We start from the raw sequence: 55957 nt of genomic DNA on the forward strand, positions 1-55957 counted from the left end.
CAGTGAAACGATGCATCGCCGATGGTAGTGTGGGGTTTCCCCATGTGAGAGTAGGTCATCGTCAAGATTAAATTCCGAAACCCCTATCTGCGTATGCAGGTAGGGGTTTTGTTTTGTCCGCAGGAAAACTGACCTGTAGGGTTTCTATGCAATGGCGCGGGGCATGGCTATCATGCGGGCCTCATTGTGAGGCGAGACTTGCATGCTGACATTGTTAAAGCTTCTTAAAGATGGCCGATTCCATTCGGGTCAGGCCTTGGGCGTCGCCTTGGGTGTCAGTCGTAGTGCCGTTTGGAAGCAGCTTCAGCATTTAGAAGCTGAGCTGGGATTATCCATTCATAAGGTGCGGGGGCGCGGCTATCAACTGGCTGCGCCATTGACGCTGCTTGATCCTGTCGAGATAAGAGAGCAGGCGCCTTCTTGTGATTGGCCCATCCTGGTCTTCGATTCAATTGACTCCACTAATGCCGAGGCTTTGCGCGCCATAGAGCGGGGTCAAGCGGCGCCCTTTCTGGTGCTCGCGGAACGGCAAACCGCAGGTCGCGGGCGGCGTGGACGAAAGTGGGCGAGCCCATTCGCGGAAAACATCTATTACAGTCTCGTGCTGCGTATTGACGGTGGAATGCGTCAGCTGGAAGGCTTGAGTCTGGTTGTTGGGCTCGCCGTCATGCAGGCCTTGCGAGAGCTTGGTATTTCGGGGGTTGGATTGAAGTGGCCCAACGATGTTCTGGTGGGTCAGAAGAAGATTGCCGGGATATTGCTCGAGTTGGTGGGGGATCCTGCCGATGTGTGTCACGTTGTGCTGGGTGTGGGAATTAATGTGAACATGCAGATTACCGATGAGGTTGATCAGCAATGGACGTCCATGCGGCTAGAGTCGGGCAAGGTGTTTGATCGGAGTCACTTGGTCGGGGAGTTGGGTGCGATGCTCCAGGCATATCTGTGTCGTCATCAAGTCGACGGATTTTCAGCTATCCAGGCAGAGTGGGAGCAAAATCATCTCTGGCGGGGGCGAGCCGTGTCGTTGATCGCAGGCGTTAACCACATAGAAGGCGAAGTGCTGGGTATTGATAGTCAAGGTGCTCTACGCTTGAAGGTGGGTGGTGTGGAAAAAGTCTTTAGTGGTGGTGAGCTCAGTCTGAGGTTGCGTGATGATTCTTGAGCTCGACTGCGGAAACAGTTTTATCAAGTGGCGTGTGCTTGGCGCGGATGTTCGGCGGGTGGTCGGCGAGGGGGTCGTTGATTCGGACCTCGCGTTGTTGGAGAGTTTGAAAGCGCTCAAGGGGCTCGCTCTCAAGTTTTGTCGGTTGGTCAGTGTCAGGACTGCCGAAGAAACCAGTGCCCTGATTTCTCTGCTGACAGAAGCTTTTGGTGTGTCGGTGGTATGCGCGGCGCCGTCCCGGGAAATGTCCGGAGTTCGTAATGGCTATGAGGAGTTCGAGCGGTTAGGGCTCGACCGTTGGCTGGCGATGCTCGGGGGATTCCATCTGGCCTCAGGTGCTTGTCTTGTGCTTGATTTTGGTACGGCGGTTACTGCGGACTTCATCTCCAGGAATGGAGAGCATCTCGGAGGGTTTATATGTCCGGGTATGCCGCTGATGCGAAACCAATTGCGTACCCATACTCGTAGAATTCGTTATGGTGATCTAGCCGCCGAGCGCGCTCTGGAAAGTCTCGTTCCTGGTCGGACAACTGTCGAAGCGGTCGAGCGGGGGTGCTCGTTGATGCTGAGAGGCTTTGTCCTGACGCAGCTAGAGTTGGCGCGTAGCTATTGGGGGGATGATTTTGTTGTATTTCTCACTGGAGGAGATGCAGACCTGGTTTCCGGGATCGTGCCTGAGGCCAGGGTAGTTCCTGATCTGGTGTTTGTAGGTTTGGCGATGGCGTGCCCCTTGTCCTGAGGTTTTTATGCGTTGGTTGTTTCTGCTGCTGCTTGTTCTCAATGTGTTCTATTACATCTGGCACCAACAAGAGGCTCCTCTGCGTGCGAAGGATGTAACCCCTTTGAATTTGTATCGGGGGGCGCAGCAGGATATTCGCTTGTTGAGTGAGACGACTGACGCGGCTCGTGATAAAGGAAAGCCTGTCCAGGCAGACGATGGATGCCTCTATCTTGGCGGCTTTACTCGTCAGGAGGCAGCTCAGGCGGTTGAGCGGCGATTGAGTGGCATGGAAATCAAGTTCGAGTCCTTGCTGAGGGCTCCTCCAGGGTCTGATGGTTACTGGGTGCGTGTGGCACCAGAAAGCCGGCGTTGGCTAGATGACTCGCAGCTGAAAAACCTTTCTAGAGAATTCAATGAGTTAAAACATAAAATAATGCCGTGCGGAGGGGTTGCACCCGCCGATTAGTTTGCATAGAATGGCGCCCGCTTCGCAGTGAAGACCTTTAATGGTTAACGCCGTAAAGTGACGTCAACGCAGCTAACCTCAGGTTTTTAATGAGAAAATGCTTGACAGAAGGCTGGCATGATATAGAATGCCGGCTCGCTTAGGAGGGGTTCCCGAGCGGCCAAAGGGATCAGACTGTAAATCTGACGTCTACGACTTCGAAGGTTCGAATCCTTCCCCCTCCACCATTTTTAGCGAGAGCTGCAAGCTCCGCGGGTATAGTTTAGTGGTAGAACCTCAGCCTTCCAAGCTGATGATGCGGGTTCGATTCCCGCTACCCGCTCCAAGTTTGCAGATCCTGCATAGCGTTACGCTCTTGTAGCTCAGTTGGTAGAGCACACCCTTGGTAAGGGTGAGGTCAGCGGTTCAAATCCGCTCAAGAGCTCCATATAACAAGGCAGATATGAAAATATCTGCCTTTGTTTTAATGGCTTGTTTGACCTGCTCAATTCTTCTCCTAGGGGTGATTTTGATGGCTAAGGAAAAGTTCGAACGTAATAAGCCGCACGTCAACGTTGGTACCATTGGTCACGTCGATCACGGTAAAACTACTCTGACTGCTGCTTTGACCCGCGTCTGCTCCGAAGTTTTCGGTTCGGCAAAGGTTGACTTCGACAAGATCGATAGCGCCCCTGAAGAAAAAGCTCGTGGTATCACCATCAACACCGCTCACGTTGAGTACGATTCGGCCGTGCGTCACTACGCACACGTTGACTGTCCAGGTCACGCTGATTACGTAAAAAACATGATTACCGGTGCTGCTCAGATGGATGGCGCGATTCTGGTTTGCTCGGCCGCTGATGGTCCGATGCCGCAAACTCGTGAGCACATCCTTCTGTCCCGCCAGGTTGGCGTTCCGTACATTGTTGTCTTCCTGAACAAGGCTGACATGGTTGATGACGCGGAGTTGCTTGAGCTGGTTGAGATGGAGGTACGCGACCTGCTGAGTACTTACGATTTCCCGGGTGATGACACTCCAATCATCATTGGTTCGGCGCTGATGGCGCTGAATGGTCAAGACGACAACGAGATGGGTACTACTGCCGTCAAGAAGTTGGTCGAGACTCTGGATAGCTACATTCCGCAGCCTGAGCGAGCTATTGATAAGCCGTTCCTGATGCCGATCGAGGATGTTTTCTCGATCTCCGGTCGCGGTACTGTTGTGACTGGTCGTGTTGAGCGTGGCATTGTCCGCATTCAGGAAGAAGTTGAGATTGTTGGTCTTCGTGACACTGTCAAAACTACTTGCACTGGTGTTGAGATGTTTCGCAAGCTGCTCGACGAAGGTCGTGCTGGCGAGAACTGCGGCGTATTGCTGCGTGGTACTAAGCGTGATGATGTTGAGCGTGGCCAGGTTCTGGTCAAGCCGGGCACTGTCAAGCCTCATACCAAGTTCACTGCAGAGGTTTACGTTCTGAGCAAGGAAGAAGGCGGTCGTCATACTCCGTTCTTCAAGGGTTACCGTCCACAGTTCTACTTCCGTACCACGGACGTGACCGGTAACTGCGAATTGCCAGAAGGCGTTGAAATGGTGATGCCGGGTGACAACGTTCAGATGACTGTCACTCTGATCAAAACCATCGCAATGGAAGATGGTCTGCGTTTCGCCATTCGTGAGGGCGGTCGTACCGTCGGCGCTGGTGTCGTTGCTAAGGTTATCGAGTAAATTGTTGTAATGTCTTTTTCGGGCCGGCATAATGGTCGGCCTGATTTTGTTTTAGGTCAGTAGCTCAATTGGCAGAGCGACGGTCTCCAAAACCGTAGGTTGGGGGTTCGATTCCCTCCTGACCTGCCAGATTCACTTGGTGTATCTGGCTTTCTTTTCACAGGATCTTCATAGATGACTCCTAAAGCTGAAGCTCAAGGCTCTCGCTTCGATCTGCTCAAGTGGCTAGTAGTAGTTGCTTTGGTGGTTGTTGGCGTTGTTGGCAATCAGTATTACTCTGCTTCGCCGATCCTGTACCGCGTACTTGCTTTGCTCGCCATTGCTGCTGTAGCTGCCTTTGTAGGCCTGCAGACAGTCAAGGGCAAGTCTTTCTTTGTACTGGTTAAGGAAGCTCGCACCGAGATTCGTAAAGTCGTATGGCCAACTCGCCAAGAAACCACGCAGACCACGTTGATCGTTGTGGCTGTTGTTCTGGTTATGGCGTTGCTGTTGTGGGGGCTTGATTCCCTGCTCGGCTGGCTTGTTTCCTTGATTGTCGGCTAAGGGTGTCCCGTGGCTAAGCGTTGGTACGTTGTGCATGCTTACTCCGGTTACGAGAAGCATGTCATGCGCTCGTTGGTAGAGCGCGTAAAGCTGGCTGGCATGGAAGATGGCTTTGGCGAAATTCTGGTTCCCACTGAAGAAGTGGTTGAAATGCGTAATGGCCAGAAACGCAAAAGCGAGCGCAAGTTCTTCCCAGGTTATGTGCTGGTTCAGATGGACATGAATGAGGGTACTTGGCACTTGGTCAAGGATACTCCTCGGGTGATGGGTTTTATTGGCGGTACTGCTGATAAGCCTGCACCTATCACAGATAAAGAGGCGGAAGCGATTCTGCGTCGTGTTGCTGATGGTAGCGACAAGCCGAAGCCGAAGACGTTGTTCGAGCCAGGTGAATCGGTACGTGTCAATGACGGTCCGTTTGCCGACTTTACTGGCACGGTCGAAGAAGTTAACTACGAGAAGAGCCGGATCCAAGTGGCAGTGCTCATTTTCGGTCGCTCTACTCCGGTAGAGCTAGAGTTCAGCCAGGTCGAAAAAGTCTAGCTGAGCAAGCATCCCAACCCCGCAGCCCTAGGCTGTGGGGTTTTGTCGTCACTGGGATAAACGCGCAAGTAACCGGGGAGCCTTTCGAGGCGTTCGAACCCGTAATTGGAGTGCCTCATGGCCAAGAAGATTACCGCTTACATCAAGCTGCAAGTGAAGGCCGCTCAGGCTAACCCAAGCCCACCTGTTGGTCCTGCTCTGGGTCAGCACGGCGTGAACATCATGGAATTCTGCAAGGCTTTCAACGCCCGTACTCAGGGTATTGAACCAGGTCTGCCGACTCCAGTGATCATCACTGTCTACAGCGACCGTAGCTTCACTTTCGAAACCAAATCCACACCTGCTTCGGTTCTGCTGAAGAAAGCTGCTGGTCTGACTAGCGGTTCCGCTCGTCCGAACACCGTTAAGGTTGGCACCGTTACCCGTGCTCAGCTGGAAGAAATCGCGAAAACCAAAAACGCGGATCTGACTGCAGCTGATATGGACGCGGCCGTGCGTACTATCGCCGGTTCTGCTCGTAGCATGGGCCTTAACGTGGAGGGTGTGTAATGGCTAAGTTGACCAAGCGTCAAAAGGCTATCGCCGGCAAAATCGAAGCAGGCAAGTCCTACAACTTTGTAGACGCTGCTGCTCTGCTGGCTGAGCTGTCGACTGTCAAGTTCAGCGAGTCGTTTGACGTTGCTGTAAACTTGGGTGTTGATCCGCGTAAATCCGACCAGGTCGTTCGTAGCGCTACTGTGCTGCCACACGGCACTGGCAAGACCGTTCGCGTTGCAGTGTTCACCCAGGGTCCAGCTGCTGAGGCCGCTTTGGCTGCCGGCGCTGACCGTGTAGGTATGGACGATCTGGCTGCCGAAATGAAAGGCGGCGACCTGAACTATGACGTAGTTATCGCATCCCCGGATGCAATGCGCGTTGTTGGTCAGTTGGGTCAGATCCTGGGCCCGCGCGGCCTGATGCCTAACCCTAAAGTCGGCACTGTAACGCCAGACGTAGCTACCGCGGTTAAAAACGCCAAGGCTGGTCAGGTTCGTTATCGCACCGACAAAAACGGCATCATCCACACCTCCGTTGGCAAAGTCGGCTTCGATGCCGTCAAGCTGAAGGAAAACGTTGAAGCCCTGATCGCTGATCTGAAGCGTATCAAGCCAGCTTCCTCGAAAGGTATTTACGTCAAGCGCGTTACCCTGAGCACCACCATGGGTCCAGGCCTGGTCATCGACCAAGGTTCGCTCGACGCGTAAGACACAGGTTGGCGCAAGCGATTGCGCCAATTGAAAGATTGGGGTCCCTGCCTGGCGGGGGCTATCCAAGACCGTAGGCGACGCAAGTCTTAAACCTCAAGCCTACGCAGATGGTGCTCCCGGTTCCTTACCGAATCAGACACCAAAACGACATCTGGCCTCGGTTGGATGAAACGGTAACAAGCAGGAGTTTTTCCCGTGGCAATTAAACTTGAAGACAAGAAGGCCATCGTCGCTGAAGTCAACAAGGCTGCCCAAGTTGCTCTGTCCGCTGTCGTGGCTGATGCCCGTGGCGTAACAGTAGGCGCTATGACCGGACTCCGTAAAGAGGCTCGTGAAGCTGGCGTTTACGTACGTGTTGTACGTAACACTCTGCTCAAGCGCGCCGTTGCTGGCACTCAATATGACGTGCTCAACGACGTGTTCACTGGCCCGACCTTGATTGCATTCTCCAAAGATCATCCGGGCGCTGCTGCTCGTATCTTCAAAGAGTTCGCAAAAGGTCAGGATAAGTTCGAGATCAAGGCAGCTGCGTTCGAGGGCAAGTTCCTCGCAGCTAATCAGATCGACGTACTGGCAAGCCTGCCGACCCGTGACGAAGCAATTTCTCAGCTGATGAGCGTGATTCAAGGCGCAACCAGCAAATTGGCTCGTACTCTGGCGGCTCTTCGCGACCAGAAAGAAGCTGCCGCAGCCTAAGGCTGAGCGACTCCTTTCAGCGTTTATTGTTTATTTCGATGGCCGCGTAGGCTGTCACCCCAATACAGGAATTTATAGTCATGTCTCTGACTAACGACCAAATCATCGAAGCAATCGGCGAAAAATCCGTTCTGGAAATCGTTGAGCTGATCAAGGCCATGGAAGAGAAGTTCGGCGTTTCCGCTGCCGCTGCTTCCGCTGGTCCAGCTGCTGTCGCTGCCGTTGTTGAAGAACAAACTGAATTCAACGTCATGCTGCTGGAAGCTGGCGAGAAGAAAGTTAACGTGATCAAGGCAGTACGTGAACTGACCGGTCTGGGCCTGAAAGAAGCCAAGGCTGTAGTTGACGGCGCTCCTGGCGTTGTTCTGGAAGCTGTTTCGAAAGACGCAGCTGACAAAGCAAAAGCCACTCTGGAAGAAGCAGGCGCTAAAGTCGAGCTGAAGTAAGCATCGACTTTGCGTCTCCAGCCCGAGCGTTAAGCGAAAGGCTGATGGCTGGTGGCTCTTGCCACCGGCCTTTTTCCGTTATTGGCAGCCGACTGGGTCGGTGCTGATAACGAGCTGTAACCACCCGATGCGGTGGCGCAAACCATGGGGTTTGCACGATTTTCTGGCTGCTCCCGTCGGGAGGGGCCAAACAAGCAGGTGACCAAGCTGGGGAACGCTGATGGCTTACTCATATACTGAGAAAAAACGTATCCGCAAGGACTTTAGCAAGTTGCCGGACGTCATGGATGTGCCGTACCTCCTGGCCATCCAGCTGGATTCGTATCGTGAATTCTTGCAAGCGGGAGCGACTAAAGATCAGTTCCGCGACGTGGGCCTGCATGCGGCCTTCAAATCCGTTTTCCCGATCATCAGCTACTCCGGCAATGCTGCGCTGGAGTACGTCGGTTATCGCCTGGGCGAACCGGCATTTGATGTCAAAGAATGCGTATTGCGCGGTGTAACTTACGCCGTACCTTTGCGGGTAAAAGTGCGCCTGATCATTTTCGACAAAGAATCGTCGAACAAAGCGATCAAGGACATCAAAGAGCAAGAAGTCTACATGGGTGAAATCCCCCTGATGACTGAGAACGGTACCTTTGTAATCAACGGTACCGAGCGTGTAATCGTTTCCCAGCTGCACCGTTCCCCGGGCGTGTTCTTCGACCACGACCGTGGCAAGACGCACAGCTCCGGCAAACTGTTGTACTCGGCGCGTATCATTCCTTACCGCGGTTCGTGGTTGGACTTCGAGTTCGACCCGAAAGACTGCGTATTCGTGCGTATCGACCGTCGTCGCAAGCTGCCTGCATCGGTACTGCTGCGCGCGCTCGGCTATACCACTGAAGAAGTGCTCGACGCGTTCTACACCACCAACGTCTTCCACGTGCAAGGTGAAAACCTCAGCCTGGAACTGGTGCCGCACCGCCTGCGTGGTGAAATTGCTGTCCTGGATATCCTGGATGACAAAGGCAAGGTTATTGTCGAGCAAGGTCGTCGTATCACTGCTCGCCACATCAACCAGCTGGAAAAAGCCGGGATCAAAGAGCTGCAAGTGCCTCTGGACTACGTCCTGGGTCGCACTACCGCCAAGGTCATCGTGCATCCGGCAACCGGCGAAATCCTGGCAGAGTGCAACACTGAGCTGAACACCGAGATCCTGGCAAAAATCGCCAAGTCCCAGGTTGTTCGCATCGAAACTCTGTACACCAACGATATCGACTGCGGTCCGTTCGTTTCCGACACGCTGAAGATCGACTCCACCAGCAACCAATTGGAAGCGCTGGTCGAGATCTATCGCATGATGCGTCCAGGCGAGCCGCCAACCAAAGACGCTGCCGAAACTCTGTTCAACAACCTGTTCTTCAGTCCTGAGCGCTATGACCTGTCTGCGGTCGGCCGGATGAAGTTCAACCGTCGTATCGGTCGTACCGAGATCGAAGGTTCGGGCGTGTTGTGCAAAGAAGACATCGTTGCTGTGCTGAAGACTCTGGTCGACATCCGTAACGGTAAAGGCATCGTCGATGACATCGACCACCTGGGTAACCGTCGTGTTCGCTGCGTAGGCGAAATGGCCGAGAACCAGTTCCGCGTTGGCCTGGTACGTGTTGAGCGTGCGGTCAAAGAGCGTCTGTCGATGGCTGAAAGCGAAGGCCTGATGCCGCAAGACCTGATCAACGCCAAGCCAGTGGCTGCGGCGGTGAAAGAGTTCTTCGGTTCCAGCCAGCTTTCCCAGTTCATGGACCAGAACAACCCGCTGTCCGAGATCACCCACAAGCGTCGTGTTTCTGCACTCGGCCCTGGCGGTTTGACTCGTGAACGTGCTGGCTTTGAAGTTCGTGACGTACACCCGACTCACTACGGTCGTGTATGCCCGATTGAAACGCCGGAAGGTCCGAACATCGGTCTGATCAACTCCCTGGCCGCTTATGCGCGCACCAACCAGTACGGCTTCCTCGAAAGCCCATACCGTGTGGTGAAAGACGCTCTGGTCACCGACGAGATCGTGTTCCTGTCCGCCATCGAAGAAGCTGATCACGTGATCGCTCAGGCTTCGGCCACGATGAACGACAAGAAGATGCTGATCGACGAGCTGGTAGCTGTTCGTCACTTGAACGAGTTCACCGTCAAGGCGCCGGAAGACGTCACCTTGATGGACGTTTCTCCGAAGCAGGTAGTTTCGGTTGCAGCGTCGCTGATCCCGTTCCTCGAGCACGATGACGCCAACCGTGCGTTGATGGGTTCGAACATGCAGCGTCAAGCTGTACCAACTCTGCGCGCTGACAAGCCGCTGGTCGGTACTGGCATGGAGCGTAACGTAGCTCGTGACTCCGGCGTTTGCGTCGTGGCTCGTCGTGGTGGCGTTATCGATTCCGTCGACGCCAGCCGTATCGTGGTTCGTGTTGCTGATGATGAAGTTGAAACCGGTGAAGCTGGTGTCGACATCTACAACCTGACCAAATACACCCGCTCCAACCAGAACACCTGCATCAACCAGCGTCCGCTGGTGCGTAAAGGTGATCGGGTTCAGCGTAGCGACATCATGGCTGACGGCCCGTCCACCGACATGGGTGAACTGGCGCTGGGTCAGAACATGCGCATCGCGTTCATGGCCTGGAACGGTTACAACTTCGAAGACTCCATCTGCCTGTCGGAACGAGTTGTTCAAGAAGACCGCTTTACCACGATCCACATTCAGGAACTGACCTGTGTGGCACGTGACACCAAGCTTGGGCCAGAGGAAATCACTGCAGACATCCCGAACGTGGGTGAAGCTGCACTGAACAAGCTGGACGAAGCCGGTATCGTTTACGTAGGTGCTGAAGTTGGCGCAGGCGACATCCTGGTTGGTAAGGTCACTCCGAAAGGCGAGACCCAACTGACTCCGGAAGAAAAACTGCTGCGTGCCATCTTCGGTGAAAAAGCCAGCGACGTTAAAGACACCTCCCTGCGTGTGCCTACCGGCACCAAGGGTACCGTCATCGACGTACAGGTCTTCACCCGCGACGGCGTTGAGCGTGATGCTCGCGCACTGTCGATCGAGAAGACTCAGCTCGACGAGATCCGCAAGGACCTGAACGAAGAGTTCCGTATCGTCGAAGGCGCAACTTTCGAACGTCTGCGTTCCGCTCTGGTCGGCCACAAAGCCGAAGGCGGCGCCGGTCTGAAGAAAGGTCAGGAAATCACCGACGAAGTTCTCGACGGTCTTGAGCATGGTCAGTGGTTCAAACTGCGCATGGCTGAAGATGCTCTGAACGAGCAGCTCGAGAAGGCTCAGGCCTACATCGTTGATCGCCGCCGTCTGCTGGACGACAAGTTCGAAGACAAGAAGCGCAAACTGCAGCAGGGCGATGACCTGGCTCCAGGCGTGCTGAAAATCGTCAAGGTTTACCTGGCAATCCGTCGCCGCATCCAACCGGGCGACAAGATGGCCGGTCGTCACGGTAACAAAGGTGTGGTCTCCGTGATCATGCCGGTTGAAGATATGCCGCACGATGCCAATGGCACCCCGGTCGACGTCGTCCTCAACCCGTTGGGCGTACCTTCGCGTATGAACGTTGGTCAGATCCTTGAAACCCACCTGGGCCTCGCGGCCAAAGGTCTGGGCGAGAAGATCAACCGGATGATCGAAGAACAGCGCAAAGTCGCTGAGCTTCGTAAATTCCTCGACGAGATCTACAACCAGATCGGCGGTCGTAACGAAGATCTGGATAGCTTCTCCGACCAGGAAATCCTGGATCTGGCGAAGAACCTGCGTGGCGGCGTTCCAATGGCCACTCCAGTGTTCGACGGCGCCAAGGAAAGCGAAATCAAGGCCATGCTGAAACTGGCAGACCTGCCAGAAAGCGGCCAGATGCAGCTGACCGACGGCCGTACCGGCAACAAGTTCGAGCGCCCGGTTACTGTTGGCTACATGTACATGCTGAAGCTGAACCACTTGGTAGACGACAAGATGCACGCTCGTTCTACCGGTTCGTACAGCCTGGTTACCCAGCAGCCGCTGGGTGGTAAGGCGCAGTTCGGTGGTCAGCGTTTCGGGGAGATGGAGGTCTGGGCACTGGAAGCATACGGTGCTGCTTACACTCTGCAAGAAATGCTCACAGTGAAGTCGGACGATGTGAACGGCCGTACCAAGATGTACAAAAACATCGTGGATGGCGATCACCGTATGGAGCCGGGCATGCCCGAGTCCTTCAACGTGTTGATCAAGGAAATTCGTTCCCTCGGCATCGATATCGATCTGGAAACCGAATAACACGTGACGCGAATCGAGAGCGGGGCAGGATTGCCCGCTCTCTGCTCCGCCAGGAGGAAAGGCCTTGAAAGACCTACTGAATTTGCTGAAAAACCAGGGTCAAGTCGAAGAGTTCGACGCCATCCGTATTGGATTGGCATCGCCTGAGATGATCCGTTCGTGGTCGTTCGGTGAAGTTAAAAAGCCGGAAACCATCAACTACCGTACGTTCAAACCTGAGCGTGACGGCCTGTTCTGCGCCAAGATCTTTGGCCCGGTAAAGGATTACGAGTGCCTGTGCGGTAAGTACAAGCGCTTGAAGCACCGCGGTGTGATCTGCGAGAAGTGCGGCGTTGAAGTCGCGCTGGCCAAAGTTCGTCGTGAGCGCATGGCGCACATCGAACTGGCTTCCCCGGTTGCCCACATCTGGTTCCTGAAGTCGCTGCCGTCGCGTATCGGCTTGCTGATGGACATGACCTTGCGTGATATCGAACGCGTTCTCTACTTCGAGAGCTATGTCGTTATCGATCCAGGCATGACCACCCTTGAAAAAGGTCAGCTGCTCAACGATGAGCAGTACTTCGAAGCGCTGGAAGAGTTCGGCGACGATTTCGATGCCCGCATGGGTGCCGAAGCTGTCCGTGAACTGCTGCACGCTATCGATCTGGAACACGAGATTGGCCGTCTGCGTGAAGAAATTCCGCAAACCAACTCCGAAACCAAAATCAAGAAGCTGTCCAAGCGTCTGAAGTTGATGGAAGCCTTCCAGGGTTCCGGCAACCTTCCAGAATGGATGGTGCTGACCGTTCTGCCGGTTCTGCCGCCAGATCTGCGTCCACTGGTCCCGCTGGATGGCGGTCGCTTCGCGACTTCCGACCTCAACGATCTGTATCGTCGAGTGATCAACCGTAACAACCGCTTGAAGCGCCTGCTTGATCTGTCCGCTCCGGACATCATCGTGCGCAACGAAAAGCGTATGTTGCAGGAAGCTGTCGATGCACTGCTCGATAACGGTCGTCGTGGCCGCGCTATCACTGGTTCCAACAAGCGTCCTCTGAAATCCCTGGCTGACATGATCAAGGGTAAGCAGGGTCGTTTCCGTCAGAACTTGCTCGGTAAGCGTGTTGACTACTCCGGTCGTTCGGTAATTACCGTAGGTCCGACCCTGCGTCTGCACCAGTGCGGTCTGCCGAAGAAAATGGCTCTCGAGCTGTTCAAGCCGTTCATTTTCGGCAAGCTGGAAATGCGTGGTCTCGCTACCACCATCAAAGCTGCCAAGAAGATGGTTGAGCGCGAGCTGCCAGAAGTTTGGGACGTTCTCGCTGAAGTGATCCGTGAACACCCGGTTCTCCTCAACCGTGCACCGACCCTTCACCGTCTGGGTATCCAGGCGTTTGAACCGGTACTGATCGAAGGTAAGGCTATCCAGCTGCACCCTCTGGTCTGTGCTGCGTACAACGCCGACTTCGACGGCGACCAAATGGCCGTGCACGTACCGCTGACACTGGAAGCCCAGTTGGAAGCGCGTGCGTTGATGATGTCGACCAACAACATTCTGTCGCCAGCCAACGGTGAGCCAATCATCGTTCCGTCGCAGGACGTTGTATTGGGTCTGTACTACATGACTCGTGAAGCGATCAACGCCAAGGGCGAAGGTCGTGTGTTTGCGGATCTGCAAGAAGTTGACCGTGTGTTCCGTGCCGGCGAAGCCGCACTGCACGCTAAAGTCAAAGTGCGGATCAACGAAACCGTCAACGATCGTGATGGTGGCAGCGTCAAGAACACCCGTATCGTCGACACCACTGTCGGCCGTGCGCTGTTGTTCCAGGTTGTTCCGCCTGGCCTGTCGTACGACGTCGTCAACCAGCCGATGAAGAAAAAGGCGATCTCCAAGCTGATCAACCAGTGCTACCGTGTGGTTGGTTTGAAAGAGACCGTGATCTTCGCTGACCAGTTGATGTACACCGGTTTTGCCTATTCGACCATTTCCGGCGTTTCCATCGGTGTTAACGACTTCGTTATCCCGGATGAAAAAGCCCGCATCATCAATGCTGCTACTGATGAAGTGAAAGAGATCGAAAGTCAGTACGCCTCCGGCCTGGTAACCCAGGGCGAGAAGTACAACAAAGTGATCGACCTTTGGTCCAAGGCGAACGACGAAGTTTCCAAGGCAATGATGGCCAACCTCTCGAAAGAGAAAGTCATCGACCGCCACGGCGTCGAAGTCGACCAAGAGTCTTTCAACTCGATGTACATGATGGCCGATTCGGGCGCACGGGGTTCTGCTGCGCAGATCCGTCAGCTCGCCGGTATGCGTGGCCTGATGGCCAAGCCGGACGGTTCCATCATCGAAACGCCGATTACTGCGAACTTCCGTGAAGGTTTGAGCGTACTTCAGTACTTCATCTCCACTCACGGTGCTCGTAAAGGTTTGGCGGATACCGCGTTGAAAACTGCGAACTCCGGTTACCTGACTCGTCGTCTGGTAGACGTGGCGCAGGATCTGGTAGTAACCGAGATCGATTGCGGCACCGAACATGGCCTGGTAATGACTCCGCACATTGAAGGCGGTGACGTTGTGGAGCCGCTGGGTGAGCGCGTATTGGGTCGTGTTATTGCCCGTGACGTGTTCAAGCCAGGTACCGAAGAAATCATCGTTCCTGCCGGCACGCTGGTAGACGAGAAGTGGGTCGAGTTCATCGAGCTGAACAGCATCGACGAAGTGATCGTGCGTTCGCCGATCAGCTGCGAAACCCGCTACGGCATTTGCGCCAAGTGCTACGGCCGTGACTTGGCTCGTGGTCACCAGGTGAACATCGGTGAAGCGGTCGGCGTTATCGCTGCCCAGTCCATCGGTGAGCCGGGTACCCAGCTGACCATGCGTACGTTCCACATCGGTGGTGCGGCAAGCCGGACCTCCGCAGCCGACAGCGTTCAGGTGAAGAATGGCGGTACCGTCCGTCTGCATAACCTGAAGCACGTTGAGCGAGTGGATGGTTGCCTGGTTGCTGTGTCCCGTTCCGGTGAGCTGGCAATCGCTGATGACTTCGGTCGTGAGCGCGAGCGTTACAAGCTGCCGTACGGTGCTGTGATTTCGGTTAAAGAAGGTGACAAGGTCGACGCTGGCGCAATCGTGGCCAAGTGGGATCCGCACACTCACCCAATCGTTACCGAAATGAAAGGTACCGTGACCTACGTGGGCATGGAAGAAGGCATCACGATCAAGCGTCAGACTGACGAATTGACCGGTATGACCAACATTGAAGTACTCGACGCCAAAGACCGTCCAGCTGCCGGTAAAGATATTCGTCCTGCAGTGAAGATGGTTGATGACAACGGCAAGGATCTCTTGCTGCCGGGTACTGACGTAATTGCTCAGTACTTCCTGCCTGCTAACGCCCTGGTTGGTGTAGCGGATGGCGCGAAGATTGCGATCGGTGATGTTATCGCTCGTATCCCGCAAGAGACTTCGAAGACCCGTGACATCACTGGTGGTCTGCCGCGTGTTGCCGACTTGTTCGAAGCACGTCGTCCGAAAGAAGCCTCGATTCTGGCTGAAGTCAGCGGCACCATCGCGTTCGGTAAAGAGACCAAGGGCAAGCGCCGTCTGGTTATCACTCCGAACGATGGCTCCGATCCGTACGAAGAGCTGATTCCGAAGTGGCGTCACCTGAACGTCTTCGAAGGCGAACAGGTAAACCGCGGCGAAGTTATCTCCGACGGCCCGAGCGATCCACACGACATCCTGCGTCTGCTGGGTGTGAGTGCGCTGGCCAAGTACATCGTAAACGAGATCCAGGACGTTTATCGCCTGCAAGGCGTGAAGATCAACGACAAGCACATCGAGACCATCCTGCGTCAGATGTTGCGTAAGGTTGAAATCGCTGAATCTGGCGACTCGACTTTCATCAAGGGCGACCAGATGGAGTTGACTCACGTTCTGGTAGAGAACGAGCGTTTGGCTGGCGACGAGAAATTCGTTTCCAAGTTCACTCGCGTGCTGTTGGGTATCACCAAGGCGTCGTTGTCCACCGAATCGTTCATCTCGGCGGCTTCCTTCCAGGAAACCACTCGCGTACTGACCGAAGCGGCGGTAACCGGCAAGCGCGATTACCTGCGCGGCCTGAAAGAAAACGTGGTCGTGGGTCGTCTGATCCCGGCTGGTACCGGTCTGGCTTATCACAGCGAGCGCAAGCGCCGCCGTGATGCTGACAAACCGTTGCGTGTAAGCGCCAGTGAAGTGGAAGCTGCACTGACCGAAGCGCTGAACTCGAGCGGTAACTGAGTTCTGCGGTAAATGAGCGTAAGGCCCTGGCCATTCCGTTCATCGAATCGAGACAATTTGTCGAGGTTGGATGAGTGGGGAGGTCGGGGCCTTGCCTTGACTGGGGGCAAGAACCTCTTTAGACTCTTGTACCCCTAAATTTGGCGGGAATTCGTTCCTGCCATTTTGCTTTTCTTGCAAGACAATAGCGTCGCAAGACAACAGTGGAGCTAGTAGATGGCAACTATCAACCAGCTGGTACGTCAGCCGCGTAAGCGTATCGTCGAGAAATCCGACGTGCCTGCGCTGCAGAACTGCCCGCAACGTCGTGGCGTATGCACCCGTGTGTATACCACCACGCCGAAAAAACCTAACTCGGCACTGCGTAAAGTATGCCGTGTGCGTCTGACCAACGGTTTCGAGGTTTCCTCGTACATCGGCGGTGAAGGCCACAACCTGCAAGAGCACAGCGTGGTACTGATCCGCGGCGGTCGTGTAAAAGACTTGCCAGGTGTTCGTTACCACACCGTACGCGGTTCTTTGGATACTTCCGGCGTTAAAGGTCGTAACCAGGGTCGTTCGAAGTACGGTACCAAGAAGCCTAAGTAGTAGTGGCTTTTTGTAAAAACTGATTTTCTATTTTTCTGAGTCGATAAGAGTAAGGTCGGAGGCGTCCCGAAAGGGCACCGATTCCGAGCGAACCTGAAGACCGTTTGAGGGCTTATCCATGCCAAGAAGACGCGTAGCAGCCAAGCGCGAAGTGCTTGACGATCCAAAATACGGAAGCCAAATTCTGGCCAAGTTCATGAACCACGTAATGGAAAGCGGCAAGAAAGCCGTTGCCGAGCGTATCGTTTATGGCGCGCTGGAGAAGGTTAAAGAACGCAAGAACAGCGACCCCCTGGAAATCTTCGAGAAAGCTCTCGACGCCATCGCTCCGCTGGTCGAAGTAAAGTCGCGCCGTGTAGGCGGTGCTACTTACCAGGTTCCGGTTGAAGTTCGTCCGTCCCGTCGTAACGCCCTGGCAATGCGCTGGTTGGTAGACTTCGCCCGCAAGCGCGGCGAGAAGTCTATGGCTCTGCGTTTGGCTGGCGAACTGTTGGACGCTGCCGAAGGTAAAGGTGCTGCAGTTAAGAAGCGTGAAGACGTGCACCGCATGGCTGAAGCCAACAAGGCTTTCTCGCACTACCGCTTCTAATTTTAGCGTCACTAATTTTGCGAGGGCTTTATGGCTCGTACTACACCGATTAATCGCTACCGTAACATTGGTATCGTTGCTCACGTGGATGCTGGTAAGACCACCACCACCGAGCGCGTCCTTTTTTACACTGGCAAAAGTCACAAGATGGGCGAGGTGCATGATGGCGCCGCGACCACCGACTGGATGGTGCAGGAGCAGGAGCGTGGTATTACCATTACTTCTGCTGCTATTACCGCCTTCTGGCAGGGTTCCGAGAAGCAGCACAAAGACCAATACCGCTTCAACGTTATTGATACCCCAGGCCACGTAGACTTCACTATTGAAGTTGAGCGTTCCCTGCGTGTACTCGATGGCGCGGTCGTTGTGTTCTGTGGCACCTCGGGTGTTGAGCCTCAGTCGGAAACCGTATGGCGTCAAGCCAACAAATACGGCGTTCCACGTCTTGTTTACGTAAACAAGATGGACCGTGCTGGTGCAAACTTCCTGCGCGTGATCGGTCAGATCAAGCAGCGTCTGGGTCACACTCCGGTGCCAATCCAGTTGGCTATCGGTTCCGAAGACAACTTCCAGGGTCAGATCGATCTGATCGCCATGGAAGCTGTTTACTGGAATGACGCTGACAAAGGCATGGTTCCAGTTCGCAAGCCTATCCCTGCTGAACTGCAGGAACTGGCTGACGAGTGGCGCGGCAACATGGTTGAGGCTGCGGCCGAAGCCAGCGAAGAGCTGATGAACAAGTACCTCGAAGGTGAAGAACTCACCAACGCGGAAATCAAGGCCGCTCTGCGTCAGCGTACTATCGCTGGCGAGATCGTTCTGGCTGTTTGCGGTTCTTCCTTCAAGAACAAGGGTGTTCCCCTGGTTCTCGACGCCGTTATCGACTACCTGCCTGCTCCTACCGACATTCCTGCCATCAAGGGTACTGACCCGGATGACGAGACCAAGGAAATGGAGCGTCACGCAGACGACAGCGAGCCGTTCTCGGCTCTGGCGTTCAAGATCGCTACCGACCCATTCGTGGGTACCTTGACCTTTGTTCGAGTTTACTCGGGCGTGTTGGCCTCCGGCGACGGCGTGATCAACTCGGTTAAAGGCAAAAAAGAGCGCGTGGGTCGTATGGTGCAAATGCACGCAAACGCCCGTGAAGAAATCAAGGAAGTACGCGCTGGTGACATCGCGGCCTTGATCGGCATGAAGGACGTCACCACTGGTGAAACTTTGTGCAACGCTGACAAGCCAATTATCCTGGTTCGCATGGACTTCCCGGAGCCGGTTATTTCGGTTGCCGTAGAGCCTAAGACCAAGGACGACCAGGAAAAAATGGGTATCGCTCTGGGCAAACTTGCTCAGGAAGACCCGTCTTTCCGCGTCAAGACTGATGAAGAGACTGGTCAAACGATCATCTCCGGCATGGGCGAGTTGCACCTGGACATCCTGGTTGACCGGATGCGCCGTGAGTTCAACGTCGAAGCCAACATCGGTAAGCCTCAAGTTTCGTACCGTGAGCGCATCACGAAGAGCTGCGAAATTGAGGGCAAGTTCGTTCGCCAATCCGGCGGTCGTGGCCAGTTCGGTCACTGCTGGATTCGTTTTGCTCCTGCTGACGAAGGTCAGGAAGGTCTGCAATTCCTGAACGAAGTAGTGGGTGGTGTGGTTCCTAAGGAATACATCCCGGCTATCCAGAAGGGTATCGAAGAGCAGATGAAGAACGGCGTTGTCGCCGGCTATCCGCTGATCGGCCTGAAGGCTACCGTGTTTGATGGTTCCTACCACGACGTCGACTCGAACGAGATGGCGTTTAAGGTGGCTGCTTCCATGGCGACCAAGCAACTGGCCCAGAAGGGCGGTGGTGAGTTGCTTGAGCCGATCATGGCGGTAGAGGTTGTTACGCCTGAAGACTATATGGGTGACGTGATGGGCGACCTTAACCGTCGTCGCGGCATGATCCTGGGTATGGAAGACACGGTTTCCGGCAAAGTGATTCGCGCCGAGGTTCCGTTGGGTGAAATGTTCGGTTACGCAACCGACGTTCGTTCCATGTCCCAAGGTCGCGCAAGCTACTCTATGGAATTCAAAAAATACAATACGGCTCCGTCGCACATCGTCGAAACCGTTACCAAAAAACAAGGCTGAATCAGCCCCTTTAGGCTAGGAGTTAATTGTCGTGGCTAAAGAAAAATTTGACCGTACCCTCCCGCACGTCAACGTTGGCACCATCGGTCACGTCGACCACGGTAAAACCACGCTGACCGCTGCTCTGACTCGCGTCTGCTCCGAAGTTTTCGGTTCGGCTGTTGTTGCTTTCGACAAAATCGATAGCGCTCCGGAAGAAAAGGCTCGCGGTATCACCATCAACACCGCACACGTTGAATACAACTCGGCGATCCGTCACTACGCTCACGTTGACTGCCCAGGTCACGCTGACTATGTGAAGAACATGATCACCGGTGCTGCCCAGATGGACGGCGCTATCCTGGTTTGCTCGGCCGCTGATGGTCCGATGCCACAAACCCGTGAGCACATCCTGCTGTCCCGTCAGGTTGGCGTTCCGTACATCGTTGTCTTCCTGAACAAGGCTGACATGGTTGACGACGCTGAGCTGCTGGAACTGGTTGAGATGGAAGTGCGCGATCTGCTGAGCACTTACGACTTCCCAGGTGACGACACTCCGATCATCATTGGTTCGGCTCTGATGGCCCTGAACGGCCAAGACGACAACGAAATGGGTACCACCGCTGTTAAGCGTCTGGTAGAAACTCTGGACAGCTACATCCCAGATCCAGTTCGTGTTATCGACAAGCCGTTCCTGATGCCAATCGAAGACGTATTCTCGATCTCCGGTCGCGGTACTGTTGTAACTGGCCGTATCGAGCGCGGTATCGTCAAGGTTCAGGATCCACTGGAAATCGTTGGTCTGCGTGACACTACCGTCACCACCTGCACCGGTGTTGAAATGTTCCGTAAGCTGCTCGACGAAGGTCGTGCTGGCGAGAACTGCGGCGTGCTGCTGCGCGGCACCAAGCGTGACGACGTTGAGCGTGGCCAGGTTCTGGTCAAGCCAGGTTCGGTTAAGCCGCACACTACCTTCGAAGCTGAAGTGTATGTGTTGAGCAAAGAAGAAGGCGGTCGCCACACTCCGTTCTTCAAAGGCTACCGTCCACAGTTCTACTTCCGGACCACTGACGTGACCGGTAACTGCGAACTGCCGGAAGGCGTTGAAATGGTAATGCCAGGCGACAACATCAAAATGGTTGTCACCCTGATCAAAACCATCGCAATGGAAGATGGTCTGCGTTTCGCTATTCGTGAAGGCGGTCGTACCGTCGGCGCTGGCGTCGTAGCCAAAATCATCGCTTAATAAGTGATGACTTGAAAAAGCCCCCGCCTAGCGGGGGCTTTTTTATTGGGTTGACACTGTAGTAGCCCGTCTATAGAATTGCGCCTCCTTTTAACGGGCGTATTGCGCTCGCTGGGAATAGCAGCCGGAGTCTGAAATCCAATGCAAAATCAGCAAATCCGTATCAGGTTGAAGGCTTTTGACCATCGCCTGATCGACCAATCCACCCAGGAAATCGTGGAAACCGCGAAACGTACTGGTGCTCAAGTGCGTGGTCCAATTCCACTGCCTACCCGTAAAGAGCGGTTCACCGTTCTGGTCTCCCCGCACGTCAACAAAGACGCGCGTGACCAGTATGAGATCCGTACTCATAAGCGCGTTCTGGACATCGTCCAGCCGACGGATAAAACCGTTGATGCTCTTATGAAGCTTGATCTTGCGGCCGGTGTGGAAGTGCAGATCAGCCTCGGCTAAGACTCGGTCTTAGTCGTGTAACGCTCTGAAATGGGCGGCCATAGCGGGTGAAAGCCCCGTACACTCATGAGGTTTACAACATGACTATTGGTGTAGTCGGTCGTAAATGCGGTATGACCCGTATTTTCACCGAAGAAGGTGTCTCCATTCCGGTCACGGTCATTGAGATCGAACCGAATCGCGTCACCCAGTTCAAAACTGAAGAGACCGATGGCTATCGTGCAGTGCAAGTCACTGTAGGCGAGCGTCGTGCTTCGCGTGTTACAGCTGCTCAAGCTGGCCACTTCGCTAAAGCGAACGTTGCCGCTGGTCGTACCGTAATGGAATTCCGTCTTGAAGAAGGCGAGTACCAGGCCGGCGATCTGATCAACGCTGAAATCTTCGCTGCTGGTCAACTGGTTGATGTAACCGGTCAATCCAAAGGTAAAGGCTTCCAGGGTACGATCAAGCGTTGGAATTTCCGCGGGCAAGATAATACCCACGGTAACTCCGTATCCCACCGCGTTCCAGGCTCTATCGGCCAGTGCCAGACTCCTGGTCGTGTATTCAAGGGCAAAAAAATGTCCGGTCATATGGGCGCTGAGCGCGTGACCGTGCAGTCCCTCGAAGTAGTGCGCGTGGACGCTGAACGCAATCTGTTGTTGGTCAAGGGCGCTGTTCCTGGCGCTACTGGCGGCAACTTGGTTGTACGTCCAGCAGCCAAGGCTCGCGGTTAAGGGGAAGCTGACATGCAATTAAATGTAAATGACGCTCAAGCGATCGAAGTTTCCGAACTGACATTTGGCGGCGAATTCAACGAGACGCTGGTTCACCAAGCAGTCGTGGCCTACATGGCCGGCGGCCGTCAAGGTAGCAAGCAGCAAAAGACCCGTTCCGACGTTCGTGGTGGCGGTAAGCGCCCATGGCGTCAGAAAGGTACTGGCCGTGCTCGTGCCGGTACTATCCGTAGCCCAATCTGGCGTGGCGGCGGTACCACTTTCGCAGCTCGTCCTCAGGATCACACCCAGAAGCTGAACAAGAAGATGTATCGCGCAGCAATGCGTTCCATCCTTGCTGAGCTGGTGCGTACTGATCGTCTGGTTGTGGTTCAGGACTTCGCTGTTGATGCACCGAAGACCAAAGATCTGCTGAACAAACTGACCGGCATGGGCCTGACTGACGTCTTGATCGTGTCTGAAGTGGTTGATCAGAACCTGTACCTGGCTGCTCGTAACCTGCCACACGTTGATGTACGTGACGTGCAAGGTTCCGATCCAGTTAGTCTGATCGCATACGACAAGGTGTTGATCACCGTGTCGGCCGTGAAGAAATTCGAGGAGCTGCTGGGATGAACCAGGAACGCGTATTTAAAGTTCTGCTTGGCCCGCACGTTTCCGAGAAGGCTACGGTTCTGGCTGACAAGAAAGGCCAGTTCGTTTTCAAGGTTGCAACTGACGCAACCAAGCTGGAAATCAAGAAGGCCGTCGAAAGCCTGTTCAGCGTGAAAGTAGAGCGTGTTACTACCCTGAATGTTCTGGGTAAGAGCAAGCGCACTGCTCGCGGTCTGGGCAAGCGTAATGACTGGAAGAAGGCAGTTATCTCCCTTCAGCCAGGCCAAGATCTCGATTTCAGCAGCAGTGCTGAGTAAGGAAGGGGTGCATCATGGCAATCGTTAAATGCAAACCGACTTCCCCTGGCCGCCGTTTTGTGGTCAAGGTGGTCAACCAGGAGCTGCATAAAGGCGCTCCTCACGCACCGCTGCTCGAGAAAAAATCGAAGACTGGTGGTCGTAACAACAATGGTCGTATTACCACTCGTCACATCGGTGGTGGCCATAAGCAGCATTATCGTCTGGTCGATTTCCGTCGCAACGACAAAGATGGCATCTCTGCCACTGTCGAGCGTATTGAATACGATCCAAACCGTACTGCTCACATCGCTCTGCTGCTGTACGCAGATGGCGAGCGTCGCTACATCATCGCCCCTAAAGGCGTGAGTGCTGGTGACCAGCTGATCGCAGGTGCCTTGGCGCCGATCAAGCCGGGCAACGCTCTGCAACTGCGTAACATTCCAGTTGGTAGCACCGTACACGGCATCGAATTGAAGCCAGGTAAAGGCGCGCAAATCGCTCGTTCCGCTGGTGCTTCGGCTCAGCTGATCGCTCGTGAAGGTGTCTACGTGACCCTGCGTCTGCGTTCTGGTGAGATGCGTAAAGTGCTGGCTGAATGCCGCGCGACTCTGGGTGAGGTCTCGAACTCCGAGCACAGCCTGCGTTCGCTGGGTAAAGCTGGTGCCAAACGCTGGCGTGGCGTTCGCCCAACCGTTCGTGGTGTTGCCATGAACCCGGTTGACCACCCACATGGTGGTGGTGAAGGTCGTACCTCTGGTGGTCGTCATCCGGTATCGCCATGGGGCTTCCCGACTAAGGGCGCGAAGACTCGTGGTAATAAGCGTACCGACAAAATGATCGTCCGTCGTCGCAAGTAAATAGAGGGATACGACAGTGCCACGTTCTCTGAAAAAAGGTCCTTTTATTGATCTTCACCTACTGAAGAAGATCGAAGTGGCGGCGGAAAAGAACGATCGCAAACCAGTTAAAACCTGGTCGCGTCGTTCGATGATCCTGCCACAAATGGTCGGTTTGACCATTGCAGTTCATAACGGTCGTCAACATGTTCCAGTTCTCGTGAACGAAGACATGGTCGGCCACAAACTGGGCGAGTTTGCCGGTACCCGCACATATCGTGGGCACGTGGCAGACAAGAAAGCCAAGCGTTAAGGGGTAAGGAACGATGGAAGTAGCCGCTAAGTTGTCGGGCGCTCGAATCTCCGCCCAGAAAGCCCGCTTGGTCGCCGACCAGATCCGCGGGAAGAAGGTGGGCGAAGCGCTCAACCTGTTGGCTTTCAGCAGTAAGAAAGCCGCCGAGATCATGAAGAAAGTGCTGGAGTCGGCCGTAGCCAACGCCGAGCATAACGAAGGCGCAGACGTTGATGACCTTAAAGTCAGCACCGTTTTCGTCAACGAAGGGCGTTCGCTGAAGCGAATCATGCCACGTGCCAAAGGCCGTGCTGATCGCATCGTCAAGCGGTCTTGCCATATCACTGTCAAGGTTGCTGACAAGTAACGGAGTCGAAGAGATGGGTCAGAAAGTACATCCCATTGGCATTCGCCTGGGAATCGTCAAGGAGCACACCTCCGTCTGGTACGCAGACGGTCGGACTTATGCGGACTATTTGTTCGCTGATCTGAAGGTGCGTGAGTATCTCCAAGACAAACTAAAAAGCGCGTCCGTAAGCCGTATCGATATCCATCGTCCGGCTCAAACTGCACGTATCACCATCCACACCGCTCGTCCAGGTATCGTTATCGGGAAGAAAGGTGAAGATGTTGAGAAACTGCGTCAGGACCTGACCAAACAAATGGGTGTGCCTGTGCACATCAATATCGAAGAAATCCGCAAGCCGGAGCTCGACGGTATGTTGGTTGCGCAGAGCGTAGCTCAGCAGCTGGAGCGTCGCGTAATGTTCCGTCGCGCTATGAAGCGCGCTGTACAGAACGCCATGCGCATTGGTGCCAAAGGCATCAAAATCCAAGTGAGCGGTCGTCTCGGCGGTGCTGAAATCGCACGTACTGAATGGTATCGCGAAGGTCGTGTGCCACTGCACACCCTGCGTGCCGACATCGACTATGCCAACTACGAAGCTCACACCACTTATGGTGTGATCGGTGTAAAGGTTTGGATCTTCAAAGGCGAAGTAATTGGTGGTCGCCAAGAAGAACTGAAGCCACAAGCACCAGCGCCTCGTAAAAAAGCTGCTAAGTAAGGGGTACGCCAAATGTTGCAACCAAAGCGTACGAAGTTCCGCAAGCAGATGACAGGCCACAACCGTGGTCTGGCTCAGCGCGGTAGCAAAGTCAGCTTCGGCGAGTTCGCGCTGAAGTCTGTAGCTCGTGGTCGTCTCACCGCTCGTCAGATCGAGTCAGCGCGTCGTGCTCTGACCCGTCACGTTAAACGTGGCGGCAAGATCTGGATCCGTGTATTCCCGGACAAGCCTATTTCCAAAAAGCCACTCGAAGTTCGGATGGGTAAAGGTAAGGGTAGTGTGGAGTACTGGGTTGCCCAGATTCAGCCAGGCAAAGTCCTGTATGAAATCGAGGGTGTTACTGAAGAGCTGGCGCGTGAGGCTTTTGCCCTGGCTGCTGCAAAGCTGCCGCTCGCCACCGCCTTTGTTAAACGGACGGTGATGTGATGAAAGCGAATGAACTTCGTGAAAAATCCGCACAGCAGCTGAACGAGCAACTGCTCGGCCTGCTGCGCGACCAGTTCAATCTGCGTATGCAGAAAGCAACTGGCCAGTTGGGGCAGTCTCATCTGCTCTCGCAAGTTAAACGTGACATCGCTCGCGTGAAGACTGTGCTTAACCAGCAGGCAGGTAAGTAATCATGGCTGAAGCCGAAAAAACTGTCCGTACGCTGACTGGCCGTGTTGTCAGCGACAAGATGGACAAAACCATCACCGTTCTGATCGAGCGTCGCGTTAAGCACCCGATCTACGGTAAATACGTTAAGCGTTCGACTAAGCTGCACGCGCACGACGAAACCAATCAGTGCCACATCGGCGACAAAGTCACTATTCGTGAAACTCGTCCGCTGGCCAAGACCAAGTCTTGGGCATTGGTTGATGTTCTCGAACGCGCTGTGGAAGTCTAAGGACTAGGGGTCGGAGAAATTATATGATTCAGACTCAATCCATGCTCGATGTGGCCGATAACAGTGGCGCTCGCCGTGTTATGTGCATCAAGGTGCTGGGTGGCTCCCATCGTCGTTACGCTGGTATCGGTGACATCATCAAAGTTACCGTGAAGGAAGCAATTCCTCGCGGTAAAGTGAAAAAAGGCCAAGTGATGACTGCTGTTGTAGTCCGCACTCGTCACGGCGTACGTCGTGCTGATGGCTCCATTATCCGCTTTGATGGCAACGCTGCTGTTCTTCTGAACAACAAGCAAGAGCCGATCGGCACCCGTATCTTTGGGCCAGTGACCCGTGAACTTCGTACTGAGAAGTTCATGAAGATCGTCTCGCTCGCCCCAGAAGTGCTGTAAGGAGATCCGACATGCAAAAGATTCGTCGTGACGACGAGATCATCGTGATCGCCGGCAAAGACAAAGGTAAGCGCGGTAAGGTGCTTAAGGTTCTCGCTAATAACCGTCTGGTTATTGGTGGTCTGAACCTGGTTAAGCGTCATACCAAGCCTAACCCGGCGTCGGGCGTACAAGGCGGTATCGTCGAAAAAGAAGCTCCACTGGACGCTTCTAACGTCGCCATTTTCAACGGCGAAACCAACAAGGCTGACCGCGTTGGTTTCAAAGTAGAAGACGGCAAGAAAATTCGTGTCTTCAAGTCGACCCAAAAAGCGGTTGATGCTTGAACACTGCTAGGTAGAAGACCATGGCACGACTAAAAGAGATTTACTGGAAGGAAATCGCACCGAAGCTTAAGGAAGAACTTAAGCTTTCGAACGTGATGGAAGTTCCACGCGTTACAAAAATCACCCTGAACATGGGTCTGGGCGAAGCGGTCGGTGACAAAAAAGTCATCGAGCACGCTGTTGCCGACCTGGAAAAGATCACCGGCCAGAAAGTCGTTGTGACCTACGCTCGGAAATCCATCGCTGGCTTTAAAGTCCGTGAAGGTTGGCCGATCGGCGTCAAAGTGACCTTGCGCCGTGAGCGTATGTACGAGTTCCTGGATCGTCTGCTGTCGATCTCCCTGCCTCGGGTTCGCGACTTCCGCGGCCTGAATGCCAAGTCCTTCGATGGTCGTGGTAACTACAGCATGGGCGTTAAAGAGCAGATCATCTTCCCGGAAATCGACTACGACAAGATCGATGCTCTCCGCGGTCTGGACATTACCCTGACCACCACTGCCAAGAACGATGACGAAGGTCGCGCCCTGTTGCGTGCTTTCAAATTCCCGTTCCGCAACTGATTGGAGTAGGAAAATGGCCAAGATGAGCATGAAAAACCGCGAGCTGAAGCGTCAGCTCACGGTTGCCAAGTACGCCAAAAAGCGTGCAGCACTGAAAGCTATCATCGTTGATCTGAACGCAAGTCCAGAAGCGCGTTGGGAAGCTACAGTAGCTCTGCAGAAGCAGCCACGTGACGCAAGCGCCTCGCGCATGCGTAACCGCTGCCGCCTGACCGGTCGTCCACACGGCGTTTACCGCAAGTTCGGCCTTGGCCGTAACAAACTGCGTGAAGCTGCAATGCGTGGTGACGTACCTGGTCTGGTTAAAGCCAGCTGGTAAGCACTATCAAAGTCTCGGTGTTCGGGATCGCAAGATCCTGACCACCGGTGACCTTGAACTTGAATCAAGCCCCTTTTGGGGCTTGATTCATTTGTGGGGTGTGTCTAGAATACCCGGCTCGCCTGAGCCCGTGCTTTTTCCGCATGGATGAGCTCGGCGACAAGTAGTAGCCGCAAGGCTAATTTTTTTGTATTAGGAGCGTCTAGCCCATGAGTATGCAGGACCCGTTAGCGGACATGCTAACTCGAATCCGTAATGCCCAGATGGCTGAAAAGTCCGTCGTAAGCATGCCATCTTCTACTTTGAAGGTAGCTGTTGCCAAAGTCCTGAAGGACGAAGGTTACATTGCGGGTTATCAGATCAGCAGCGAAATCAAACCACTGCTGTCTATCGAGCTGAAATACTTCGAAGGCCGTCCGGTCATCGAAGAAGTGAAGCGCGTTAGCCGTCCAGGCCTGCGTCAGTACAAGTCCGTCGATGATCTGCCAAAAGTTCGTGGCGGTCTCGGTGTGTCTATCGTCTCCACCAACAAAGGTGTGATGACGGATCGTGCTGCGCGCGCTGCCGGTGTCGGCGGCGAAGTTCTTTGCACTGTGTTCTAAGGGGGGATAAGCATGTCACGCGTCGCTAAGAACCCCGTTAAGCTGCCAGCCGGTGTCGAAGTCAAATTCGCAGGCCAACAGCTTTCGGTGAAGGGTGCCAAGGGCACTCTCGAACTGAACATCCATTCGTCCGTTGAGATCGTTGAAGAAGCTGGTGAGCTGCGTTTCGCTGCTCGCAATGGCGATCAACAAACTCGCGCAATGGCTGGTACCACTCGTGCGTTGGTAAACAACATGGTCCAAGGCGTAAGCCAAGGCTTCGAGCGCAAGCTCCAGCTGGTCGGTGTTGGTTACAAAGCGCAAGCAAAAGGCACAGTGCTGAACCTGGCTCTTGGCTTCTCGCACCCAGTGGATTATGAACTGCCGGAAGGCATCACCGCTGAGACTCCTAGCCAAACCGACATCCTGATCCGGGGTATCGATAAGCAGCTGGTAGGTCAAGTGGCCGCCGAGATCCGCGACTTCCGTCCACCAGAGCCGTACAAAGGCAAAGGTGTGCGCTACGCGGACGAAGTCGTCCGTCGTAAAGAAGCCAAGAAGAAGTAGGGCATAGCAAATGACCGACAAAAAAGTTACTCGACTGCGTCGCGCTCGCAAAGCACGCCTGAAAATGCACGAACTAGAAGTCGTGCGTCTCTGCGTGTTCCGCTCGTCGCAGCACATTTACGCCCAGGTCATTTCGGCCGACGGCAACAAAGTCCTGGCATCTGCCTCGACTTTGGATAAAGAACTGCGTGATGGCGCCACTGGCAACATCGACGCGGCCACTAAGGTTGGCCAGCTGGTCGCTACGCGTGCTAAAGCCGCTGGCGTCTCGCAGGTGGCTTTCGACCGCTCTGGCTTCAAGTACCACGGCCGCGTCAAGGCGCTGGCTGATGCTGCTCGTGAAGCTGGGCTGGAGTTCTAAGTTATGTCAAATAACGACCAAAAGCGCGACGAAGGCTACATCGAGAAGCTGGTTCAAGTTAACCGCGTAGCCAAAACCGTTAAAGGCGGCCGTATCTTCACTTTCACCGCGTTGACCGTGGTTGGTGATGGTAAAGGGCGTGTTGGCTTCGGCCGTGGCAAGTCGCGTGAAGTGCCTGCTGCGATCCAGAAGGCAATGGAAGCTGCTCGCCGCAACATGATCCAAGTTGATCTGAACGGCACCACTCTGCAGTACGCAATGAAGTCCGGTCACGGCGCTTCGAAGGTGTACATGCAGCCTGCTTCTGAAGGTACCGGTATCATCGCTGGCGGCGCTATGCGTGCTGTCCTCGAAGTTGCTGGCGTTCAGAACGTTCTGGCCAAGTGCTACGGCTCGACTAACCCGGTAAACGTGGTTCACGCCACTTTCAAAGGTTTGAAAGCTATGCAGTCTCCTGAATCCATTGCCGCCAAGCGTGGCAAAAGCGTCAAGGAGATCTTCTGATCATGGCTACCGTAAAAGTTACGCTGATCAAAAGCATGACCGGCCGCATCCCTAACCACAAATTGTGCGTTAAGGGTCTGGGTCTGCGTCGCATCGGTCACACTGTAGAAGTACTTGATACTCCCGAGAATCGCGGGATGATCAACAAGGCTTACTACATGCTGCGTGTCGAGGGTTAATCGATGAAACTCAATGATCTGAGTCCAGCGCCGGGTTCCCGTCGCGAAAAGCATCGTCCGGGCCGTGGTATCGGTAGTGGTTTGGGCAAGACCGGTGGCCGTGGCCACAAAGGTCAGTCCTCCCGCTCCGGTGGCACCATTGCTCCAGGCTTTGAAGGCGGTCAACAGCCGCTGCATCGTCGCCTGCCGAAATTCGGTTTTGTTTCCCTGAAAGCCATGGATCGCGCAGAAGTGCGTTTGTCCGAGCTGGCTAAAGTGGAAGGCGACATCGTCACCGTGCAGTCCTTGAAAGATGCCAACGTGATCAACGTCAACGTTCAGCGTGTGAAAATCATGCTGTCCGGCGAAGTTACTCGCGCTGTCACCATCGGAAAGGGAATCGGCGCCACCAAAGGTGCGCGTGCGGCTATCGAAGCAGCTGGCGGCAAGTTCGAGGAATAAATGGCTAAGCAAGGTGCTCTCTCTGCGCTCGGCAAAGGCGGTATGTCTGAACTCTGGGCTCGTCTGCGTTTTCTGTTCCTGGCGATTATCGTCTACCGAATAGGCGCACACATCCCGGTTCCAGGTATCAACCCGGACCGACTCGCGGACCTGTTTCGACAGAATGAGGGGACCATTCTTAGCTTGTTCAACATGTTTTCCGGCGGCGCGCTGGAACGGATGAGCATCTTTGCACTGGGGATCATGCCGTACATTTCGGCATCGATCATCATGCAGCTGATGACCGCCGTGAGCCCGCAGCTGGAACAGTTGAAGAAGGAAGGTGAAGCTGGCCGTCGCAAGATCAGCCAGTACACCCGCTACGGCACTGTCGTTCTCGCTCTCGTTCAGGCAATTGGCATGTCCATTGGTCTGGCGGGGCAGGGCGTTGCGTTCACTGGTGACTTTGGCTTCCATTTCGTCGCGGTATCCACTTTTGTGGCTGGTGCGATGTTCATGATGTGGCTGGGTGAGCAGATTACTGAGCGTGGTGTTGGCAACGGTATCTCGATGTTGATTTTTTCGGGTATCGTCGCCGGTCTTCCGAGAGCGATCGGGCAGTCTTTCGAGTCTGCGCGTCAGGGTGATATCAACATCTTCGCCCTGGTTGCCATCGGTTTGCTGGCAGTAGCGATTATCGGTTTCGTGGTGTTCATTGAGCGTGGTCAGCGTCGTATTGCTGTTCACTACGCCAAGCGTCAGCAGGGCCGCAAGGTCTTTGCTGCGCAGACTAGCCACTTGCCGCTGAAGGTGAACATGGCCGGTGTTATTCCGGCCATTTTCGCGAGCAGCATTTTGCTGTTCCCGGCTTCGTTGGGTGCCTGGTTCGGCCAGTCTGAAGGTATGGGCTGGTTGCAGGACATCTCGCAGTCGATCGCTCCTGGTCAGCCGTTGAATATTCTGCTGTTTAGTGCAGGGATTATTTTCTTCTGCTTCTTCTATACGGCGTTGATGTTCAATCCGAAAGACGTAGCGGAAAACCTGAAGAAGTCCGGTGCCTTTATTCCGGGCATCCGTCCAGGTGAGCAGTCTGCGCGCTACATTGATGGCGTTCTGACTCGCTTGACCATGTTCGGTGCTCTTTACATGACGGCCGTGTGCTTGCTGCCCCAGTTCCTGGTGGTTGCAGCAAACGTACCGTTCTACCTTGGCGGGACCTCGTTGCTGATCGTCGTCGTGGTTGTGATGGACTTCATGTCCCAAGTACAATCGCACCTCGTTTCGCACCAGTACGAATCCCTGATGAAGAAAGCCAACCTGAAGGGTTACGGCAGCGGCATGTTGCGCTGAGTACCCATAAGGTTCGAGGAGTTGGTGATGAAAGTTCGTGCATCGGTGAAAAAGCTGTGCCGTAACTGCAAGATTATTCGCCGCGAAGGTGTTGTTCGAGTAATTTGCAGCGCGGAACCGCGTCACAAACAGCGCCAAGGCTGAGTGTGATTGTGCTTCAAGCCCGGTAGCTAGTGCGCTACCGGGTTGATTATTTGTTATTACAGCGATATTATCTCGCGCCCTATTTCTTGGCTTCCGGGGCGTAGGTAGCTGTCAATTGGAGTCCCACTGAATGGCCCGTATTGCAGGCGTTAACATTCCAGATAACAAGCATACTGTTATCTCGCTGACCTACATCTATGGTGTTGGTCGCACTACTGCACAGAAGATCTGTGCAGTGACTGGGGTAAACCCAGCCGCAAAGATCAAAGATCTGAGCGACGAGCAGATTGAACAGCTGCGTGGCGAAGTGGCGAAGTTCACCACTGAAGGTGACCTGCGTCGCGAAATCAACATGAAAATCAAGCGTTTGATGGACCTCGGTTGCTATCGCGGTCTGCGTCATCGTCGTGGTCTTCCAGTACGCGGTCAGCGTACCAAGACTAACGCGCGTACCCGTAAAGGTCCGCGTAAGCCGATCCGCAAGTAATCGCCCCAGCGAATCGACAGGAAATTAATCATGGCTAAACCTGCTGCTCGTCCTCGTAAAAAAGTCAAAAAGACAGTGGTTGATGGCATCGCCCACATCCACGCGTCTTTTAACAACACAATCGTGACCATCACCGACCGTCAAGGTAACGCTCTTTCCTGGGCTACCTCCGGTGGTTCGGGTTTCCGCGGTTCCCGCAAGTCCACCCCGTTTGCTGCTCAAGTAGCTGCTGAACGTGCTGGTCAAGCTGCGCTGGAATACGGCCTGAAAAACCTCGACGTCAACGTCAAAGGTCCAGGCCCAGGTCGTGAATCTGCAGTCCGCGCTTTGAACGGCTGTGGCTACAAGATCGCCAGCATCACCGACGTGACGCCAATCCCGCACAACGGGTGCCGTCCGCCGAAGAAGCGCCGCGTGTAATCCAGGAGATTGTAAAGAATGGCTCGTTACATTGGTCCAAAATGCAAACTCGCTCGTCGCGAAGGCACCGATCTCTTCTTGAAGAGCGGCGTGCGCGCGATCGAATCGAAGTGCAACATTGAAGCAGCACCTGGTATCCACGGCCAACGCCGCGGTCGCCAGTCCGATTACGGCACCCAACTGCGTGAAAAGCAGAAGGTCCGTCGTATCTACGGCGTTCTCGAGCGTCAATTCAGCGGCTACTACAAAGAAGCTGCTGGCAAGAAAGGTGCAACTGGCGAAAACCTGTTGCAACTGCTCGAATGCCGTCTGGACAACGTTGTATACCGTATGGGTTTTGGCTCTACTCGTGCCGAATCCCGTCAGCTGGTATCGCACAAATCCGTAAGCGTTAACGGTCAGACCGTAAACGTGCCGTCGTACCAGGTTCGTGCTGGTGACGTGGTCGCGATTCGCGAGAAAGCAAAGAACCAACTTCGCATTGTCCAAGCTCTCGATCTGTGTGCCCAACGTGGCCGCGTAGAATGGGTAGAAGTAGACACTGAGAAGAAGTCGGGCGTTTTCAAGAACGTTCCAGCTCGCAGTGATCTGTCCGCCGACATCAACGAAAGCCTGATTGTCGAGCTCTACTCCAAGTAAGGGCTAGAAAATAGGTGCATCCATGCAGATTTCGGTAAATGAGTTCCTGACACCCCGCCATATTGATGTGCAGGTTGTCAGTCCAACCCGCGCCAAGATCACTCTCGAGCCTCTCGAGCGTGGTTTTGGCCACACCCTGGGCAACGCGCTGCGCCGCATCCTGTTGTCCTCAATGCCCGGCTGCGCAGTAGTCGAGGCCGAGATTGACGGTGTGCTCCATGAGTACAGCGCCATCGAAGGTGTACAGGAAGACGTAATTGAAATCCTGTTGAACCTTAAAGGTCTGGCTATCAAGCTGCACGGCCGTGACGAAGTTACGCTGACCTTGTCGAAGAAGGGTTCGGGGGTGGTTACCGCTGCCGATATTCAGCTGGATCATGATGTCGAGATCGTTAACCCCGATCACGTAATCGCTAACCTGGCGTCTAACGGCGCCCTGAACATGAAGCTCACCGTAGCTCGTGGTCGTGGTTATGAACCGGCAGACTCGCGTCAGAGCGATGAAGACGAAAGCCGCAGCATCGGTCGCTTGCAGCTTGACTCTTCGTTCAGCCCGGTTCGCCGTATCGCATACGTGGTGGAAAACGCCCGTGTCGAGCAGCGTACTAACCTGGACAAGCTGGTTATTGATCTGGAAACCAACGGTACTCTGGATCCTGAAGAGGCTATTCGCCGCGCTGCAACCATTCTGCAACAGCAGTTGGCTGCGTTCGTCGACCTCAAAGGTGACAGTGAGCCAGTGGTTGTCGAGCAGGAAGACGAGATCGATCCGATCCTGCTTCGCCCGGTTGACGATCTGGAACTGACTGTACGTTCGGCTAACTGCCTTAAGGCGGAAAACATCTACTACATCGGTGACCTGATTCAGCGTACCGAAGTAGAGCTGTTGAAGACTCCGAACCTTGGCAAGAAATCCTTGACTGAAATCAAGGACGTTCTGGCCTCCCGCGGTCTGTCCCTCGGCATGCGCCTCGACAACTGGCCGCCTGCAAGTCTTAAGAAGGACGACAAGGCGACTGCCTGATCGTCGTAATCACCGAACGTTGTGTTTGGTAAGGAATGAACCATGCGTCATCGTAAAAGTGGTCGTCACCTGAGCCGCACTAGCTCGCACCGCAAGGCCATGTTTCAAAACATGGCAGTGTCGCTGTTCGAGCACGAGCTGATCAAAACTACACTGCCGAAAGCTAAAGAACTGCGTCGCGTTGCTGAGCCGCTGATCACTTTGGCCAAGACAGACAGCCTGGCTAACCGCCGTCTGGCTTTCGACCGTACTCGTTCGAAAGCTATCGTTGGTAAGCTCTTCAACGACCTGGGCAAGCGTTACGCTACCCGTGAGGGTGGCTACCTGCGCATCCTCAAGTGCGGCTTCCGCACTGGCGACAACGCGCCTATGGCGTACGTCGAGTTGGTTGATCGTCCTGCCGGTGGTGAAGCTGTATCCGCTGAGTAAGACGTCAGTCTGAAACGAAGAACCGGGCCTAGTGCCCGGTTTTTTGTGCGCGCTCGAAAAGTATCAAAAAGCCCAGGCGATAAAGCTTCATTAGTATTTATCTATCGATTCTCACAATTTAATGAATTTGATGGTGTCATGGTGATGGTCAATACTCCGTCTCAGCCGATTAGCCGGCAGTAGGAAAGACTGACAAAGGAAGATATCGCATGAGCCCAAATAAAACCCTTACCACCGCCAGTGGCGCTCCTGTCGCTGATAACCAGAATTCTCGTTCCGCCGGTCCTCGTGGCCCACTGCTGCTCGACGACTTTCACCTGATCGAGAAACTTGCTCACTTCAACCGCGAAAACATTCCTGAGCGCCGCGTACACGCCAAAGGTTCGGGTGCTTACGGTACGTTCACCGTCACTCGGGACATCACCGAGTACACCAGCGCCAGACTGTTTGAGTCTGTCGGCAAGCAAACCCCAACCTTCCTGCGGTTTTCCACCGTGGGCGGTGAGCGTGGTTCGGCTGACACCGAGCGCGATCCACGTGGTTTCGCACTGAAGTTCTACACCGAAGAAGGCAACTGGGACATCGTCGGCAACAACACGCCAGTGTTCTTCATCCGCGATCCGTTGAAATTCCCGGACTTTATTCATACCCAGAAACGTCTGCCGCAAAGCAATCTGAAAAGCGCGCAAATGATGTGGGACTTTTGGTCGCACTCACCTGAGGCGTTGCACCAGGTCACCATTCTGTTCTCGGACCGTGGCATCCCCGATGGCTACCGTCACATGCACGGCTTCGGCAGCCACACCTACAGTCTGATTAACGCCAATGGCGAACGTCACTGGGTGAAGTGGCACTACAAGACCAAGCAAGGGATCAAAAACCTGACTCCGGCAGATGCGGCGCGCCTAGCTGGTACCGATCCCGATTACGCACAGCGTGATCTGTTCGGCGCGATCGAGCGCGGTGATTTTCCGAAATGGCGCGTGTGCATCCAGATCATGACCGAGGCTCAGGCCGCAGCGCACTACGAGAACCCGTTTGACGTGACCAAGACCTGGTCGCAAAAAGAGTTTCCGCTGATCGAAGTGGGCGAGTTGGAGCTTAACCGCAACCCGCAGAACTATTTTGCTGAGGTCGAGCAAGCGGCGTTCGGGCCGAGCAACATGGTCCCAGGTGTCGGTTTGTCGCCTGACCGCATGCTGCAAGGTCGAGTGTTCGCTTACGCCGATGCTCACCGCTACCGCATTGGCACCAACCACCAGCAGCTGCCGGTGAACGCACCTCGCAGTCCGGTGAACAGCTATCAGCGCGACGGTTCGATGGCGTTTGGCAGCAATGGCGGTGCGACACCTAACTACGAGCCGAACAGCTACATCGAATCGCCGAAACAAGCGCCTCGCTATGCAGAGCCAGCGCTGACGCTGAGTGGTGCGGCTGATCGTTACGATCATCGCGATGATACTGACTACTACAGCCACGCGGGTGCGCTGTTCCGTCTGATGAGCGATGCGCAGAAAACGCTGCTGATAAACAACATTGCTGGTGCAATGGCAGGGGTTTCCGGCGACGTGGTTGATCGTCAACTACAGCACTTCTTCAAGGCCGACCCGGCGTATGGAGAAGCAATCGCAAAGGCGTTGGGCGTACAGCTTAACGAAGTCTAAACGAGAAGCAGAACCGCCCTCATTAGGGCGGTTTTTGCGTTATTTAAACCACTTTTCTCAGAATATCTTCGCTTTTATCGCGTAGGCAGAGTGACCAAACAGTCTGCTTGGTTCAGACTACAGACTTTCAAGCAGGGAGATGTAGGGCGATGCAAGGCCACCCAGACGTAATCGATTACCTCAACACGTTGCTGACCGGCGAATTGGCGGCGCGTGATCAATATTTCGTCCATTCGCGGATGTATGAGGACTGGGGTTTCACCAAGCTCTACGAACGTATCAACCACGAGATGGAAGAAGAGGCCGGGCACGCTGATGCCCTGATGCGTCGGATTCTGATGCTCGAAGGCACGCCGCGCATGCGTCCGGACGACCTTGATGTCGGCACTACCGTGCCGGACATGCTCGCCGCTGACCTGCGACTGGAATACAAAGTCCGCGCCGCTCTTTGCAAGGGCATCGAGCTCTGCGAGCAGCACAAGGACTATGTCAGCCGCGAGATGCTGCGGGTTCAATTGCATGACACCGAAGAAGACCACACCTACTGGCTTGAAAAGCAGATGGGGCTGATCAAGTTGATCGGTCTCGAGAACTACCTGCAATCCCACGCCTGATTCTGCTTTGTAGGAGCACAGCTTGCCTGCGATGGCGTCCTCAAAATCGCCATCGCGAGCAAGCTTTGCTCCTACAGACACAAGACACAAAAAAGCCCCTGTCACTGATGAAGTGACAGGGGCTTTTTCGTGGGCCTGATTCAGGCTTTGTCGCGAGCCAGCAGCGGCTTAAGGTAGAAGCCGGTATGCGATTGCTTCATCTCGGACACTTCTTCCGGCGTACCGACGGCAATGATCTGGCCACCCTTGGAACCACCTTCCGGCCCGAGGTCCACCAACCAGTCGGCGGTCTTGATCACGTCCAGGTTGTGCTCGATCACCACCACGGTATTACCGTGGTCGCGCAGACGATGCAGTACGTCGAGCAGCTGCTGGATATCTGCGAAATGCAGGCCGGTTGTCGGCTCATCGAGGATATACAGCGTCTTGCCGGTATCGCGCTTGGACAGTTCACGGGACAGCTTCACCCGCTGGGCTTCGCCACCTGACAGCGTGGTCGCTGATTGCCCGAGCTTGATGTACGACAGGCCGACATCCATCAGCGTCTGAAGCTTGCGCGCCAGGGCCGGAACCGCGTCGAAGAACACCCGCGCTTCCTCGATTGTCATCTCGAGGGTTTCGTGGATGTTCTTGCCCTTGTACTTGATCTCCAGGGTTTCGCGGTTGTAGCGCTTGCTCTTGCAGACGTCGCATGGGACATAGATGTCCGGCAGGAAGTGCATTTCCACCTTGATCAGGCCATCGCCCTGACACGCTTCGCAACGTCCGCCCTTCACGTTGAAGGAGAAGCGTCCAGGACCATAACCGCGGGAGCGGGACTCCGGCACACCGGCGAACAGTTCGCGAATCGGTGTGAACAACCCGGTGTAGGTCGCCGGGTTGGAGCGTGGCGTTCGACCGATGGGGCTCTGGTCGATGTCGACAACCTTATCAAGATGCTCCAGGCCTTTGATGCTGTCGTGAGCGGCCGCTTCGAGCGTCGTCGCACCGTTCAATGCCGTAGCGCTAAGCGGGAACAGGGTGTTGTTGATCAGCGTCGACTTGCCCGAACCGGACACGCCGGTTACACAGGTCAGCAGGCCGATTGGAATGTCCAGATCGACATTGCGCAAGTTGTTGCCACGGGCGCCCTTGAGGGACAGCGACAACTTCTTGTTACGCGGCGTGCGTTTGGCCGGGACTGCAATCTTCACCCGGCCCGACAAGTATTTGCCGGTCAGTGAATCTGGATGAGCCATGACTTCGGCTGGCGTCCCTTCGGCGACAATGTGCCCGCCGTGTACACCTGCGCCCGGACCGATATCCACCACGTAGTCAGCCAGGCGAATCGCATCTTCGTCGTGCTCGACCACGATCACCGTGTTGCCGATGTCCCGCAGGTGCTTGAGGGTGCCGAGCAGCCGATCGTTGTCCCGCTGGTGCAAACCAATTGACGGTTCGTCGAGAATGTACAGAACGCCCACCAGGCCTGCGCCGATCTGGCTGGCCAGACGGATACGCTGCGCTTCACCACCGGACAACGTGTCGGCACTGCGATCCAGCGACAAATAGTCCAGGCCAACGTTGACCAGGAACTGCAGTCGCTCGCGAATTTCCTTGAGAATCTTGTCGGCAATTTCGCCGCGACGGCCAGTGAGCTTCAGCACGCCGAAGTATTCACAGGCATCGCCAATCGGCAGATTAGTCACCGCCGGTAGCGTCTTCTCGCCCACCCACACATGCCGCGCCTCACGCCGCAGGCGAGTACCGCGGCAATCCGGGCAAGGCTGGGTGCTGAGGAACTTGGCCAGCTCTTCACGCACCGAGGCGGACTCGGTTTCGCGGTAGCGGCGTTCCAGGTTCGGCACGATGCCTTCGAACGGGTGCGAGCGTTTGACGATGTCGCCACGGTCGTTCAGGTATTTGAAGTCAACGTTCTGCGACCCGCTGCCGTGCAGGATGAACTTCTGCTGATCGGCCGGCAGTTCGTTGAAGGGTACTTCGAGGCTGAACTTGTAGTGGGATGCCAATGAGCCGAGCATCTGGAAGTAATAGACGTTGCGCCGGTCCCAGCCACGAATCGCGCCTTCTGCGAGCGTCAGTTCGCCATTGACCAATCGCTTGATGTCGAAGAATTGCTTGACCCCCAGGCCATCGCAAGTCGGGCAAGCGCCAGCCGGGTTGTTGAAGGAGAACAGCTTGGGTTCCAGCTCGCTGATGGCATGACCGCAGATCGGGCAGGCGAAGCGCGCGGAGAAGATGATTTCTTCGCCGGGCTCGTCGTCCATTGGTGCGACCAGGGCGATGCCGTCTGCCAGCTTCAGCGCGGTCTCGAACGACTCGGCCAGGCGCTGTTGCAGGTCGGCGCGCACCTTGAAGCGGTCGACCACCACATCGATCGAGTGCTTCTTCTGCTTATCCAGCTTCGGCAACTCGTCCAGTTCGCAGAGCCTGCCGTTGACCCGGGCTCGCACAAAGCCCTGGGCGCGCAGTTCTTCGAAGACCGAAAGGTGTTCGCCTTTACGCTCGCGGATCACCGGGGCCAGCAGCATGAGTTTGCTGCCCTCCGGTTGGGCGAGGACCAGGTCGACCATTTGGCTGACGGTCTGCGCTTCCAGCGGAATGTCGTGATCCGGGCAACGCGGAATACCCACGCGGGCATACAGCAGGCGCAGGTAGTCGTAGATTTCGGTGATGGTGCCGACCGTCGAACGCGGGTTGTGCGAGGTCGACTTCTGTTCGATGGAAATGGCTGGCGACAATCCTTCGATGGTGTCGACGTCAGGTTTTTCCATCATCGACAAAAATTGCCGGGCGTACGCCGACAACGATTCGACGTAGCGGCGCTGGCCTTCGGCGTATAGCGTGTCGAACGCCAGGGACGATTTGCCGGATCCGGACAGGCCGGTGATGACGATCAGTTTGTCCCGTGGCAGGGTCAGGTCGATGTTCTTCAGGTTGTGGGTTCGGGCCCCACGAATCAGGATCTTGTCCAAAGTGGCCTCGCTCGGCGGGCGTCGAAAACGTAGGAGTATACGGCCAAATACTGGATGGATGCACACTATCGAATGAGCGGGTTGCAGCCTTACATGAAGAGTCTGTCAGCAGAGCGCGTCAAAGCGTCGCGATATACCCCGTCAATCGATGGGACTGGTAGAATCGCCGCCGGTTCACATGAGGTTTTTCCATGCACGATCCCCACAGCGAACGCATGAGTGGCAGTGAGACCCGCGCGGCAAGCGGTCTGGCCCTGGTGTTCGCCTTCCGTATGCTTGGCATGTTCATGGTGTTGCCGGTTCTGGCGACCTATGGGATGGATCTGGCAGGTGCGACCCCGGCCCTCATCGGGCTGGCGATTGGCGCTTACGGCCTGACCCAGGCGATCTTCCAGATTCCTTTCGGCTTCATTTCTGACCGCATCGGCCGTCGTCCGGTGATTTACCTGGGGCTGATCGTCTTCGCCCTCGGTAGCGTGCTGGCGGCCAATGCCGATTCGATCTGGGGCGTGATCGCCGGACGAATCCTGCAAGGCGCCGGGGCGATTTCCGCGGCGGTGATGGCGTTGCTGTCAGACCTGACCCGTGAACAGCATCGGACCAAAGCCATGGCCATGATTGGCATGACGATCGGTCTGTCGTTCGCTGTCGCGATGGTTGTAGGACCGTTGCTGACCCGCGCCTTCGGCCTCTCCGGATTGTTCCTCGCCACGGGCGGCATGGCGCTGTTCGGCATCGTGATCGTGATGTTCATGGTGCCGCGCTCGACCGGGCCGTTGCAGCACCGCGAGTCCGGTGTTGCGCGCCAGGCGCTGATACCGACGCTCAAGCACCCGGACCTGCTGCGTCTGGACCTGGGCATTTTTGTGTTGCACGCGATGTTGATGTCGAGCTTCGTTGCGTTGCCGTTGGCGCTGGTCGAAAAAGCCGGGCTGCCCAAAGAGCAGCATTGGTGGGTGTACCTGACCGCGCTGCTGATTTCCTTCTTCGCCATGATCCCGTTCATTATCTACGGCGAGAAGAAACGCAAAATGAAACGAGTTTTACTCGGTTCCGTCACGACGCTGATGCTCACTGAGCTATTCTTCTGGCAGTTCGGCGATAGCTTGCGAGCTCTGGTGATCGGAACGGTGGTGTTCTTTACCGCGTTCAACTTGCTGGAAGCTTCTCTACCATCGCTGATCAGCAAGGTTTCACCGGCAGGCGGCAAAGGCACGGCGATGGGGGTTTATTCCACCAGCCAGTTCCTTGGCTCGGCGCTCGGTGGCATCCTCGGCGGTTGGCTGTTCCAGCATGGCGGTTTGTCGGTTGTATTCCTTGGATGCGCCGGCCTGGCTGCCCTCTGGCTGGCCTTTGCTGTTACCATGCGCGAACCACCTTATGTCACGAGCCTGCGCTTGCCGTTGTCGCCCGAGGCGATCCGCGAAGCGGGTCTGGTTGAGCGCCTGAAGGCCGTCGTAGGGGTAACAGATGCGGTGATCGTTGCTGATGAAGCGGCGATTTACATCAAATTGGACACAGAACTATTGGATCGCACCACCCTTGAGCGCCTGGTGAACAACCCGGCCGGGGCAGCGTGCGTAGCCTAGGAGAACGTTATGGCCCGTGGGGTTAACAAAGTCATATTGGTCGGCACTTGCGGCCAGGATCCCGAAGTTCGCTACTTGCCTAACGGTAACGCCGTGACCAACCTGAGTCTGGCGACCAGCGAACAGTGGACCGACAAGCAAACCGGTCAGAAGGTCGAGAAGACCGAATGGCACCGTGTGTCGATGTTCGGCAAAGTGGCCGAAATCGCCGGCGAGTACCTGCGTAAAGGTTCGCAAGTCTACATCGAAGGCAAGCTGCAGACCCGCGAGTGGGAAAAAGACGGTATCAAGCGTTACACCACTGAAATCGTGGTCGACATGCAAGGCACCATGCAGCTGTTGGGCGGCCGTCCACAGCAGGGCGACCAACAAGGCGGGGGCAACAACTACCAGCAGTCCGCTCCAGCCCCACGCCAACAGGCTCCGCGTCCGCAGCAGTCGGCAGCACCGCAACAATCGCGTCAGGCTCCGGCTCCACAGCAGGCTGCTCCGCAACCGGCTCCGGATTTCGACAGCTTTGATGACGATATTCCGTTTTAAAAAGCAGCTATCCAGTCAGTAACAAAAAAGCGAAGCCACCTGGCTTCGCTTTTTTGTTGGCGCTATTAACTGGATAACGCGGTCACATTGGCCCGTGCCGAGTGCAGTTTCTTGTAGCTTTCGATCAACCGCAGGTGCCTGTCGAGCCCCTCCAGTTTCAAACTGGTCGGCGTCAAGCCATGGAAACGCACGCTGCCGTCCACCGATCCGATCGCTGCATCCGTGCGCTCGTTGCCAAACATCCGGCGGAAGTTGGCCTCGTAGTCTTCCAGTTCGAGGTCTTCGTCCAGCTTCATCTCCAACACCACATTGACCGCCTGGTAGAACAAACCACGCTCAACCGTGTTGTCGTTGTACTGCAGGAACATTTCTACCGCCTCTTTCGCCTCTTCATATTGCTGCAAGGCGAGATAGATCAGCAGCTTCAACTCAAGAATCGTCAGCTGGCCCCACGCCGTATTGTCGTCAAATTCGATGCCGATCAGGCTGGTGATGTCGGTGTAGTCGTCCAGCTCACTTTCCACCAGACGCTCAACCAGCGATTGCAGTTCTTCTTCGTCCAGGCGATGCAGGTTGAGGATATCGGCGCGGAAGAACAGCGCTTTGTTGGTGTTATCCCAGATCAGATCGTCCGCAGGATAGATTTCCGAGTAGTCCGGCACCAGGATGCGGCACGCCTTGGCGCCGATATGCTCGTAGACCGCCATGTACACTTCCTTGCCCATGCTTTCGAGAATGCCGAACAAGGTCGCGGCTTCCTCGGTATTCGAGTTTTCACCCTGGCCGGAGAAGTCCCACTCCACGAATTCGTAATCCGATTTGGCACTGAAGAAGCGCCACGACACAACGCCGCTGGAGTCGATAAAGTGCTCGACGAAGTTGTTCGGCTCGGTCACCGCATGGCCTTCAAACGTCGGCTGGGGCAGGTCGTTGAGGCCTTCGAAGCTGCGGCCCTGCAACAATTCGGTCAGGCTGCGTTCCAGCGCCACTTCCAGGCTCGGGTGCGCGCCGAACGAGGCGAACACACCGCCGGTACGCGGGTTCATCAACGTGACGCACATCACCGGGAATTCACCCCCCAGGGACGCATCCTTCACCAACACGGGGAATCCCTGCTCTTCCAGCGCCTGAATACCGGCCAGTATGGCGGGGTACTTCGCCAGCACGCTGGCCGGCACATCCGGGAGGGCGAATTCGCCTTCGATGATTTCGCGCTTTACCGCGCGCTCGAAGATCTCCGACAGGCACTGCACTTGGGCTTCGGCCAGCGTGTTACCGGCACTCATGCCGTTGCTCAGGAACAGGTTTTCAATCAGGTTGGACGGGAAGTACACCACCTCGCCGTCCGACTGGCGCACGTAGGGCAACGAGCAGATGCCGCGCTCTTCATTGCCCGAGTTGGTATCGATCAGATGGGAACCGCGCAGCTCGCCGTCGCGGTTGTAAATTTTCAGGCAGTGCGCGTCGAGTATTTCGGCCGGCAGTTCATCTTTACGGCCAGGCTTGAACCAGCGCTCGTTCGGGTAATGCACAAACGCAGCGTTGGCGATGTCTTCGCCCCAGAACTGGTCGTTGTAGAAGAAGTTGCAGTTGAGTCGCTCGATAAACTCGCCCAACGCCGACGCCAACGCGCCTTCCTTGGTCGCACCCTTGCCGTTGGTAAAGCACATCGGTGAGTGCGCGTCGCGGATATGCAGCGACCACACGTTGGGCACGATATTGCGCCACGAGGCGATTTCAATCTTCATGCCCAGGTCCGCCAGAATGGCCGACATGTTGGCGATGGTCTGCTCCAGCGGCAGATCCTTGCCGGCGATATAGGTGTGAGCCTCTGAATTAGACGCAGGCATCAGCAACGCCTGGGCATCGGCGTCGAGGTTTTCGACTTCTTCGATCACAAACTCGGGCCCGGCTTGCACCACTTTTTTCACGGTGCAACGGTCGATGGAGCGCAGGATGCCCTGGCGGTCCTTGTCGGAGATGTCTGCCGGTAGCTCGACCTGGATCTTGAAAATCTGGTTGTAGCGGTTTTCCGGGTCAACAATGTTGTTCTGCGACAAGCGGATGTTTTCGGTGGGGATGCTGCGAGTGTCGCAGTACAACTTCACGAAATACGCCGCACACAACGCCGACGAAGCCAGGAAGTAGTCGAACGGACCCGGTGCCGAGCCATCGCCTTTGTAACGGATAGGTTGATCTGCCACCACCGTGAAGTCGTCGAACTTGGCTTCAAGTCGAAGGTTGTCGAGAAAGTTGACCTTGATTTCCATGGGGGATTACCAGAATAACGGCTAGACGATTTGGCCGCCATTATCCGGCTTTTCGGCCGTAAGTCTCAGAAAAAAGGCCAGTCATGTGCGCACGCGACTGGCCTTCTTTGTTGGGGAATGTCGGATTGCAAGCGTTGATCAGTGATGCGCCGCCAGGAACTCGTCAGTGGACACCACGCTGGCGTAGGCAAAACCCAGGGCCGACATGAAGGCGGCGTGCACGTGGGCTGCAGGGATAGTGACGCCGTTGAACTCCAGGTCACGGGAGGCACAGGCGTCGTGGATCACTGTGACGGTGTAGCCAAAGTCGGCGGCGGCGCGGGTGATGCCATCGACGCACATGTGGCTCATGCTGCCGACGACCACCAGTTCTTTGATGCCTTGCTCGTCGAGGATCGATTTCAGATCGGTTTCGCGGAACGAGTTGACGAAGTGCTTGAGCACGACCGGCTCGTCGGCACGGTTGAGGACTTTGGGGTGCAGCTTCGCGCCTTCGGAGCCCGGGGTGAAGAACGGTGCCGCGTCGGAGGTGAACTCGTGGCGGATGTGCACCACCGAATCACCGGCGTCGCGGAAGGCTTTGATCAGCCGTGCAGCGTTGTCCGCGGCGGCGTCGGCGCCGACCAGCGGCCATTTGCCTTGGGGGAAGTAGTCGTTTTGGATATCAACTACGATGAGTGCTTGCTTGGCCATGACTGTTTCCTCGAAGTGCTTGTTGGTGTGGAATGGAGTATTGGCTCTGGCAGGCCGTCCGAGGATTGGCGGCACCGACAATAGAAGGGGGAAAACTGACAATGGATGTAGAAAGGGCAATCGCCGAGCTGGGTGTGCTGATCTATCCCGGTGCGCAGATGGCGGCGGTGCATGGGTTGACGGACTTGTTCGGGGTGGCGAACCGGATTGCCGCCGAACATCAGGCGGCGCAGTTGCCGTTGCTGCGGGTCAGCCATTGGCAGGTTGATGGCGATCAGGCGCCCGAGCGGGTCTATGACAGTCATCCCGCTGTGGACGGTGCGTTGGTGGCGGTGTTGATCCCGCCGTCGATTGCCGGTTTTTCCGAAGGCCAGGCACCGCAGGCGCTGTTTCGCTGGCTGCGTCAGCAACATGCCAATGGCGCGACACTTGGCGGGGTTTGTGTGGGGTCGATTCTGTTGGCCGAGAGCGGCCTGCTCGACGGTCGTAGCGCCACCACCCACTGGACCTCGGCCAAAACCTTCGCCGAGCGTTATCCGGCGATCAAGCTCAAGGCCGACACACCCATCGTTGATGACGGCGACCTGATCACCACGGCGGGGCTGATGGCCTGGTCCGAACTGGGCTTGCGTCTGGTCAACCGTCTGCTGGGGCCGAGTATCGCCACCAGCACCGCGCGGTTTTTGGTGGTGGAACACAGCGACAGCGCAAGTGAGTGCGGCAGCAATTTTTCACCCATTCTCAGCCATGGCGATGCTTCGATTCTCAAGGTCCAGCATTGGCTGCAAAGCACTGGAGCAACCGATGTGTCGGTGGCGACGATGGCCGAGCGGGCAGGGCTGGAAGAGCGCACGTTCCTGCGTCGATTTCGTGCGGCAACCGGGCTCAAACCCACCGAGTATTGCCAGCACTTGCGGGTTGGCAAAGCCCGGGAAATGCTCGAGTTCACCAACGGCACCATCGATCACATTGCCTGGACGGTGGGGTATCAGGATCCGAGTGCGTTTCGGGCGACCTTCAAGAAAATTACCGGGTTGGCGCCGAGTGACTACCGGACACGGTTTGGAGTGGGAGCGAGTCAGGGGTGAACGTCAGTCGTGCAAAATGCCAGAGTTGAAACCCTTGTCGTGCAGAATCAAACAGGCAGGGTGCCATCATCTTTTTCGCAACTGGCTGATTTGAAAAACGTTTGTTATTGATCCGACTTGGCCTGATCTCTGCACCCCTTCAACTACATTCATCAAGCGCAGATTGAAGGGGGACGCATGACCCCGGCAAATCGCAAGAAACTGGTGGTCGCCCACTCCGTGCACGCCGAGGCTCCGTTGCACGAAGTGGAAACCAATCGTGCGCTGGCCCGTTGGCTGGCGCAGATCCTGGGGCTTAAATACGGCGGCAGTTACGACCCCGAACTGCACAACGGGCGAGACCTGTATCTGTTGCCGACCCAGACACTTGTGGGCGCCGCTGCCGCCCGGCAATTGGGCGTCAAGGGGCCGGAGGATTTGTGGGGCGGTTACGTTGAGTATGATTTCATCTGCACCAAAGCCATCAGTCACGGGTTGCGCAACAAAAATGCTCGCGCTCCGCAAGGCTGGTCTCCGTTGTTTTGCGAACGTGTGCGCAGCGTGGTGCTCGACGGCCTCAGTGTTTTTTCCATGGACGATGCGCGGCCCGCGGCAGAACACCTGCTCTACACCGGCCCGATCCGCATCAAGCCGATTCATGCCTGCGCCGGACGCGGTCAGGAAGTCATCGAAAGCCTCGACCAGTTCGATGCCATCCTCGCCAGACCCGAGGCCAAAGCCCTGTTCACCGAAGGCGTGGTGCTGGAGCAGGACCTGGACCACGTGATCACCCACAGCGTTGGTCAGAGTTTTATCGGTGACACGGTGCTGAGTTATTGCGGTGATCAATACTTGACCGAAGACGGTCAGGGCGAGCAGGTTTATGGAGGGTCCAACCTGCTGGTGGTGCGGGGTGACTACGACGATCTGCTCGAACTGGAAGTGCCGGACGACGTTCGGCTGGCGATCCGCCAGGCGCAAGTGTTCGACCGTGCCGCGGATGAGGCTTATCCCGGTTTCTACGCTTCGCGGCGCAACTACGACATCGCCCAAGGCGTGGACAGTAACGGCAAACCGCGCAGCGGCGTGCTCGAGCAGTCCTGGCGGATGGGCGGTGCCAGCAGCGCCGAAGTCGCCGCCTTGCAAAGCTTTGTCAACGACCCCGGCATGCGCGCGATTCGCGTGTCGTCGGTCGAGACCTACAGCGACCAGCCGCTGCCGGCGGACGCCATCGAGGTGTATCGCGGGCCGGCGCAAAACAGTGACTTTCTTCTCAAGTACGTAACGGTTAAATCCTATGACGGCTAGAAGCGAAACCATTCAGATCGACATCGACGATGAGCAAATGGTCGGGACTTTTCTCAGCCCCAAATCAAAAGTCCCCGGCGTGCTCTTTGTGCACGGTTGGGGCGGCAGTCAGGAGCGGGACCTGGAACGGGCGAAAGGCATCGCCGGGTTGGGTTGCGTTTGCCTGACGTTCGACTTGCGCGGGCACACCGATGGGGCCGGTCTTGCGCTGAATCGAGTCACGCGCGAAGACAACCTGCGCGACCTGCTGGCGGCGTATGACCGCCTGCTCGCGCACCCGGCGCTCGATACCTCGGCGATTGCCGTGGTCGGCACCAGTTATGGCGGTTATCTTGCCTCGATCCTGACCTCATTGCGTCCGGTGCGCTGGCTGGCGCTGCGGGTGCCGGCGCTATATCGCGATGATCAATGGCACACGCCCAAACGTGACCTGGACAAGCTCGATTTACGTGATTACCGCAGCACGATCGTCCGAGCCGACAGCAATCGCGCGCTGCATGCCTGTTCGCAATTCACCGGGGATGTGCTGTTGGTCGAGTCAGAGACTGACGACTACGTACCGCACGCAACCATCATGAGTTACCGCGCGGCCTGTCAGCAGACCCACTCGCTGACTCACCGGATTATCGACGGCGCCGATCACGCCTTGAGCGAACCCGTTTCGCAGCAGGCGTACACCTCGATTCTGGTGGGCTGGATCACCGAGATGGTGGTGGGCGAGCGGTTGAGCATTATTCAGTCATCGTGAAAAAACGGACGGCTAATGCCTCGGTTTCTTCGAAATCCGCAACGACTTGGCCTTGGCTTCCACGATCAGGTACATCACCAGGGTAATCAGTAGCGGCAGGATGAAGTAGATCGCCCGATACGCCAGTAATCCGGCCACCAGGCTGCCTCGGGACACTTCGTGTTGCAGCAGCGCCACGAACACCGCTTCAAGCACGCCGAGCCCGGCAGGAATGTGTGTGATAACCCCGGCAATCGCGCTGATCAACAACACCCCAAGCACCAGTGGGTAATCCAGCTTGCTCGGCAGTAAGGTGAAAATCACCGCGGCCATCAGCGACCAGTTCAGCGCCCCGAGGGCCAGTTGCAGCACCGCCATGCGCAGGGACGGCAGGTCGATTTCCACCCCGCGAATCGCCCACTCCCGTCGCCTGGAAAACTGACACGCTGCCAGGTACCCCGCGCTCACCAGCAGCAACAACACCCCCACACCTTGCAAGGCGTCGCTGCTCAGCTTCCAGCCTGGCGGCATTCGCACCAGTCCGCTGCTGAACACTGCACCGGCAATTACCATGTAGCCGAACCAGTTTGTCGCCAGGCTCAACCCGAGAATTTTCGCGATGTTGCCCTTGCTCACCCCAAGTCGCGAATACAGCCGATAGCGCATGGCAATGCCGCCGACCCACGCGCTCAGGTTGAGGTTGAAGGCATAGCTGATAATCCCCACCGGCAGGATCTGCTTCCACGTCAGGTTCTGGCGAATGTAGGTACGGCCGATCAGGTCGAAGCAGGCGTAGACCAGAAAACTCAACAATGTCAGACCGGACGCGATGATCAGCGTGCGCACCTTGAAATCTGCGAGGTTGTCGAACACTTCATCCCATTCGATGCGTTGGGCAAGCATCGTGAACAGCACGATCAACGCCAGGAAAAACAGCATCGTCAGCGGCCGTTTCCAGCGGCTCCAGCGGGATTTGCCCGGCGTTTCGGCGTGGGTCGCGGGTTGTGTATCAGAGTGGCTCATCAGGTGTCACTCCCAGCGGAATGGGAAAAGGGTTTCAGGCGCGGCTTGTGCGCCGGCAGCCAACCGGCCCAGGCCGGGAAGTGCCGCAGGAAGTGAAACACCAGAAAGCCGACGGTCATGTGCCAGACCCGTCCGCGCGGGGACTTGTCTGCGGACATGACCTTGCAATGGTTGTTACTCAGGTCTTCGAGGCGCTCGAACAGGTCGCGGTTGAAGGCGCGATCGCGGATCAACACATTGGCTTCCAGGTTCAAGGACAGGCTCAACGGGTCGAGGTTGCTCGAACCGACCGTGCTCCAATCCTCATCCACCAGCGCGACTTTGCCGTGCAGCGGACGGTCGCAATATTCGTAAATCTGTACACCGGATTTGAGCAGGTAGTCATAGGTCATGCGCGCGGCGAGTTTGGCCGCCAGCATGTCGGGCTGACCTTGCAGGATGAGGCGCACATCGACGCCACGGCGCGCCGCGTTGCGGATCTCGCGCAGCAGGCGATAGCCCGGAAAGAAGTAGGCATTGGCGATCACCACCCGGCGCTGGGCAGTACGAAGAACCTGTCGGTAAACCTCTTCGATGTCGGTCGGATGTTCGCCGTTGTCGCGGTACACCAGGCGAACCTGGCCGTCATGATCGGTGAACGCCAGCTCCGAGCGCCGTTGTCTGCGGCGTTGCCACCAGTATTTGGCGCGAGCCGGGCGACCGCATTGCAGCAAGGCGAAGTGATGGATGTCGGCCACCGCCGGGCCTTGCACTTCAACGGAATAATCCTGTTTGGCCTCAGGGCCGAAGTCAGCCAAATGGTCGGCAGAAAAGTTGATGCCGCCGATGAACGCAATCGTGCCATCGACTACCACGATCTTGCGGTGCAGGCGGCGGAACCAGTTGGTGCGGATGCCCAGAGTTTTGGGCGCCGGGTCGAAAATCTGGATGCGCACGCCGGCCTCGCTCAGGGCGGCGAGGTACCCCGTACTCAGTTCACCGCAGCCGAAGCCATCGAGACTGGCGGTGATTCGCACGCCGCGTTGAGCGGCGGCGATCAGTACTTCCTTCAGCTCATCACCGACCTTGTCCTCAAACACAATGAAGGTTTCCAGGAGGATTTCAGTCTTGGCCTGACGCATGGCCTCGAACACCCGAGGGAAATACGCTTCGCCGTTTTCCAGCAGCTCTACGCGGTTGTTGCCTTGCCAGCCATATTCGACGTCGACCACGCCCGGCTCACGAATCGGCGGGGTTGTGGATAAGTGCTCCACGTTGGTTTTATCCATCGATGGGCTGCTCAAAGCTCGATCTCCACCGACAGCGGTGCATGGTCGGAAAGGTGTGACCAGGGCCGCGCGGCCAGCACTTGCGGCTGACTGGCCTTGAGGTTGCGCACGTAGATGCGGTCAAGGCGCAACGCCGGCAAGCGTGCTGGAAAACTGCGCGCCGGTTTGCCGTGGAGTTCGGCGAAAACCTCCCGTAGGCCGCTGGGTTTGAGCAGTGCGTCGGCCCGCTGGCGCCAGTCGTTGAAGTCACCGGCAACGATCACCGGGGCATCGCTGGGCAGTTCTTCGAGGCGCTGGGCCAGCAACTTGAGCTGTTCAGTGCGGTGGGTTTCGCGAAGGCCCAGATGCACACAAATGGCATGCACTTCCTGGCCGTCACCGGGCAGGCGCAGCACGCAATGCAGGATGCCGCGGTTCTCGTGACCGCTGATGGAGACGTCGAGGTTGTCGTGGCGAATGATCTGGAATTTCGACAGCAGCGCATTGCCGTGATCGCCCGCCGGATAGACCGCGTTACGCCCATAGGCAAACTGCGGCCACAGGGTGTCGGCGAGGAATTCGTATTGCGGCATCGCCGGCCAATTGCTGTAGCGCTGGGGATGACGCTCGTGGGTGCCATGGACTTCCTGCAAAAACACCACGTCGGCGGACACGCTGCGCACTGCTTCGCGCAATTCCGGCAGGATGAAACGCCGGTTGAGCGCGGTGAACCCCTTGTGCGTGTTGACCGTCAGCACGGTAAAGCGGCGCACGGAGGTGATGATGGGTTGCTGTTCGTCGGTGGTGCCGACCGGTTCGGAAATGCTCATGACAGCACTCCTTCGGCGGCCCGTTCACCGGGGCGGGTGGCGAGGTCTTTATCCAGATGAAAGCGCTCCAGCAAGCGGCGGGCATCGAAGGGCGCGCGGACTTTGATGTCGTTGTCGAAATAGCAAAACACCTCACGGTACTTGCGCGTCTTGGGCTTTTGCCGGGGGGCGATCAGCTGCGGGTCGGGCGGTTGCTGACCGTGGTACCAAGCCTCGATCCGGTCACCCCAACGCTTGAGCGCCTCGGGGGTGTAACCGCTGGCATAGAGTTCTTCGGCACCGTGCAGGCGCAGGTAAACAAAGTCGCTGGTGAGGTCTTCGCGGTACGGCCATTTACCGGCGGTGTCGGCGATCACCAGCGCAGCATTGTGGCGTTTGAGCAGGCGGATGAAGGCGGGATCGACGAAGCTCTCATTCCTGATTTCTACGGCATGGCGCAAAGGCTTTTTTCCGTAGGCCTTCAGGCTGGCGTGACCGTTCAGGTGCGAATCATGCTGGCGGGCGAGGGCGGCGGCCTCTTCGGTGTCGTGGGGCAACTGCTCGAGAAAGGTCTCGAACAACTCGGCATCGAATTTGAAGTTGGGCGGGAATTGCCAGAGGATCGGGCCGAGTTTTTCCTTGAGTTCCAGCACCCCGGACGCAAAGAAATTCGCCAAGGGTTTATGGATGTCCCGCAGTCGCCTGATGTGGGTGATGAAACGCGGGGCTTTGACGCTGAAAACGAAGCCCCTCGGGGTTTCGGCGTACCACTGGGCATAACGTTCGGGCCGTTGCAGGGCGTAAAACGATCCATTGATTTCGATGCTGTTGACCGCCCGTGAGGCGAATTGCAATTCGCGCTTGTGGGTCAGCCCCTTCGGGTAGAACTCCCCCCGCCAGGGCGTGTAGCGCCAGCCTGAAATACCGATGTGGATCGCCGCCATATCGCCTCCCGTCTGATGGTCTTTCGGACTGCCCCTGTCTTTTGATGACTGTGGGGCGGACGAGAAAGTTTCGACGGGACTACGGACGGTCAACACACCACTTTTCGCATCTTGTAGGAGCAAAGCTTGCTCGCGATGTCGATTTATCAGTCACATCAACATTGAATGTGCCGCCGCCATCGCGGGCAAGCCTTGCTCCTACAAAAGCAATCAGTGACCGGCGACGATACGGGGTGAGCCTTCAGCGGGTTCGGCATACACCGGACCCAATCGATCAAGACGACCGCTCCACGCGGTCAGCGCCAACGCGACCAATACCACCAAACCACCGATCCATGCGGTGTGGATAAGGCCCATGTGAGCAACGATCAAGCCACCGCCCCACGCGCCACCGGCAATGCCGAGGTTGAACGCGGCGATGTTCAGGCCCGACGCGACGTCCACCGCCTGCGGGGTGTGATGTTCGGCCTGACGCACCACGTAAACCTGCAGGCCCGGCACGTTGCCGAACGCAACCGCACCCCAGACCAGCACGGTGGCCAGGGCCAGCCATGGGTTGCCAGCGGTAAAGGTCAGTACGAACAACACGGCAGCGAGCAGGGCAAAGATGATTTTCAGGGCGCTGATCGGGCCGCGTTTGTCCGCCAGTTTGCCGCCCCAGATATTCCCGACGGCCACCGAGATGCCGTAGACCAACAACACCAGGCTGACGGTGCTGGCGCTGAAACCGGAAATGTCCTGGAGAATCGGTGCCAGGAAGGTAAACGCGATGAACGAGCCGCCGTAACCGACCGCGGTCATGGCGTATACCAGCAGCAGACGGGGTTGCTTGAGCACCTGCAATTGCTGCAACAGTGAAGCCGGTTTGCTGTGGGCAATGTTTTTCGGCACGTAAAGCAGGCTGCCGATGAACGCGATCACCCCCAGTGCAGACACCGCGAGGAAGGTTTCACGCCAGCCGAAATGCTGGCCAATGAACGTCCCCAGTGGCACGCCGGTGACCAGCGCCACCGTCAGGCCGGTGAACATGATGGCGATCGCGCTGGCGGCTTTCTCCTTCGGCACGAGGCTGGTGGCGATGGTCGAGCCAATCGAAAAGAACACCCCGTGGGCCAGGCCGGTGACGATCCGCGCAATGATCAGCGACTCGTAGCTCGGCGCTTTCCAGGCCAGCAGATTGCCGAGGGTGAACAGCACCATCAGCGACAACAGCAGCAATTTGCGCGGGACTTTGCCAGTGAGGGCGGTCAGCACCGGGGCGCCAATGGCAACGCCCAATGCGTAGAGGCTGACCAGCAGGCCGGCGGACGGCAGGCTGACGCCAAGGTCGGCGCCGATGGTGGGTAACAGGCCAACGATGACGAACTCGGTCGTCCCGATGGCGAAGGCGCTGAGGGTCAGCGCGAGCAAGGCAATGGGCATGGCTGCAACTCCGGTGGATTGATTGATGGAGCGCAGTGTCCGGGTTTGGGTTGTGTGGAAAAATAGAGGGATGGGCATTTGATATTTGCCTCTCGCGCAAAGATCAAAAGCTACCCCCTCACCCCAGCCCTCCCGAAACGTCGGACCGCCCCCAAGGGGGCGAGGGGGAAAGGGAGCAGAGCTCCATGCTTTTCAAACCTGAGTTCGACTCGATATTTCAGGTCGATGTAGCTCCGAGAACACCCCTCACCCCAGCCCTCTCCCCTTTGGGGAGAGGGCTGGGGTGAGGGGTGGCCCTCTTGATTCACCCCAATAACCGAACTTGCCTACACTTTCCCGATCAGTTCCTTACAGACCCTTTTGCAGGAGCGCCGCGTTTGTTCAAGTTCAAGACCGCGATACTACTGGGGGCATTGTTGATTCTGGGCAGCAACGAGCTGGAGGCAGCCGCACTGCCGGGTGTGCCGGCGGCGGCCACGGCCACGACACCACTGGCCCACCCCGAACCGCTGGTACAGGGTGGTTTGCTGGGGGCCATCAGTTCGAGCATTGATCAAGTCCAGGGAAAACTCGATCTCAACGAGGACCTGCTGGACGCCTGGCGTCTGCGGGCAGACCGGGCAGCGGTTGAGGTGGATCAACTGGTCAATCATCCATCGTCCCGTTCAAGCTGGAGCGTGGCGGGGGATTTCCTGCTGTTGTCCGGTGTGTGGATTGGCGTTTTCGCGCTGCTCTGGTTGCTTGGCGGGCTGCTCGCCAAACGTCTGTGCCAGAACCGCCTGCTGCTGACTCGCGAGCGCGGTCAGGCATTACTGGGGTATGTGTTGCCCTACACGGTTCCGGCGCTGATCAGCCTGCCGCTGACGCTGTATGTCAGCCACTTTCTGCAAGTGTCCGCCGGCCGGGCGCTGGCATTGTGTTTCGCCTATGCCACCAGCAGCGGCATTTTCGCCGCGTCGTTGCTGTTGTCGCTGGTGGTGCTGTTCAACGCCGGCCACAAGCGCCGGGCGGTGCAGATTATTCGTCGGTACAGCCCACGCCCGCTGTTTTTGATGGGCTTTCTCGTGGCGCTGAGCGACGGCTTGACCAGCCCGCAGATCGCCCGCCTGCTCGGCGGCAATCTCACCAGCAGCGTCGCGGTGTTCACCGGGGTGGCGGCTTCGGTCACCTTTGGCATTTTGGTGATCAAGATGCGCCGTCCGGTCGCCCATCTGATCAGTATTTTGCCGTTGGCCCAGCGCCTCAGCCAGCCGGCCTTGCGTGAAATGCTGCGGATCTTTTCCGGGCTCTGGTACTGGCCGATTCTGTTGATGGTGCTGGTGTCGGTGATCAACCTGATCGGCATTGGCGATGACAACCAGAAAGTCCTGCGCTGTGCGCTGTTTACCACGGTGTTGCTGATTGCGATGGTGTTTCTCAGCACGTCGCTTCATCACCTGTTCAAGTCGCGCAGTGAGTTGGCCGTGCGCCGCAGCAGTGCCTACAAAGAACGCTTTATCAGCCTTTCGCACGCGTTGCTGCGCATCGCCCTGGCGATTGTGTTCATCGATGTCCTGGGGCGCATCTGGGGGGTGTCGCTGTTTGAATTTGCGGTGAGCAATGCGGTCGGCCGGGCGATCAGTGATTCCCTGAGCCGAATCGGTTTGATTTTCCTGGTGACCTGGATGGTTTGGGTGGTGTTGGACACGGCGATTCAGGAAGCCCTGAAACCCCCTGTCAGCAAACGCTCGGCGCGCCAGCCCAGCACCCGGGTCAAAACCATCCTGCCGCTGCTGCGCAACGCGATCAAAATCGTCCTGGTGGTGATCTGCGCCATCACCACCATGGCGAACCTGGGGATCAACGTTGCACCCTTTCTGGCCGGTGCCGGAGTCGTGGGGCTGGCGATCGGTTTCGGTTCCCAGCAGCTGGTGCAGGACGTGATCACCGGATTGTTCATCATCATCGAAGACACGTTGTCGATTGGCGATTGGGTGGTGCTCGACTCTGGCCACGCCGGCACCGTCGAAGGCCTGACGATCCGCACCTTGCGCCTGCGCGATGGCAAGGGGTTTGTGCACTCGGTGCCGTTCGGTCAGATCAAGGCCGTGACCAATCAATCGCGGCAATTCGCCTATGCGTTTTTCTCGGTGCAATTCACTTATGACACCGATGTCGACAAGGCTATCGAGTTGATCCGCGAGGCCGGGGATTCCATCCGCGACGATGCGTTCCTCAAGTACAACCTGCAAGGGTCGTTGGATGTGTTTGGTGTCGACAAGATGGACCTTAACGGCGTGGTGCTGACGGCTCAGTTCCGCACGGTGTCGGGCGGGCAGTACGCGGTCAGTCGCGCGTTCAATCAGCGTTTGAAAAAGCTTGTGGATAACAGCCCGTGGGTGCATTTCGCGCAGACTTATCCACAGCAGGTCTTGATGCCCAGACAGGGTGTTGAGCCACTGCAAAGCGATGGGCTTGCATCGGAGCATTCATCGGTGTTCCTGCCGGATCAGCCGAGAACCCAATGATTTGTGTTGGGGCGGACGGCCCCTTCGCGAGCAGGCTCGCTCCCACAATGTTCCGTGTTGAATACTATTTTTGGGCCGGACACAAATC

60 protein-coding genes and 4 tRNA genes are annotated in these 55957 nt (G+C 56.4%); 56 read left to right on the top strand and 8 right to left on the bottom strand.

Annotated features, from left to right (window positions below):
• The first annotated feature begins 202 nt into the window (after window positions 1–202).
• The 50 genes from birA to bfr all read left to right on the top strand — a co-directional run bounded on the left by birA (window position 203) and on the right by bfr (window position 36748).
• Window positions 203–1162 carry a bifunctional biotin--[acetyl-CoA-carboxylase] ligase/biotin operon repressor BirA gene (gene birA, locus IB252_RS26045; RefSeq protein ID WP_192410766.1) on the top strand — a complete coding sequence of 320 codons (960 nt, stop codon included), beginning with the start codon at window positions 203–205 and terminating at the stop codon, window positions 1160–1162.
• Window positions 1152–1901 (top strand): pantothenate kinase, encoded by a 750-nt coding sequence (locus tag IB252_RS26050; RefSeq protein WP_192410767.1) that lies wholly within the window; start codon window positions 1152–1154, stop codon window positions 1899–1901. The genes birA and IB252_RS26050 overlap by 11 nt, the downstream gene beginning before the upstream one ends.
• A 7-nt stretch (window positions 1902–1908) precedes the next feature.
• A complete protein-coding gene (locus IB252_RS26055; protein ID WP_192410768.1) occupies window positions 1909–2349 on the top strand; it encodes a hypothetical protein in 441 nt (146 codons plus the stop codon).
• A 142-nt stretch (window positions 2350–2491) separates the two neighbouring features.
• A tRNA-Tyr gene (locus IB252_RS26060) sits at window positions 2492–2576 on the top strand.
• Window positions 2577–2600: 24 nt separating this feature from the next.
• Window positions 2601–2674, top strand: a tRNA-Gly gene (locus IB252_RS26065).
• Between the two features lie 26 nt (window positions 2675–2700).
• A tRNA-Thr gene (locus IB252_RS26070) sits at window positions 2701–2776 on the top strand.
• Window positions 2777–2860: 84 nt separating this feature from the next.
• Window positions 2861–4054 (top strand): elongation factor Tu, encoded by a 1194-nt coding sequence (gene tuf, locus IB252_RS26075; protein WP_007896619.1) that lies wholly within the window; start codon window positions 2861–2863, stop codon window positions 4052–4054.
• 53 nt (window positions 4055–4107) lie between these two features.
• A tRNA-Trp gene (locus tag IB252_RS26080) sits at window positions 4108–4183 on the top strand.
• 45 nt (window positions 4184–4228) lie between these two features.
• Entirely contained in the window at window positions 4229–4597 is a 369-nt protein-coding gene (gene secE, locus IB252_RS26085; protein ID WP_008145488.1) for a preprotein translocase subunit SecE, read from the top strand.
• Between the two features lie 9 nt (window positions 4598–4606).
• Window positions 4607–5140 carry a transcription termination/antitermination protein NusG gene (gene nusG / locus IB252_RS26090; protein WP_007896622.1) on the top strand — a complete coding sequence of 178 codons (534 nt, stop codon included), beginning with the start codon at window positions 4607–4609 and terminating at the stop codon, window positions 5138–5140.
• A gap of 117 nt (window positions 5141–5257) precedes the next feature.
• Window positions 5258–5689, top strand: coding sequence for a 50S ribosomal protein L11 (rplK, locus tag IB252_RS26095; protein ID WP_003210097.1), 432 nt, complete (start codon window positions 5258–5260; stop codon window positions 5687–5689).
• A complete protein-coding gene (gene rplA / locus IB252_RS26100) occupies window positions 5689–6384 on the top strand; it encodes a 50S ribosomal protein L1 (protein ID WP_007896626.1) in 696 nt (231 codons plus the stop codon). Before rplK ends, rplA begins: the two co-directional genes overlap by 1 nt.
• Before the next feature lie 198 nt (window positions 6385–6582).
• Entirely contained in the window at window positions 6583–7083 is a 501-nt protein-coding gene (rplJ, locus tag IB252_RS26105) for a 50S ribosomal protein L10 (RefSeq protein WP_008145489.1), read from the top strand.
• Window positions 7084–7163: 80 nt separating this feature from the next.
• The gene (rplL, locus tag IB252_RS26110) at window positions 7164–7529 is read left to right on the top strand and encodes a 50S ribosomal protein L7/L12 (protein ID WP_008145490.1); all 366 of its coding nucleotides are present in this window, start codon (window positions 7164–7166) and stop codon (window positions 7527–7529) included.
• A 220-nt stretch (window positions 7530–7749) separates the two neighbouring features.
• Window positions 7750–11823, top strand: coding sequence for a DNA-directed RNA polymerase subunit beta (gene rpoB / locus IB252_RS26115; protein WP_095131480.1), 4074 nt, complete (start codon window positions 7750–7752; stop codon window positions 11821–11823).
• A 64-nt stretch (window positions 11824–11887) separates the two neighbouring features.
• Window positions 11888–16087, top strand: a complete 4200-nt coding sequence (gene rpoC / locus IB252_RS26120; protein WP_111451230.1) for a DNA-directed RNA polymerase subunit beta' — start codon at window positions 11888–11890, stop codon at window positions 16085–16087.
• 216 nt (window positions 16088–16303) lie between these two features.
• The gene (gene rpsL, locus IB252_RS26125) at window positions 16304–16675 is read left to right on the top strand and encodes a 30S ribosomal protein S12 (protein ID WP_002555494.1); all 372 of its coding nucleotides are present in this window, start codon (window positions 16304–16306) and stop codon (window positions 16673–16675) included.
• 118 nt (window positions 16676–16793) lie between these two features.
• Window positions 16794–17264 carry a 30S ribosomal protein S7 gene (gene rpsG, locus IB252_RS26130; RefSeq protein ID WP_002555493.1) on the top strand — a complete coding sequence of 157 codons (471 nt, stop codon included), beginning with the start codon at window positions 16794–16796 and terminating at the stop codon, window positions 17262–17264.
• A 30-nt stretch (window positions 17265–17294) separates the two neighbouring features.
• A complete protein-coding gene (gene fusA / locus IB252_RS26135) occupies window positions 17295–19400 on the top strand; it encodes an elongation factor G (protein ID WP_033059466.1) in 2106 nt (701 codons plus the stop codon).
• Window positions 19401–19431: 31 nt separating this feature from the next.
• Complete coding sequence (gene tuf, locus IB252_RS26140) at window positions 19432–20625, top strand: elongation factor Tu (protein WP_111451228.1); 1194 nt, start codon at window positions 19432–19434, stop codon at window positions 20623–20625.
• Between the two features lie 141 nt (window positions 20626–20766).
• Entirely contained in the window at window positions 20767–21078 is a 312-nt protein-coding gene (gene rpsJ / locus IB252_RS26145) for a 30S ribosomal protein S10 (RefSeq protein WP_003186070.1), read from the top strand.
• Window positions 21079–21158: 80 nt separating this feature from the next.
• Window positions 21159–21794, top strand: coding sequence for a 50S ribosomal protein L3 (gene rplC / locus IB252_RS26150; protein WP_003186059.1), 636 nt, complete (start codon window positions 21159–21161; stop codon window positions 21792–21794).
• 12 nt (window positions 21795–21806) lie between these two features.
• Window positions 21807–22409: a 50S ribosomal protein L4 gene (gene rplD / locus IB252_RS26155; RefSeq protein ID WP_007896707.1), complete on the top strand. Its 603-nt coding sequence runs from the start codon at window positions 21807–21809 to the stop codon at window positions 22407–22409.
• On the top strand, window positions 22406–22705 hold the full coding sequence (gene rplW / locus IB252_RS26160; protein WP_002555488.1) for a 50S ribosomal protein L23: 300 nt from the start codon (window positions 22406–22408) through the stop codon (window positions 22703–22705). Before rplD ends, rplW begins: the two co-directional genes overlap by 4 nt.
• A gap of 14 nt (window positions 22706–22719) precedes the next feature.
• Window positions 22720–23544, top strand: a complete 825-nt coding sequence (gene rplB, locus IB252_RS26165) for a 50S ribosomal protein L2 (protein ID WP_003176423.1) — start codon at window positions 22720–22722, stop codon at window positions 23542–23544.
• A gap of 16 nt (window positions 23545–23560) precedes the next feature.
• Window positions 23561–23836: a 30S ribosomal protein S19 gene (gene rpsS / locus IB252_RS26170; RefSeq protein ID WP_002555486.1), complete on the top strand. Its 276-nt coding sequence runs from the start codon at window positions 23561–23563 to the stop codon at window positions 23834–23836.
• A 13-nt stretch (window positions 23837–23849) separates the two neighbouring features.
• Complete coding sequence (gene rplV / locus IB252_RS26175; protein ID WP_003103908.1) at window positions 23850–24182, top strand: 50S ribosomal protein L22; 333 nt, start codon at window positions 23850–23852, stop codon at window positions 24180–24182.
• A gap of 13 nt (window positions 24183–24195) precedes the next feature.
• On the top strand, window positions 24196–24882 hold the full coding sequence (gene rpsC, locus IB252_RS26180) for a 30S ribosomal protein S3 (RefSeq protein WP_003176422.1): 687 nt from the start codon (window positions 24196–24198) through the stop codon (window positions 24880–24882).
• A 12-nt stretch (window positions 24883–24894) separates the two neighbouring features.
• Window positions 24895–25308, top strand: coding sequence for a 50S ribosomal protein L16 (gene rplP, locus IB252_RS26185; protein WP_008145497.1), 414 nt, complete (start codon window positions 24895–24897; stop codon window positions 25306–25308).
• Complete coding sequence (rpmC, locus tag IB252_RS26190) at window positions 25308–25499, top strand: 50S ribosomal protein L29 (RefSeq protein ID WP_002555481.1); 192 nt, start codon at window positions 25308–25310, stop codon at window positions 25497–25499. The genes rplP and rpmC overlap by 1 nt, the downstream gene beginning before the upstream one ends.
• Before the next feature lie 2 nt (window positions 25500–25501).
• Window positions 25502–25768: a 30S ribosomal protein S17 gene (rpsQ, locus tag IB252_RS26195; RefSeq protein WP_003176419.1), complete on the top strand. Its 267-nt coding sequence runs from the start codon at window positions 25502–25504 to the stop codon at window positions 25766–25768.
• 23 nt (window positions 25769–25791) lie between these two features.
• Window positions 25792–26160, top strand: coding sequence for a 50S ribosomal protein L14 (gene rplN / locus IB252_RS26200; RefSeq protein ID WP_002555479.1), 369 nt, complete (start codon window positions 25792–25794; stop codon window positions 26158–26160).
• Between the two features lie 11 nt (window positions 26161–26171).
• Window positions 26172–26486, top strand: coding sequence for a 50S ribosomal protein L24 (rplX, locus tag IB252_RS26205; RefSeq protein ID WP_008145498.1), 315 nt, complete (start codon window positions 26172–26174; stop codon window positions 26484–26486).
• Between the two features lie 20 nt (window positions 26487–26506).
• Complete coding sequence (gene rplE / locus IB252_RS26210) at window positions 26507–27046, top strand: 50S ribosomal protein L5 (RefSeq protein WP_003176415.1); 540 nt, start codon at window positions 26507–26509, stop codon at window positions 27044–27046.
• Between the two features lie 13 nt (window positions 27047–27059).
• Window positions 27060–27365: a 30S ribosomal protein S14 gene (gene rpsN / locus IB252_RS26215; RefSeq protein WP_003176414.1), complete on the top strand. Its 306-nt coding sequence runs from the start codon at window positions 27060–27062 to the stop codon at window positions 27363–27365.
• A 209-nt stretch (window positions 27366–27574) separates the two neighbouring features.
• Window positions 27575–27967 (top strand): 30S ribosomal protein S8, encoded by a 393-nt coding sequence (rpsH, locus tag IB252_RS26220; protein ID WP_003186040.1) that lies wholly within the window; start codon window positions 27575–27577, stop codon window positions 27965–27967.
• A 12-nt stretch (window positions 27968–27979) separates the two neighbouring features.
• Window positions 27980–28513 carry a 50S ribosomal protein L6 gene (gene rplF, locus IB252_RS26225; RefSeq protein WP_007896774.1) on the top strand — a complete coding sequence of 178 codons (534 nt, stop codon included), beginning with the start codon at window positions 27980–27982 and terminating at the stop codon, window positions 28511–28513.
• A 10-nt stretch (window positions 28514–28523) separates the two neighbouring features.
• On the top strand, window positions 28524–28874 hold the full coding sequence (gene rplR / locus IB252_RS26230; protein ID WP_003186037.1) for a 50S ribosomal protein L18: 351 nt from the start codon (window positions 28524–28526) through the stop codon (window positions 28872–28874).
• Window positions 28875–28877: 3 nt separating this feature from the next.
• The gene (gene rpsE, locus IB252_RS26235) at window positions 28878–29378 is read left to right on the top strand and encodes a 30S ribosomal protein S5 (protein ID WP_007943782.1); all 501 of its coding nucleotides are present in this window, start codon (window positions 28878–28880) and stop codon (window positions 29376–29378) included.
• A 2-nt stretch (window positions 29379–29380) separates the two neighbouring features.
• Window positions 29381–29557 carry a 50S ribosomal protein L30 gene (gene rpmD / locus IB252_RS26240; RefSeq protein ID WP_003186033.1) on the top strand — a complete coding sequence of 59 codons (177 nt, stop codon included), beginning with the start codon at window positions 29381–29383 and terminating at the stop codon, window positions 29555–29557.
• 3 nt (window positions 29558–29560) lie between these two features.
• Complete coding sequence (gene rplO / locus IB252_RS26245) at window positions 29561–29998, top strand: 50S ribosomal protein L15 (RefSeq protein WP_007896782.1); 438 nt, start codon at window positions 29561–29563, stop codon at window positions 29996–29998.
• Complete coding sequence (gene secY, locus IB252_RS26250) at window positions 29999–31327, top strand: preprotein translocase subunit SecY (RefSeq protein ID WP_003228718.1); 1329 nt, start codon at window positions 29999–30001, stop codon at window positions 31325–31327. It abuts the gene before it with no gap.
• 27 nt (window positions 31328–31354) lie between these two features.
• Window positions 31355–31471 carry a 50S ribosomal protein L36 gene (gene rpmJ / locus IB252_RS26255; protein WP_002555468.1) on the top strand — a complete coding sequence of 39 codons (117 nt, stop codon included), beginning with the start codon at window positions 31355–31357 and terminating at the stop codon, window positions 31469–31471.
• Window positions 31472–31601: 130 nt separating this feature from the next.
• On the top strand, window positions 31602–31958 hold the full coding sequence (gene rpsM / locus IB252_RS26260; RefSeq protein WP_003186020.1) for a 30S ribosomal protein S13: 357 nt from the start codon (window positions 31602–31604) through the stop codon (window positions 31956–31958).
• Between the two features lie 30 nt (window positions 31959–31988).
• Window positions 31989–32378, top strand: a complete 390-nt coding sequence (gene rpsK / locus IB252_RS26265; RefSeq protein ID WP_002555466.1) for a 30S ribosomal protein S11 — start codon at window positions 31989–31991, stop codon at window positions 32376–32378.
• A gap of 18 nt (window positions 32379–32396) precedes the next feature.
• Window positions 32397–33017 carry a 30S ribosomal protein S4 gene (rpsD, locus tag IB252_RS26270; protein ID WP_003210056.1) on the top strand — a complete coding sequence of 207 codons (621 nt, stop codon included), beginning with the start codon at window positions 32397–32399 and terminating at the stop codon, window positions 33015–33017.
• A 22-nt stretch (window positions 33018–33039) separates the two neighbouring features.
• Window positions 33040–34041 carry a DNA-directed RNA polymerase subunit alpha gene (locus IB252_RS26275; RefSeq protein WP_003186012.1) on the top strand — a complete coding sequence of 334 codons (1002 nt, stop codon included), beginning with the start codon at window positions 33040–33042 and terminating at the stop codon, window positions 34039–34041.
• Between the two features lie 42 nt (window positions 34042–34083).
• Window positions 34084–34470, top strand: a complete 387-nt coding sequence (gene rplQ / locus IB252_RS26280) for a 50S ribosomal protein L17 (RefSeq protein WP_008145500.1) — start codon at window positions 34084–34086, stop codon at window positions 34468–34470.
• A gap of 209 nt (window positions 34471–34679) precedes the next feature.
• Window positions 34680–36134, top strand: coding sequence for a catalase (locus IB252_RS26285; RefSeq protein WP_192410769.1), 1455 nt, complete (start codon window positions 34680–34682; stop codon window positions 36132–36134).
• A 149-nt stretch (window positions 36135–36283) separates the two neighbouring features.
• A complete protein-coding gene (gene bfr / locus IB252_RS26290) occupies window positions 36284–36748 on the top strand; it encodes a bacterioferritin (protein ID WP_007896795.1) in 465 nt (154 codons plus the stop codon).
• A gap of 140 nt (window positions 36749–36888) precedes the next feature.
• Here the strand turns inward: bfr and uvrA are convergent, their stop codons facing one another.
• Window positions 36889–39723 (bottom strand): excinuclease ABC subunit UvrA, encoded by a 2835-nt coding sequence (gene uvrA, locus IB252_RS26295; protein ID WP_092277418.1) that lies wholly within the window; start codon window positions 39721–39723, stop codon window positions 36889–36891.
• 191 nt (window positions 39724–39914) lie between these two features.
• On the opposite strand from uvrA, the gene IB252_RS26300 reads away from it, so the two are divergent.
• Together IB252_RS26300 and IB252_RS26305 are read left to right on the top strand one after the other, a co-directional pair.
• On the top strand, window positions 39915–41312 hold the full coding sequence (locus IB252_RS26300) for an MFS transporter (RefSeq protein WP_008145504.1): 1398 nt from the start codon (window positions 39915–39917) through the stop codon (window positions 41310–41312).
• A gap of 9 nt (window positions 41313–41321) precedes the next feature.
• Window positions 41322–41852 carry a single-stranded DNA-binding protein gene (locus IB252_RS26305; RefSeq protein WP_008145505.1) on the top strand — a complete coding sequence of 177 codons (531 nt, stop codon included), beginning with the start codon at window positions 41322–41324 and terminating at the stop codon, window positions 41850–41852.
• 65 nt (window positions 41853–41917) lie between these two features.
• Here the strand turns inward: IB252_RS26305 and IB252_RS26310 are convergent, their stop codons facing one another.
• Entirely contained in the window at window positions 41918–44122 is a 2205-nt protein-coding gene (locus IB252_RS26310; RefSeq protein WP_192410770.1) for an OsmC domain/YcaO domain-containing protein, read from the bottom strand.
• Between the two features lie 138 nt (window positions 44123–44260).
• Window positions 44261–44815 (bottom strand): cysteine hydrolase family protein, encoded by a 555-nt coding sequence (locus IB252_RS26315; RefSeq protein WP_192410771.1) that lies wholly within the window; start codon window positions 44813–44815, stop codon window positions 44261–44263.
• A 101-nt stretch (window positions 44816–44916) separates the two neighbouring features.
• Between IB252_RS26315 and IB252_RS26320 the strand changes: the two genes are divergently transcribed.
• The 3 genes from IB252_RS26320 (at window position 44917) to IB252_RS26330 (ending at window position 47938) form a co-directional block, all read left to right on the top strand.
• Window positions 44917–45903, top strand: a complete 987-nt coding sequence (locus IB252_RS26320; protein ID WP_192410772.1) for a GlxA family transcriptional regulator — start codon at window positions 44917–44919, stop codon at window positions 45901–45903.
• A gap of 177 nt (window positions 45904–46080) precedes the next feature.
• Window positions 46081–47190: a DUF3182 family protein gene (locus tag IB252_RS26325; RefSeq protein ID WP_192410773.1), complete on the top strand. Its 1110-nt coding sequence runs from the start codon at window positions 46081–46083 to the stop codon at window positions 47188–47190.
• Entirely contained in the window at window positions 47180–47938 is a 759-nt protein-coding gene (locus tag IB252_RS26330; RefSeq protein WP_111451221.1) for an alpha/beta hydrolase family protein, read from the top strand. Before IB252_RS26325 ends, IB252_RS26330 begins: the two co-directional genes overlap by 11 nt.
• Window positions 47939–47950: 12 nt before the next feature.
• On the opposite strand, the gene IB252_RS26335 is transcribed toward IB252_RS26330, so the two are convergent.
• The 5 genes from IB252_RS26335 to IB252_RS26355 form a co-directional block, all read right to left on the bottom strand.
• Window positions 47951–48940: a lysylphosphatidylglycerol synthase domain-containing protein gene (locus IB252_RS26335; protein WP_192410774.1), complete on the bottom strand. Its 990-nt coding sequence runs from the start codon at window positions 48938–48940 to the stop codon at window positions 47951–47953.
• Window positions 48940–50223, bottom strand: a complete 1284-nt coding sequence (gene clsB / locus IB252_RS26340; protein WP_111451219.1) for a cardiolipin synthase ClsB — start codon at window positions 50221–50223, stop codon at window positions 48940–48942. Before clsB ends, IB252_RS26335 begins: the two co-directional genes overlap by 1 nt.
• Complete coding sequence (locus tag IB252_RS26345; protein ID WP_008145514.1) at window positions 50220–51017, bottom strand: endonuclease/exonuclease/phosphatase family protein; 798 nt, start codon at window positions 51015–51017, stop codon at window positions 50220–50222. Before IB252_RS26345 ends, clsB begins: the two co-directional genes overlap by 4 nt.
• Window positions 51014–51940: a DUF72 domain-containing protein gene (locus IB252_RS26350; protein ID WP_192410775.1), complete on the bottom strand. Its 927-nt coding sequence runs from the start codon at window positions 51938–51940 to the stop codon at window positions 51014–51016. The genes IB252_RS26345 and IB252_RS26350 overlap by 4 nt, the downstream gene beginning before the upstream one ends.
• 210 nt (window positions 51941–52150) lie before the next feature.
• Window positions 52151–53362 carry an MFS transporter gene (locus tag IB252_RS26355; RefSeq protein ID WP_192410776.1) on the bottom strand — a complete coding sequence of 404 codons (1212 nt, stop codon included), beginning with the start codon at window positions 53360–53362 and terminating at the stop codon, window positions 52151–52153.
• Between the two features lie 377 nt (window positions 53363–53739).
• Between IB252_RS26355 and IB252_RS26360 the strand changes: the two genes are divergently transcribed.
• Entirely contained in the window at window positions 53740–55869 is a 2130-nt protein-coding gene (locus IB252_RS26360; RefSeq protein ID WP_192410777.1) for a mechanosensitive ion channel family protein, read from the top strand.
• Window positions 55870–55957 lie beyond the last annotated feature (88 nt).

It is taken from the genome of Pseudomonas sp. PDM10 (assembly GCF_014852295.1).
In the GTDB taxonomy this organism is placed as follows: domain Bacteria; phylum Pseudomonadota; class Gammaproteobacteria; order Pseudomonadales; family Pseudomonadaceae; genus Aquipseudomonas.

Coding starts and splice junctions, on each gene's coding strand:
- birA (WP_192410766.1), top strand. CDS start 203: ATGCTGACATTGTTAAAGCTTCTTAAAGATGGCCGATTCCATTCGGGT.
- IB252_RS26050 (WP_192410767.1), top strand. CDS start 1,152: ATGATTCTTGAGCTCGACTGCGGAAACAGTTTTATCAAGTGGCGTGTG.
- IB252_RS26055 (WP_192410768.1), top strand. CDS start 1,909: ATGCGTTGGTTGTTTCTGCTGCTGCTTGTTCTCAATGTGTTCTATTAC.
- tuf (WP_007896619.1), top strand. CDS start 2,861: ATGGCTAAGGAAAAGTTCGAACGTAATAAGCCGCACGTCAACGTTGGT.
- secE (WP_008145488.1), top strand. CDS start 4,229: ATGACTCCTAAAGCTGAAGCTCAAGGCTCTCGCTTCGATCTGCTCAAG.
- rplK (WP_003210097.1), top strand. CDS start 5,258: ATGGCCAAGAAGATTACCGCTTACATCAAGCTGCAAGTGAAGGCCGCT.
- rplA (WP_007896626.1), top strand. CDS start 5,689: ATGGCTAAGTTGACCAAGCGTCAAAAGGCTATCGCCGGCAAAATCGAA.
- rplL (WP_008145490.1), top strand. CDS start 7,164: ATGTCTCTGACTAACGACCAAATCATCGAAGCAATCGGCGAAAAATCC.
- rpoB (WP_095131480.1), top strand. CDS start 7,750: ATGGCTTACTCATATACTGAGAAAAAACGTATCCGCAAGGACTTTAGC.
- rpsL (WP_002555494.1), top strand. CDS start 16,304: ATGGCAACTATCAACCAGCTGGTACGTCAGCCGCGTAAGCGTATCGTC.
- rpsG (WP_002555493.1), top strand. CDS start 16,794: ATGCCAAGAAGACGCGTAGCAGCCAAGCGCGAAGTGCTTGACGATCCA.
- fusA (WP_033059466.1), top strand. CDS start 17,295: ATGGCTCGTACTACACCGATTAATCGCTACCGTAACATTGGTATCGTT.
- rpsJ (WP_003186070.1), top strand. CDS start 20,767: ATGCAAAATCAGCAAATCCGTATCAGGTTGAAGGCTTTTGACCATCGC.
- rplC (WP_003186059.1), top strand. CDS start 21,159: ATGACTATTGGTGTAGTCGGTCGTAAATGCGGTATGACCCGTATTTTC.
- rplD (WP_007896707.1), top strand. CDS start 21,807: ATGCAATTAAATGTAAATGACGCTCAAGCGATCGAAGTTTCCGAACTG.
- rplW (WP_002555488.1), top strand. CDS start 22,406: ATGAACCAGGAACGCGTATTTAAAGTTCTGCTTGGCCCGCACGTTTCC.
- rplB (WP_003176423.1), top strand. CDS start 22,720: ATGGCAATCGTTAAATGCAAACCGACTTCCCCTGGCCGCCGTTTTGTG.
- rplV (WP_003103908.1), top strand. CDS start 23,850: ATGGAAGTAGCCGCTAAGTTGTCGGGCGCTCGAATCTCCGCCCAGAAA.
- rpsC (WP_003176422.1), top strand. CDS start 24,196: ATGGGTCAGAAAGTACATCCCATTGGCATTCGCCTGGGAATCGTCAAG.
- rplP (WP_008145497.1), top strand. CDS start 24,895: ATGTTGCAACCAAAGCGTACGAAGTTCCGCAAGCAGATGACAGGCCAC.
- rpmC (WP_002555481.1), top strand. CDS start 25,308: ATGAAAGCGAATGAACTTCGTGAAAAATCCGCACAGCAGCTGAACGAG.
- rpsQ (WP_003176419.1), top strand. CDS start 25,502: ATGGCTGAAGCCGAAAAAACTGTCCGTACGCTGACTGGCCGTGTTGTC.
- rplN (WP_002555479.1), top strand. CDS start 25,792: ATGATTCAGACTCAATCCATGCTCGATGTGGCCGATAACAGTGGCGCT.
- rplX (WP_008145498.1), top strand. CDS start 26,172: ATGCAAAAGATTCGTCGTGACGACGAGATCATCGTGATCGCCGGCAAA.
- rplE (WP_003176415.1), top strand. CDS start 26,507: ATGGCACGACTAAAAGAGATTTACTGGAAGGAAATCGCACCGAAGCTT.
- rpsN (WP_003176414.1), top strand. CDS start 27,060: ATGGCCAAGATGAGCATGAAAAACCGCGAGCTGAAGCGTCAGCTCACG.
- rpsH (WP_003186040.1), top strand. CDS start 27,575: ATGAGTATGCAGGACCCGTTAGCGGACATGCTAACTCGAATCCGTAAT.
- rplF (WP_007896774.1), top strand. CDS start 27,980: ATGTCACGCGTCGCTAAGAACCCCGTTAAGCTGCCAGCCGGTGTCGAA.
- rplR (WP_003186037.1), top strand. CDS start 28,524: ATGACCGACAAAAAAGTTACTCGACTGCGTCGCGCTCGCAAAGCACGC.
- rpsE (WP_007943782.1), top strand. CDS start 28,878: ATGTCAAATAACGACCAAAAGCGCGACGAAGGCTACATCGAGAAGCTG.
- rpmD (WP_003186033.1), top strand. CDS start 29,381: ATGGCTACCGTAAAAGTTACGCTGATCAAAAGCATGACCGGCCGCATC.
- rplO (WP_007896782.1), top strand. CDS start 29,561: ATGAAACTCAATGATCTGAGTCCAGCGCCGGGTTCCCGTCGCGAAAAG.
- secY (WP_003228718.1), top strand. CDS start 29,999: ATGGCTAAGCAAGGTGCTCTCTCTGCGCTCGGCAAAGGCGGTATGTCT.
- rpmJ (WP_002555468.1), top strand. CDS start 31,355: ATGAAAGTTCGTGCATCGGTGAAAAAGCTGTGCCGTAACTGCAAGATT.
- rpsM (WP_003186020.1), top strand. CDS start 31,602: ATGGCCCGTATTGCAGGCGTTAACATTCCAGATAACAAGCATACTGTT.
- rpsK (WP_002555466.1), top strand. CDS start 31,989: ATGGCTAAACCTGCTGCTCGTCCTCGTAAAAAAGTCAAAAAGACAGTG.
- rpsD (WP_003210056.1), top strand. CDS start 32,397: ATGGCTCGTTACATTGGTCCAAAATGCAAACTCGCTCGTCGCGAAGGC.
- IB252_RS26275 (WP_003186012.1), top strand. CDS start 33,040: ATGCAGATTTCGGTAAATGAGTTCCTGACACCCCGCCATATTGATGTG.
- rplQ (WP_008145500.1), top strand. CDS start 34,084: ATGCGTCATCGTAAAAGTGGTCGTCACCTGAGCCGCACTAGCTCGCAC.
- IB252_RS26285 (WP_192410769.1), top strand. CDS start 34,680: ATGAGCCCAAATAAAACCCTTACCACCGCCAGTGGCGCTCCTGTCGCT.
- bfr (WP_007896795.1), top strand. CDS start 36,284: ATGCAAGGCCACCCAGACGTAATCGATTACCTCAACACGTTGCTGACC.
- IB252_RS26300 (WP_008145504.1), top strand. CDS start 39,915: ATGCACGATCCCCACAGCGAACGCATGAGTGGCAGTGAGACCCGCGCG.
- IB252_RS26305 (WP_008145505.1), top strand. CDS start 41,322: ATGGCCCGTGGGGTTAACAAAGTCATATTGGTCGGCACTTGCGGCCAG.
- IB252_RS26310 (WP_192410770.1), bottom strand. CDS start 44,122: ATGGAAATCAAGGTCAACTTTCTCGACAACCTTCGACTTGAAGCCAAG.
- IB252_RS26315 (WP_192410771.1), bottom strand. CDS start 44,815: ATGGCCAAGCAAGCACTCATCGTAGTTGATATCCAAAACGACTACTTC.
- IB252_RS26320 (WP_192410772.1), top strand. CDS start 44,917: ATGGATGTAGAAAGGGCAATCGCCGAGCTGGGTGTGCTGATCTATCCC.
- IB252_RS26325 (WP_192410773.1), top strand. CDS start 46,081: ATGACCCCGGCAAATCGCAAGAAACTGGTGGTCGCCCACTCCGTGCAC.
- IB252_RS26330 (WP_111451221.1), top strand. CDS start 47,180: ATGACGGCTAGAAGCGAAACCATTCAGATCGACATCGACGATGAGCAA.
- IB252_RS26335 (WP_192410774.1), bottom strand. CDS start 48,940: ATGAGCCACTCTGATACACAACCCGCGACCCACGCCGAAACGCCGGGC.
- IB252_RS26345 (WP_008145514.1), bottom strand. CDS start 51,017: ATGAGCATTTCCGAACCGGTCGGCACCACCGACGAACAGCAACCCATC.
- IB252_RS26350 (WP_192410775.1), bottom strand. CDS start 51,940: ATGGCGGCGATCCACATCGGTATTTCAGGCTGGCGCTACACGCCCTGG.
- IB252_RS26355 (WP_192410776.1), bottom strand. CDS start 53,362: ATGCCCATTGCCTTGCTCGCGCTGACCCTCAGCGCCTTCGCCATCGGG.